Source organism: Psychrobacter sp. 1Y11, from assembly GCF_052259045.1.
Lineage (GTDB): Bacteria > Pseudomonadota > Gammaproteobacteria > Pseudomonadales > Moraxellaceae > Psychrobacter.
Window position 1 is genome coordinate 1 of the sequence record NZ_JBQQER010000016.1, and the last position, 46,897, is coordinate 46,897.

39 protein-coding genes are annotated in these 46,897 nt (G+C 44.8%); 16 read left to right on the forward strand and 23 right to left on the reverse strand.

From position 1 onward, the window contains the following. The 5 genes from ACTXGJ_RS11720 to ACTXGJ_RS11740 form a co-directional block, all read right to left on the reverse strand. Positions 1 to 1,109: transferrin-binding protein-like solute binding protein (locus ACTXGJ_RS11720; RefSeq protein WP_443566063.1), on the reverse strand; the 1,109-nt coding region annotated here is incomplete at its 3' end. Positions 1,110 to 1,524: 415 nt separating this feature from the next. Continuing rightward, a complete protein-coding gene (locus ACTXGJ_RS11725) occupies positions 1,525 to 2,895 on the reverse strand; it encodes an OmpP1/FadL family transporter (RefSeq protein ID WP_443566064.1) in 1,371 nt (456 codons plus the stop codon). A 475-nt stretch (positions 2,896 to 3,370) separates the two neighbouring features. Continuing rightward, on the reverse strand, positions 3,371 to 4,804 hold the full coding sequence (locus ACTXGJ_RS11730) for a hypothetical protein (RefSeq protein WP_443566065.1): 1,434 nt from the start codon (positions 4,802 to 4,804) through the stop codon (positions 3,371 to 3,373). Between the two features lie 284 nt (positions 4,805 to 5,088). Further along, positions 5,089 to 6,582, reverse strand: coding sequence for an OmpP1/FadL family transporter (locus ACTXGJ_RS11735; protein WP_443566066.1), 1,494 nt, complete (start codon positions 6,580 to 6,582; stop codon positions 5,089 to 5,091). A 287-nt stretch (positions 6,583 to 6,869) separates the two neighbouring features. Further along, on the reverse strand, positions 6,870 to 7,142 hold the full coding sequence (locus ACTXGJ_RS11740) for a SlyX family protein (RefSeq protein ID WP_439244496.1): 273 nt from the start codon (positions 7,140 to 7,142) through the stop codon (positions 6,870 to 6,872). 193 nt (positions 7,143 to 7,335) lie between these two features. Here ACTXGJ_RS11740 and ACTXGJ_RS11745 point away from each other — a divergent pair, with 193 nt between their 5' ends. The 6 genes from ACTXGJ_RS11745 (at position 7,336) to ACTXGJ_RS11770 (ending at position 13,750) form a co-directional block, all read left to right on the forward strand. Beyond that, positions 7,336 to 9,270 carry an ATP-binding cassette domain-containing protein gene (locus tag ACTXGJ_RS11745; protein WP_443566067.1) on the forward strand — a complete coding sequence of 645 codons (1,935 nt, stop codon included), beginning with the start codon at positions 7,336 to 7,338 and terminating at the stop codon, positions 9,268 to 9,270. 568 nt (positions 9,271 to 9,838) lie between these two features. Next, entirely contained in the window at positions 9,839 to 10,423 is a 585-nt protein-coding gene (gene petA, locus ACTXGJ_RS11750; protein WP_439244492.1) for a ubiquinol-cytochrome c reductase iron-sulfur subunit, read from the forward strand. Positions 10,424 to 10,445: 22 nt separating this feature from the next. Next, positions 10,446 to 11,651, forward strand: coding sequence for a cytochrome b (locus ACTXGJ_RS11755; protein WP_439244504.1), 1,206 nt, complete (start codon positions 10,446 to 10,448; stop codon positions 11,649 to 11,651). Further along, the gene (locus ACTXGJ_RS11760) at positions 11,651 to 12,367 is read left to right on the forward strand and encodes a cytochrome c1 (RefSeq protein WP_439244490.1); all 717 of its coding nucleotides are present in this window, start codon (positions 11,651 to 11,653) and stop codon (positions 12,365 to 12,367) included. Before ACTXGJ_RS11755 ends, ACTXGJ_RS11760 begins: the two co-directional genes overlap by 1 nt. Before the next feature lie 253 nt (positions 12,368 to 12,620). Beyond that, a complete protein-coding gene (locus tag ACTXGJ_RS11765; protein WP_439244488.1) occupies positions 12,621 to 13,235 on the forward strand; it encodes a glutathione S-transferase N-terminal domain-containing protein in 615 nt (204 codons plus the stop codon). Positions 13,236 to 13,309: 74 nt separating this feature from the next. Then, on the forward strand, positions 13,310 to 13,750 hold the full coding sequence (locus tag ACTXGJ_RS11770) for a ClpXP protease specificity-enhancing factor (RefSeq protein ID WP_439244486.1): 441 nt from the start codon (positions 13,310 to 13,312) through the stop codon (positions 13,748 to 13,750). Positions 13,751 to 13,840: 90 nt separating this feature from the next. On the opposite strand, the gene dcd is transcribed toward ACTXGJ_RS11770, so the two are convergent. The 8 genes from dcd to ACTXGJ_RS11810 form a co-directional block, all read right to left on the reverse strand. Further along, positions 13,841 to 14,416 (reverse strand): dCTP deaminase, encoded by a 576-nt coding sequence (gene dcd, locus ACTXGJ_RS11775; RefSeq protein WP_439244484.1) that lies wholly within the window; start codon positions 14,414 to 14,416, stop codon positions 13,841 to 13,843. Between the two features lie 133 nt (positions 14,417 to 14,549). Next, on the reverse strand, positions 14,550 to 15,653 hold the full coding sequence (locus ACTXGJ_RS11780) for a DUF2804 domain-containing protein (protein ID WP_443566068.1): 1,104 nt from the start codon (positions 15,651 to 15,653) through the stop codon (positions 14,550 to 14,552). A 22-nt stretch (positions 15,654 to 15,675) separates the two neighbouring features. Further along, the gene (locus tag ACTXGJ_RS11785) at positions 15,676 to 16,101 is read right to left on the reverse strand and encodes a hypothetical protein (RefSeq protein ID WP_443566069.1); all 426 of its coding nucleotides are present in this window, start codon (positions 16,099 to 16,101) and stop codon (positions 15,676 to 15,678) included. 85 nt (positions 16,102 to 16,186) lie between these two features. Beyond that, a complete protein-coding gene (apbC, locus tag ACTXGJ_RS11790) occupies positions 16,187 to 17,419 on the reverse strand; it encodes an iron-sulfur cluster carrier protein ApbC (RefSeq protein ID WP_443566070.1) in 1,233 nt (410 codons plus the stop codon). A 112-nt stretch (positions 17,420 to 17,531) separates the two neighbouring features. Continuing rightward, positions 17,532 to 18,872 carry a magnesium transporter gene (mgtE, locus tag ACTXGJ_RS11795; RefSeq protein ID WP_443566071.1) on the reverse strand — a complete coding sequence of 447 codons (1,341 nt, stop codon included), beginning with the start codon at positions 18,870 to 18,872 and terminating at the stop codon, positions 17,532 to 17,534. 160 nt (positions 18,873 to 19,032) lie between these two features. Continuing rightward, complete coding sequence (locus ACTXGJ_RS11800) at positions 19,033 to 19,833, reverse strand: 3-hydroxybutyrate dehydrogenase (RefSeq protein ID WP_443566072.1); 801 nt, start codon at positions 19,831 to 19,833, stop codon at positions 19,033 to 19,035. Between the two features lie 91 nt (positions 19,834 to 19,924). Continuing rightward, on the reverse strand, positions 19,925 to 20,554 hold the full coding sequence (locus ACTXGJ_RS11805; protein ID WP_439244473.1) for a CoA transferase subunit B: 630 nt from the start codon (positions 20,552 to 20,554) through the stop codon (positions 19,925 to 19,927). A gap of 98 nt (positions 20,555 to 20,652) precedes the next feature. Continuing rightward, the gene (locus ACTXGJ_RS11810; RefSeq protein WP_443566073.1) at positions 20,653 to 21,366 is read right to left on the reverse strand and encodes a CoA transferase subunit A; all 714 of its coding nucleotides are present in this window, start codon (positions 21,364 to 21,366) and stop codon (positions 20,653 to 20,655) included. Positions 21,367 to 21,729: 363 nt separating this feature from the next. Here ACTXGJ_RS11810 and ACTXGJ_RS11815 point away from each other — a divergent pair, with 363 nt between their 5' ends. The 8 genes from ACTXGJ_RS11815 (at position 21,730) to ACTXGJ_RS11850 (ending at position 33,022) form a co-directional block, all read left to right on the forward strand. Continuing rightward, a complete protein-coding gene (locus ACTXGJ_RS11815; RefSeq protein WP_439244470.1) occupies positions 21,730 to 23,217 on the forward strand; it encodes a GntP family permease in 1,488 nt (495 codons plus the stop codon). Positions 23,218 to 23,531: 314 nt separating this feature from the next. Beyond that, entirely contained in the window at positions 23,532 to 25,598 is a 2,067-nt protein-coding gene (metG, locus tag ACTXGJ_RS11820; protein ID WP_439244469.1) for a methionine--tRNA ligase, read from the forward strand. A 457-nt stretch (positions 25,599 to 26,055) separates the two neighbouring features. Next, entirely contained in the window at positions 26,056 to 27,030 is a 975-nt protein-coding gene (locus ACTXGJ_RS11825; protein WP_443566083.1) for an ABC transporter substrate-binding protein, read from the forward strand. Between the two features lie 168 nt (positions 27,031 to 27,198). Next, a complete protein-coding gene (locus ACTXGJ_RS11830; protein ID WP_443566074.1) occupies positions 27,199 to 28,242 on the forward strand; it encodes an ABC transporter substrate-binding protein in 1,044 nt (347 codons plus the stop codon). A 377-nt stretch (positions 28,243 to 28,619) separates the two neighbouring features. Next, on the forward strand, positions 28,620 to 29,519 hold the full coding sequence (locus ACTXGJ_RS11835) for an ABC transporter permease (RefSeq protein WP_439244467.1): 900 nt from the start codon (positions 28,620 to 28,622) through the stop codon (positions 29,517 to 29,519). 42 nt (positions 29,520 to 29,561) lie between these two features. Continuing rightward, positions 29,562 to 30,356 (forward strand): ABC transporter ATP-binding protein, encoded by a 795-nt coding sequence (locus tag ACTXGJ_RS11840; protein WP_439244465.1) that lies wholly within the window; start codon positions 29,562 to 29,564, stop codon positions 30,354 to 30,356. A gap of 348 nt (positions 30,357 to 30,704) precedes the next feature. Then, positions 30,705 to 32,096, forward strand: coding sequence for a cytochrome c (locus ACTXGJ_RS11845; RefSeq protein ID WP_439244463.1), 1,392 nt, complete (start codon positions 30,705 to 30,707; stop codon positions 32,094 to 32,096). Beyond that, complete coding sequence (locus ACTXGJ_RS11850; protein ID WP_439244461.1) at positions 32,096 to 33,022, forward strand: c-type cytochrome; 927 nt, start codon at positions 32,096 to 32,098, stop codon at positions 33,020 to 33,022. The genes ACTXGJ_RS11845 and ACTXGJ_RS11850 overlap by 1 nt, the downstream gene beginning before the upstream one ends. 116 nt (positions 33,023 to 33,138) lie before the next feature. Here the strand turns inward: ACTXGJ_RS11850 and ACTXGJ_RS11855 are convergent, their stop codons facing one another. The 10 genes from ACTXGJ_RS11855 to ACTXGJ_RS11900 all read right to left on the reverse strand — a co-directional run bounded on the left by ACTXGJ_RS11855 (position 33,139) and on the right by ACTXGJ_RS11900 (position 44,173). Continuing rightward, positions 33,139 to 33,885: a YidX family protein gene (locus tag ACTXGJ_RS11855; RefSeq protein ID WP_443566075.1), complete on the reverse strand. Its 747-nt coding sequence runs from the start codon at positions 33,883 to 33,885 to the stop codon at positions 33,139 to 33,141. Between the two features lie 115 nt (positions 33,886 to 34,000). Then, positions 34,001 to 34,912: an SMP-30/gluconolactonase/LRE family protein gene (locus ACTXGJ_RS11860; RefSeq protein WP_443566076.1), complete on the reverse strand. Its 912-nt coding sequence runs from the start codon at positions 34,910 to 34,912 to the stop codon at positions 34,001 to 34,003. A 155-nt stretch (positions 34,913 to 35,067) separates the two neighbouring features. Continuing rightward, positions 35,068 to 36,228: an iron-containing alcohol dehydrogenase gene (locus ACTXGJ_RS11865; protein ID WP_443566077.1), complete on the reverse strand. Its 1,161-nt coding sequence runs from the start codon at positions 36,226 to 36,228 to the stop codon at positions 35,068 to 35,070. A gap of 112 nt (positions 36,229 to 36,340) precedes the next feature. After that, the gene (locus tag ACTXGJ_RS11870) at positions 36,341 to 38,674 is read right to left on the reverse strand and encodes a copper-transporting P-type ATPase (RefSeq protein WP_443566084.1); all 2,334 of its coding nucleotides are present in this window, start codon (positions 38,672 to 38,674) and stop codon (positions 36,341 to 36,343) included. Between the two features lie 194 nt (positions 38,675 to 38,868). Beyond that, positions 38,869 to 39,339: a DUF305 domain-containing protein gene (locus tag ACTXGJ_RS11875; RefSeq protein ID WP_439244454.1), complete on the reverse strand. Its 471-nt coding sequence runs from the start codon at positions 39,337 to 39,339 to the stop codon at positions 38,869 to 38,871. Between the two features lie 253 nt (positions 39,340 to 39,592). Next, positions 39,593 to 40,576 (reverse strand): copper resistance protein B, encoded by a 984-nt coding sequence (locus tag ACTXGJ_RS11880; protein ID WP_443566078.1) that lies wholly within the window; start codon positions 40,574 to 40,576, stop codon positions 39,593 to 39,595. 25 nt (positions 40,577 to 40,601) lie between these two features. Beyond that, positions 40,602 to 42,317 carry a copper resistance system multicopper oxidase gene (locus ACTXGJ_RS11885; RefSeq protein ID WP_443566079.1) on the reverse strand — a complete coding sequence of 572 codons (1,716 nt, stop codon included), beginning with the start codon at positions 42,315 to 42,317 and terminating at the stop codon, positions 40,602 to 40,604. Between the two features lie 73 nt (positions 42,318 to 42,390). Continuing rightward, positions 42,391 to 43,032 carry a DUF411 domain-containing protein gene (locus ACTXGJ_RS11890; protein ID WP_439244449.1) on the reverse strand — a complete coding sequence of 214 codons (642 nt, stop codon included), beginning with the start codon at positions 43,030 to 43,032 and terminating at the stop codon, positions 42,391 to 42,393. Between the two features lie 140 nt (positions 43,033 to 43,172). Further along, complete coding sequence (locus tag ACTXGJ_RS11895) at positions 43,173 to 43,769, reverse strand: c-type cytochrome (protein WP_443566080.1); 597 nt, start codon at positions 43,767 to 43,769, stop codon at positions 43,173 to 43,175. Positions 43,770 to 43,894: 125 nt separating this feature from the next. Next, complete coding sequence (locus tag ACTXGJ_RS11900; protein WP_439244445.1) at positions 43,895 to 44,173, reverse strand: hypothetical protein; 279 nt, start codon at positions 44,171 to 44,173, stop codon at positions 43,895 to 43,897. A 234-nt stretch (positions 44,174 to 44,407) separates the two neighbouring features. Between ACTXGJ_RS11900 and ACTXGJ_RS11905 the strand changes: the two genes are divergently transcribed. Both ACTXGJ_RS11905 and ACTXGJ_RS11910 read left to right on the forward strand, forming a co-directional pair. Beyond that, positions 44,408 to 45,160 carry a heavy metal response regulator transcription factor gene (locus tag ACTXGJ_RS11905; RefSeq protein WP_443566081.1) on the forward strand — a complete coding sequence of 251 codons (753 nt, stop codon included), beginning with the start codon at positions 44,408 to 44,410 and terminating at the stop codon, positions 45,158 to 45,160. Between the two features lies 1 nt (position 45,161). Beyond that, positions 45,162 to 46,607: a heavy metal sensor histidine kinase gene (locus tag ACTXGJ_RS11910; RefSeq protein WP_443566082.1), complete on the forward strand. Its 1,446-nt coding sequence runs from the start codon at positions 45,162 to 45,164 to the stop codon at positions 46,605 to 46,607. Positions 46,608 to 46,897: the final 290 nt, after the last annotated feature.

Below are 46,897 nucleotides of genomic sequence, written 5' to 3' on the forward strand. Positions count from 1 at the left end.
TCAGTTGGATCAGTTGGATCAGTTGGATCAGTTGGATCAGTTGGATCAGTTGGATCAGTTGGATCAGTTGGATCAGTTGGATCAGTCGGATCAGTCGGATCAGTTGGATCAGTTGGATCAGTTGGATCAGTTGGATCAGTCGGATCAGTCGGATCAGTCGGATCAGTTGGATCAGTTGGATCAGTCGGATCAGTCGGATCAGTCGGATCAGTTGGATCAGTTGGATCAGTTGGATCAGTTGGATCAGTTGGATCGGTTGGTTCTGGCGTTACCTCTTGGTTTTTCTCAGCGCCAAAGGTACCTTGTGAGCCATTACCTTCATAGATACCACCGATGTAATTGGCATCTTTACCGTAGAAAGCACCTTCAGTATTATAGCCATTCTCGTCAGCTGCAGTACCTGAGAACTCGTTACCGTCGATATCTGCTGCTAAATTAATATCACCTGCATTGGCAAACTTCAATTCGCCAGCTACTTTCTTCGCGACAAAGTCAGCAGTGAACGCAGAAGTACCATATTCAATAGCATTACCAGGACCTACTTTACGATTGGTAGCATCACCCGTGTATTCAAACTTACCTTCTGTCGGTAGGGTCGCAGTTTTATTACCAATGACTAGAACACCGTCTACTGGAATTTGATTACCTAAAGCACTGACAGCGCCATCAATATGAGCAACACGTAACTCACCGTCATCACCAAAATCTTTATAGACTGAGGTATAAGCTAGGTCACCTTCCGCTAATACTTGGCCAGTACCTTCATAAGACTTGAAGCCATTTTCAGTGTCATTATCGTCATCACCTGATAAGGTAACGGCTACGGGGTTCTGTACAACGCCCGTTAAAACTTCATCGGCACGAGCATCTGCATCAGCAGTACTCCGGATATCAAAATCACGTGTGGTATTTGTTAGAGCACCTTGACCAAGCGCCGTTCCATCAACAGATAAATGCTGAGCGCCCGATAAGTCCGCTTCCGCTGCTGAGCTGTAGTCTTCACCAGGCTCAGGCTCAGGAGTAGGTTCTGGTTCAGGCGTTGGCTCAGGCTCAGGAGTGGGTTCTGGAGCTGGAATGGTTGGACTGCTACCATCAAAGATATCACTCATATTATAAGAATCGCTACCACTACTTCCGCAGGCTGCTAATATCACAGAAGTCAGGATTACGACGCTAGCTTTTAATGGGGTGTTTAATTTAGGTGCTGTAGAATCAGCTGAGATTGAATGACGGTTAGGTAACATTCGTATTCCTCCATGGATTATGATGAGATATTCCTTTCATATTCAACGCCTTATAGCAGTTGAACAACTTTTATAGATAACCAAAAATAGCATAGTAAGTCAAGATTTAATTATTTAACCTTTACGAGATACGATAATACTTAACCGTAAAAGTAATACTAAACTGAATAACCACGCTTTATTAATATCTACATTTTACTTAAACTATTTTCGCTTACTATAAAGCTCATCCATCACCGCTTGATAAGCTTTATAGAGCGTTAATTAAATAGAAATTAGTTTACTGGCTCTGATAAGACAGTTTTACACCAGCAATATAGCCATCATTGTCATCGGCTTTACTGACGACGCTACCATTAGGTAATTGTCCTGTGGCATCACCAAACTTGAGGTATTTACCGCCAACTGAGACCGCCCATTCTGGAGTGACATTATATTTAACGCCGCCGCCTACACTATAGAAACCTTCAATAGTTCCTAAAGAGCTGACAGGGTCGCCTGCGCCTGAGTCATAACCGACTACGACTGAACCAGCTAACTTTTCATTGAAGCGTTTGGCTAGGCCTACATCGACTTTCCACTGGTCTTTATCATAAGACAATAAAGGCAAGCCTTCAGGTACTGCTGCTTTTGAGTAAGCATTGTAGAAAGGCGGTACAATCTTAAAGTCGCTCCAAGGTACCCAGCGTACGTCTACCGTACCTAGTAGCTGATACTCTTGACTAAGGCCAGTTTCGAAGTTTAAGTTTACAGATTCCGGAGTCGTTACTGTGGCCCTAGTGGTCGCGTACTCACCTATGGACTGGCCTAATTCAGAGTTTGGATCAATACCAAGCTGCCCTAAAGCAGTATTTTTCAAGCCTGTACCTAGTAATGGAATTCTCTCGCCTATCTCAGTTTCATGATCAATCTCTGAGCGATAAGTCAAGTTAGCTTTTAGAGCAATCTCAGGGATACTATACCCTACCCCTGCTACCCAGCCATAGTCAGTATCGCCATTGACGTTGGCATCATAACCGGTCAGAGGACCATAGGCTTTACCACGCAAATTTACTTCAGCTTTTGCTCTTTGCATGACTGGGCCGCCAAAGACTTGAAAGCCGTTAGACTTAAAGCCTAGTAAACCCGTCCACGTCTCAGTATGTACGCTAACGTTAGTGTTCTTTTCGTAGTTAGGATCGTTTACAGATGGATTGATCGTTGATTGAGGCAGCACAATCGGAGTGCCGTCAGGACCTCTTGTGACAAAGTTGTTGTCGCCAGGACGAGATACAAAGTTATGATCACCCTTATATTCAACTTCGGCACCAAATGGCTCATCGTAGAAGACACCAATACTGAAGTTCTCATTAATGTCAGTCTTTACACCGTAACGAGCGAAAGTATACGCATCATCAGTAGCATCGCCAGTGTCATTGCCTTTGACATAACCAGATTCGTTATCAGTGATACCAAATGGTGTTCCAGCGTTGTCATGTGCTGAAACATCAGTATCGATATAAGCATAATCAATCTCAGCGTAAGTGCCTGGATTGAAGAAACCTTTGATATCTTGACCAGAGCGATCAAGTCCAGCTGCTTGAGTAAATGAGGCAGCAGATAAAGTGATAAGCGCTAAAGTGAGCTTAGAGATAGGGAATTGTTGCGACACGTGACATCCTCCATGAATAATATTATCGATCGGTAGGGTTATCCACCTGACCTCTACTTGCAATCCTTTGCCAAACGACGAAAACATCGCTCGCAAGATTTGATTTTACTATGTTATCAGATTTTTTAGACATCACAGTAATGTAAGTCAAGGTAACTGATTTTGATATCATAGTTAATTTTTAAGGTTATAGCAAACCTTCTTTATCGACTTTTATTAAGGGCAATTTTTCTATTTTAAGACAGAATATCTGGCTTTATAGATATAATGATAACTAATCAAATCAAGGCCTAGCAAGCTAACAATAGCCGACATATAACTTCGTACACTTTCTTTTAGATAGATTTTTCGATTAACTAGCTTTATATATGACTAGTAGGTTCACAATTATTTTAGTCATTGTAAACCTAAAAAAGCGACTTTAAAAAGTCGCTTTTTTGAAATTATACTATTATGACGATTATTTTGTACTATATTATTTACCTTGATAAGACAGCTTCACACCGGCAATAAAGCCATCGTTATCTTCGAAATCATTGACAATTTTGCCAGTAGGTAGTCTGCCTTGAGCATCACCGAACCACAAGTACTTACCGCCTGCTGAAACGGCCCATTCAGGGGTTACATTGTACTTAGCTCCCAAGCCAACACTGTAATAACCTTCGATAGGACCTAGAGAGGTGGTTGGATCGCCAGCACCACTATCCCAGCCTACTGTACCATTCACCGCTAAAGCAGGAGCTAAGCGCTTAGCAACACCGATTTCTACTTGGTATTGATCATCATCATAGTCGACTAAGTTGAGACCGTCTGGACCAAATCTACCTAAGGTAGCATCGTTATATAGTGGTGGCGTGATTTTGAAATCACCCCATGGCACCCAGCGCACCTTAGCAGTTGCCAATGTGGTCGGATTGATACCAGTTTGGAAGTCAAAGTTGATTGACTCAGGTGTTGTCGTTTCTACCTTACCGCCACGCTGATTAGGTAGCTGACCACTAGCTTGACTACTCAATAATGGCGCTAGAGGATATACTTCAAATGTTGGCGATTCATGATCAATCTCAGAACGGTAAGTCAATGCGGCTTTTAGAGCAATCTCAGGCTTACTAAACGAGATACCTGCTAGATAGCCATAGTCTGTATCACTGCTCGTGTTGGAAGTATATCCGGTGGCCGGGCCATAAGCCGTACCACGAAGCCTAGTCTGAGCTTCAATACGCTGAGCAACTGGACCACCATAGATTTGGAAGTTCTTTTTTGGACCGAATTTCATACCTAAAATAGCGGTTAAGTTATTGCTACGAACTTCAACTTTGGTCGTTTCGCCTGGTGTAGCAGCTCCAACATCAGCAACAGCTACTAAAGGTGCTAGAAGTGCTAATTGACCTTGTTGCTCAGGAGTTAAGACACCTGCCGCTGCCCCTGCTTGTAATTGTTCTAACGCATCTGCAGCTTGAGCATAGTTTGTCAGTCCAAGTGGCGATCCTGGACCAATCGCTCCACCTGATGCGCTACTGATAACAGCGTCTCGGTCGCCATTGGCTACAAAATTGCCTTTTTTATATTCAGCAGCAGCACCGAAGGGCTCATCATATATAACACCGATACTGAAGGTGTCATTGATATCCGCTTTTACGCCATAACGGAAAAAGTCGTAGGATTCAGCGATATCTCCAGTATCATCACCGCGCGCATAATCATTATCAGTCAAAAGTTGGTTTGCACTATCGCGACCACTAACATCAGCGTCAATATAGGTATAAACGGCCTCCGCGTAAGTGCCGTCTTGAAAAAAAGCAGTAACATCTTGACCAGAACGATCAAGACCAGCAGCGCTAGCTATACTAGCTGCAGAGAAAGCAGCGACAGCTACCGCAAGGGTTTTTAAATGAAAGGTAGGGCGCATTTTGTATCTCCAAACATCCTCATTGTTAAACCGTCAGCATAGTCAAGTTGTTACCAAATATGTCAACGATGTCCTAATTTAATAGTAATGGCTTTTTCACTTTAAAACAACAATTAAATACTTTATTTATCATCCTTTATCTGCGCAACATTTACCGTACTAATGTCAACTTTACTACCAAACAGTTTGCATCGGTCAACAAAAAAGCGACCCCTAAGGATCGCTTGTTATTATCGCTTATTTTATGATTTACTTTCATAAGTCCTTAACGCTATCTTAGTTCACTACTGCGCTGCCTGATAAGACAATTTAACGCCTAATACGTAACCATCATTGTCTTCGAAATTAGCGACTATTTTTTGGGTAGGTAACTGACCTTTGGCATCACCGAACCATAAGTATTTACCACCAGCAGATACCGCCCAGTTTTCAGTGACGTTGTATTTTGCGCCAAGGCCAGCACTATAGTAGCCTTCAATTGGGCCTAGTGATGTTACTGGGTTACCTGCACCGCTATCCCAACCAATATTACCTGATACAGCCAGTGCTGGCGTTAAGCGCTTAGCTAGACCAAGCTCTACTTGCCATTGGTCGTCATCATAACTGACCAAAGCTAAACCCTTATCGTCTTCGGTAGCACGCTTGCTGACTTCGTTATATAAAGGCGGCACAATAGCAAAGTCGCCCCAAGGCACCCAGCGTACTTTTACGGTGGCTAAAGTAGTTGGGTTAATACCTGTTTGGAAATCGAAGTTTACTGATTTCGGGGTAGTAATCTCAATAGTGCCACCCTGACTAGGATCACCACCTAATGCGGCAACTAAAGGATATTGCTCATCGATATTGGTATTATGTTCAATCTCAGAGCGATAAGTCAATGCCGCTTTTAAAGCAATCTCAGGCTTGCTATAAGAGACACCAGCGAGCCAACCAAAATCTTGATCAGAGCTGATATGAGCGGTGTAACCGGTTGCTGGACCGTACGCTACGCCTCGTAGCGCTACATCGGCTTGTACTTGTTGAGCGACAGGACCACCATAGATTTGGAACTCTTTATTGGTGCCTAATCTCGCGCCAAGAATACCAGTAACGTTTTCGGTGCGTACTTCTACATTAGTGCCTTCACCAGTCGTCGCTTGCTCTGCTTGCGCTGAAGCTACTGCCGCGCCTAACGATTCGGCTTGACCTTTTAGCTCTAAAGCTTTGTCTTGGGCAGCTTTTGCTTGCGCGGCAAATTCTGCTGCTGCTTGTGGCGAGGTCGCATTTTGGGCTTGCTCGGCGAACTGGGCAGCGGCTTGACCTGCTTGCGTAGCACCTTTTGAGAGCTGACCTATTTTATTGCTAGCATCTACTAAACCAGTAGCATTGCCATTTGAGATAATGTTGATAGCGTCATCTAGGTTGCCTTGAGCGACGAAATTATTATTACCAGTATAATCAGCAGCAGCGCCGAATGGCTCGTCGTATAAGATACCAACGCTGAACGTGTCATTGATATCGGCTTTTACGCCATAGCGAAAGAAATCGTAAGACTCAGCGATATCGCCTATCTTATTGCCCTTGGTATAGGCTTTATCATCAGCACCTATATAAGCGTTGTCATGACCGGTGACATCGCCATCGATATAAGTATAGACCGCTTCGGCATACAAGCCGTCTTGTAAAAACGCGGTAATATCTTGACCAGAACGATCAAGGCCTGCAGCGCTAGCCGCGCTAGCCATAGAAAAAGTAGCAATCGCTACGCTAAGAGCTTTTAAACAAAAAGTGCTACGCATTGAATCTCTCCAAACATCCTAACTGTTTTATTTTCTTACTCAATAAGCATAAAGGGATTAAACATTAATGAGTAAGTGGGATTGAAGGCAAGATACTAATGGCTTTTACAAGTGATGACAACCATAAAAAATAATTATTTAATTACTATGCCGTCACAATATAGTCACAACTTTACATTTAATAAAACTCATATAATCGCGTTTGCGATTTGGATCGGACGATACTGGCGGCTATCTATACAAGGCTGGTACTTAGCAGAATGGCATTTAGTAAAATGACATCTGTCTTAATAATGTGGAGGTTTATCCGCTAGGACATCAAAAGGAGCGATACCGTCGCTTTCGTTTTGACTCTGTACTTGGTTATAGATAAGCTGCAACTGTCGTTGTAGCGTTTGGATATCTTTATCTTGACGGGTAATCACTTGGTCCAATCGCTCTACGGTTAGCTCAAGATGCGCCATACTCATTTGTAGCTCAATCATCTCATCTTTTAGTTCAGCCTGTGTCGGCGAGTCGTTTTCTGTCGCCTCTGATGGCTGGCGCAAATATAGTGGCATGATAACTATCCTATCCATTGAAGGTTAATAATTTAGTAATAAGGTTTCCGCGATAAAAAAGCGTTACATCCGCTAAAGTCATCTAGGGTCATGTTATACTGCTGACAATTTAGCGTGGCTCGTATTTAACCGCTTAGCTAAGCCCTATTTTATCACCTATTCTCCTCTACTATATATAAGCTTAAGACAATCTATGGCACTGATACATCTAAAAAACATCCACCTCGCTTTTGGCGTAGCACCTATCCTTGACGGCGTTGATTTCAGTATTGAGGCGAGCGAACGCGTTTGTCTAATCGGTCGTAATGGCGAAGGTAAATCTACTTTATTCAAGCTCATCAACGGCACTATGCAGCCTGATAGCGGCGAAGTCATTGTCAATAGTAGCGTGCGTGTTGCTATGCTTGAGCAGGATGTTCCTGAAACTCGCGGACGTATACTAGATATCGTCATGGGCGGCAGCCGTCACACGGCTGATCTACTCATGGCCTATAATCAGCAAACTGATCTATGTGCTGAGGGCGATATGGACGCCTGCGAGCGCATGGCGACTTTGCAACACGATATCGACGCGGTACACGGCTGGGATTTAGAGCGCGAAGCGACACGGCTGATTACCACGATGGGACTCGATCCTAATGATGACCTGTCCTCGCTATCGGGTGGTCGTAAGCGCCGAGTGCTGTTGGCAAGAGCCTTAGTCACTAAGCCTGACGTATTATTGCTTGATGAGCCCACCAACCATTTGGACGTCGATAGTATCGAGTGGCTCGAGCGCTTCTTGTTAGATTGGCAAGGTTTGACACTGCTGTTTGTCACTCACGATAGAGCGTTTGTGAATAAGCTGGCGACGCGTATCGTCGAATTAGATCGAGGTCTATTGACCAGCTATGATGTCACCCAAGGCGCTAAAGGCTACGCGCGCTATCAAGAATTAAAAGAGCAGCAATTACTCGCTGAAGAAAAAAACAATGCCAACTTCGATAAAAAACTAGCGCAAGAGGAAGTTTGGATTCGCCAAGGAATCAAAGCTCGCCGCACTCGTAATGAGGGCCGCGTGCGGGATCTAAAAGCATTACGCGAAGAGCGTAGCCAGCGCCGTGAGCAAGTCGGTAACGTCAATATCACGATGGGTGAAGGCGAGAAAAGTGGCAAGCTTGTTTGCAAGGTTAAAAACCTACATCTTGAGTACGACGGCAATGTACTAGTCGACAATTTTAGCACCACGATTATGCGCGGTGATAAAATAGGTATCATTGGTCCTAACGGCGCTGGCAAAACCACCTTAATTAAAGCCTTGCTCGATATGTCTGATGATGAAGTCACTAAGACTGGCACTGTAGAGCTAGGAACTAATCTACAAATCGCCTTTTTTGATCAGCTGCGTGATCAGCTCGATTTAGAAGCTAGCGTTGCCCAAAACGTTTCTGAAGGCTCAGATTTCATCGAAGTTGGTGGCCGCAAGACGCACATCATGAGCTACTTGCAAGACTTCTTATTTGCGCCGGAGCGTGCGCGTACCCCTGTCAAAGCCTTATCTGGTGGCGAGCGTAATCGCGTACTGTTGGCCAAGCAACTGTTAAAACCGGCTAATATTCTAGTGCTCGATGAGCCAACCAACGATTTGGACATGGCGACCCTCGAATTATTAGAAGAGTCAGTCAGCAGCTTCAATGGTACAATACTGCTTATCAGCCATGATCGCTCGTTTATGGATAATGTGGTTACCTCTACTTGGGTATTCGATACCGATGAAGAGGGTAATGGCGTGGTCGATGAATATGTAGGCGGCTATCAAGAGTACTTAATTCAAAAGAATCGCGCGCAAGCGGTAAAGGCGCCGAGCACTGCTAGCACTTCCAAAGCCAACCAAAAACCAGCAACGCCAACTAAGCCTAATAAAGCGCAAAAAAAGCTCAGCTTTAATGAACAGCGCGAGCTTGATTCGCTGCCAAAAGAAATCACTAAGCTAGAATCAGAGCAAGCTCAGCTACAAGACAAACTAGCCGATGGTTCTTGGTTTAACGAGGACTTTGATGCCGCAACAGCGGCCAGCGAACGCTTGGCAGTTATTGAGGAGGAGATGATGACGAAGCTTGAGCGCTGGGAAGCGCTTGAGAATGATTAGAGCATTATCCTAGTATCTTTCATTTCCTCATTCTCTCATGGCTACTGACTTAAATGAGAGGTTAAGTAGAATCGGTTACGTAAAGGCGCTGAAAGTTAGTGAACATTGAGCTGATTTCGAGTATCATCGCTTATAAATAAATACCCTTATCATTTATAAGGTAATCTTATTACTCGTAAGGCGATATTTGTTGCTGTGAAATAAAAGCAGTCTTTGAATCCTCACTAGCGATTATAAGTATTTTTGAATAGTGATTATATATGTCATGTAACTATTATAATGAGGCATATCGTTCAGTCGATGCGAATTATTTTGATAATGACTTAAGAACTTCAACAGTGTAAAGCTAATAATAATGCCCGCAAAGGTCGCGTTATTTTTGGCGTACCAATTTATTTTTTAACCAAAATAGCTTAGAATAGTAACAATTAGCAAAATTAGGCATAGCTGATGCGGCTTGTCTCTTTATATTGTCAATATGGTATAAACCAATACTAGATGTTTTATATTTCTAAGTCATAAACCCAGTGTGGGATAATCCCATTTCATTCACCTGGAGGAAGTATTAATGAGCCAAGCCGAAGGCGTTAATGTACAACGCCGTAGAGTTTTGATTGCTTCAACTGCCGTAATTGGTGCAGCTGGAGTAGCGGCGGTAGCCACCCCTTTTGTTCGCTCTTGGACGCCAAGTGCCAAAGCTGAAGCTGCGGGCGCGGCAGTTACTCAAGATATAGGTTCTATTGAAGACGGGCAAATGATTGTCGTAAAGTATCGCGGCAAACCTATCTATGTCGTCAAACGTACTGAAGATATGGTGAATACTTTAGAGCCTGTTGAGTCCTTACTAGCTGATCCCGACTCAAGCGCATCGCTACAACCTGAATATGCCAAGAACCAAACTCGTTCTATCGAGCCAGGCCTATTAGTGGTTGAAGGCGTTTGTACCCATTTGGGCTGTGCCCCAAACTATCGTCCTGAAGTTGGCGCGGCTGACTTAGGCGGTAATGACTGGTACGGCGGATTTTTCTGCCCTTGCCATGGTTCCAAATATGACTTAGCAGGTCGCGTTTATAGCGGCGTACCGGCACCAACGAACTTACCCATCCCAGAGTATAGTATGGATGGTACCATCTTGACAGTTGGGGAGGCTTAATATGAGTATGGGTAAAAAATTAATGCATTGGGTGGATTCGCGTTTTCCGGCGACTGAAACCTACGAATACCATATGTCCAAGTACTATGCACCAAAAAACTTCAATTTTTGGTATTTTTTTGGTGTGTTGTCAATGGTGGTATTGGTTAACCAGTTGGTGACTGGTATCTGGCTGACCATGATGTATAACCCAAGTGCTGAAGGCGCATTTGCTTCGGTTGAATATATCATGCGTGATGTCAAAGGCGGTTGGCTCATCCGCTATATGCACTCCACAGGCGCCTCCGCGTTCTTTGTTGTCGTTTACTTGCATATGTTCAGAGCACTGCTATATGGTTCATACCAAAAGCCACGCGAGCTACTATGGCTAATCGGTATGGGTATCTATTTAGCCTTGATGGCAGAAGGATTCTTCGGGTATCTATTGCCTTGGGGTAATATGTCATTCTGGGGTGCTCAGGTCATCTTGAACTTACCGGCAGCTTTGCCAGTCATTGGTGACGGCCTTGCTGAATGGGTACGTGGTGATTACATCATCTCAGGTATCACGCTTAACCGCTTCTTTGCGCTACACGTTGTTGCTATTCCGCTAGTATTAGTTGGTTTGGTATTTATGCATATCGTAGCTTTGCATCATGTCGGTTCAAATAACCCTGATGGTATCGATATTAAGAAGCTTAAAGATAAGAATGGTGTACCTTTAGATGGTATCGAATTCCACCCGTACTATACCGTTCACGATATGGTCGGGATTGTGGTGTTCTTTATCTTGTTCTTTGCAGTGGTATTCTTCTTCCCAGAAGGCGGCGGTTATTTCTTAGAGCCACCTAACTTTGAGGCGGCAAACTCCTTAAAGACACCTGAGCATATTGCGCCAGTATGGTACTACACGCCTTTCTACGCTATCTTGCGCGCGGTGCCAAATAAGCTTGGCGGGGTTATCGCTATGGGCGGTGCCATCGCAGTGCTATTCTTGATCCCTTGGCTCGATAGATCGCCAGTACGCTCTATTCGTTATAAAGGTATCTTGTCGAAGATTGCATTGGTTATATTTGCTATTAGCTTTGTAGTATTAGGTTATTTAGGTGCAACACCGGCCACGCCTACTGCGACAATCATGGCACGTGTTTTCACTATCTTGTATTTCTTATTCTTCTTACTAATGCCGTTTTACACTGCTATTGAGACGTGTAAACAGCCACCAGAACGCGTTACCGGAGGTCACTAATGAGAACCCTAACAAAATCATTGACTGGTTTGGGCTTAGGTGCAGTATTGACCTTGACTGCTAGCACCGCTATGGCAGCAGGTGGCGGTGGCTGTGGTACCTTCGTTAATGCCGAAGGCGTTGAAGAGCATTTGGCTTGTAGCGATGCTCCGGTAGATTTCACTAACAAGGGCTCGCTACAAAACGGCGCAAAAATGTTTATGAACTACTGCGCTGGGTGTCACTCAGCGAAGTATGTTCGTCATTCACGTATCGCCAAAGACCTTGAGATTCCACCTGAACTAGTCGAGAAGTATCTGATGGTGACTACCGATCAAATCGGTGATCATATCAATGCGGAAATTGACCCAGAACTACAAGCGTCTTGGTTTGGTGCTGCGCCTCCTGATCTATCGCTCGTGAACCGTTTACGCGGTGATGATTGGGTCTATACTTATCTGTTATCTTTCTATGAAGATCCAAGCCGTCCTTGGGGCGCTAACAATTTAGTATTGGCTAATGCTGCTATGCCTCATGTCTTGCATAACCTGCAAGAAAGCGTGAGCCAAGAAGAGTTTGAGAGCGAAGTGGGCGATCTAGTCAACTTTATGGCATGGATGGGTGAGCCGGTTCGTCATGATCGCCGCGTCATCGGTGCTTTTGTCATTCTATTCTTGTTAGTACTACTTATTCCAGTTTACTTGCTCAATAAAGAGTTCTGGAAAGATGTTAAATAAATAGACATTAAATAAGTCTTATTTTTTCGCTACTTTTAATAAACAAAGCATTACTTCGGTAGTGCTTTTTTTGTGCAGTATATAGTTTGGCTTCAGTATTCAATATTTTAACGGCTAGAAAGCGGCCTAAACCTATCCCACTAATCAATTGTATATACCTGCTTGGAATTGGCTAGCATTTACGCTTACTACCTTGATTAACAAGGTGAGTTTGTTTACGATGACAGCCTTAATAATTGAATATTAGGCTGCTATGATCGATACGAATGACATTCCCAGTAGTCAGCTTATCTTGTACGCTGACGATGGCTACGATAGTCATGTCGTGCGTTTACTGTTGGAGGAAAAAAAGCTCGAGTATTATTTATCGCGTCTGCACTCTGAGCGGCCCGAAGATTTGACTGAGTTAAACCCCTACCATACTTTGCCGGTACTACAGCAGCGCGAAATCTCACTCTACGAGATTAACGTCATCTTTGAGTATCTCGAGGAGCGTTATCATGCCAATAAGCTACTACCAGAAACGCCGCAAGAGCGAGCACAGTTTCGACAATTGGCTTGGCGTATTCAGCACGATTGGTTGGTATTAGGCAAACGCTTATTAACCCATCCTGATAGCTTTAACCAAGCGCAAGGGGCTTTAGCGAAGAAACAACTGGCTGATTCGCTGATTACTATCTCGCCGCTATTCGCTCATAAGCCTTACTTTATGGCGGATGATTTTGGCTGGTGCGATGTCTTATTAGCGCCGCTGTTATGGCGATTAGAGGAGATGCAAATCGAGCTACCACGCGCTATCAGTCGCCCTTTATTAGATTATCAAGAACGGTTGTTTGAGCGTAAAAGCTTTCAGGCCAGCGTCCGTTAAACTATTGCAGTACTTTTATAATTTGAAAATACTTGTTAGTATTATTTTGTAAAATATCAGTAGAGGAATAAAAAATGAGTGATAATCCGATCGCTATTACCCCAACGCGTCCTTATATGATACGCGCTATTTACCAGTGGATAGAAGATAATGCGCTAACACCTTACTTGATGGTCGATGCCACGGCTGAAAATGTGCAAATACCTACTGAACATGTGCAAGATGGACGTATCGTGCTCAATATTGCCAGTCGTGCCACCGGTAATATGAGTATGGAAAATGATTACATACATTTTAGTGCGCGTTTTGGCGGGGTATCGCAGGAGATTTGGGTGCCACTACCAGCGGTACTTGGTATTTATGCCAAAGAGAACTCACAAGGGATGTTCTTTGATCCAAATGAATACGATAACTATGAGCCTGAAGAAGAGACTAGCGCGGTATCGAATAAACCAAAAGCCGCTGCTCCTAGACCGAAACGCGATAATAAGGCAGGTTTAAAAGTGTTGAAGTAATTCACTTAAAGTAAAATATGATGACTATAGAAAAACGGAGCCTATCTATAAGGCTCCGTTTTTTTGGCTGAGCATTCGTTTTAGTTAATACTAAGTCCTAGGCAAGGTCACCCCGCGCTGACCTTGGTATTTACCGCCGCGATCTTTGTAGCTGGTCTCGCAGACATCATCGGCGTCGCTCTGGAAAAACAACATTTGCGCGACGCCTTCACCGGCATAAATACGCGCCGGCAAATTGGTGGTATTACTAAATTCTAAAGTCACATGCCCTTCCCACTCAGGCTCTAGCGGCGTGACATTGACGATGATACCGCAGCGCGCGTAAGTCGATTTACCTAAGCAGATCGTCAGCACATCACGCGGGATGCGAAAGTATTCCACAGTGCGGGCTAGCGCAAAGGAGTTTGGCGGAATGATACACTCATCACCAACGATATCGATAAAGCTTTTTTCATCGAAGTTTTTGGGATCGACGACGACTGAGTGTACGTTAGTAAAGACTTTGAACTCAGGAGCGCAGCGCACATCATAACCGTAGCTTGAAGTACCATAGCTGATGAGGCGCTCGCCTTCGTCATTGAAGCGCACTTGCCCGGCTTCAAATGGCTCAATCATCTGCTGATTTTCAGCCATTTCACGGATCCAGCGGTCAGATTTGATAGACATTTTTATCCTTAACAGTATTTATAGTGTTTATGATAGATATTTCGGTAGCGATGATTATACGCAGTTGAGGAGTCAAATTATAGGCTTTACGCTAGATAAAAGTATCCACTCTACATTCAGCTAGAGTCAGGCATTACCATTTAGCAAAGTGATCTTCTGCTAGCCCTAATACCTTATCTAAGCGTATCACTTTCCCGGCTAAGCGTATCTCCCCACTGTACTCTCCTAGCCACTGCTCAAAGATACTAGCGACCATACCGAAATTATCTCTCTTTTTATAGACTCTAATCGGCGTGAAAGTTAAATCGATATCAACACTGCTCCAGCCCAAGTTTCGATGATAAATGTGCCAGATATCTACGGATAAGTCGTCAGTACCTTTACGCTCAAATAGTACTGGTGGCAGATAAAAAATCTCACCATCGAGCCAGCAAGCATTTTCGCTCATGCCTGTCTCGTTAACGCCCATAGACAGATTCAATAAAAAATGCCTGCCATCTGTTAGATAACTATTGACACAACTCCAAAACCAATTGGTCTCATGACGCATATAGCCCAGTGTCCAATCTAAATTGGCTCTCGTTGTCTTAGTCAGTTCAATTTTATGCTGCTGACCATCAGCGGTTATCTTTGCACCAGCTTTGATAGTTATCTCGCCGGTGGTAGCGCTCAACGGCTCTTTTTGCGTAAAAGTCCAACCGCGCCTACCCGTTGGTGTACATATCGCTAGCGGTTGCTGCTGACGCTCTAAGTTTGCATTGGCTGTTAGATAATGGCTATCAAGCTCGATACTCACTTGTTCAGGGGTAAAATCTAGCGTTAGGCTAAGCTTACTATGACTAAAAGACATCTGCCCTTGATAGTGGTCGCCTTTAAATTCACTGCGGCGGGTGATTGGCTGCAAAGCTTCACCAATCTCTAACTGCTCAGTCTCCTCATTGTAAATATAAACGAAGGCACTAGTAGCAATCTTAATCGTTGCCAGTGCAAAACAAACTCTAAAAGGCGGTTCAATAATTTGGATAAAGCAGAATTGATTGGCCTTGAGGTCTTTGCGCCAGTTCGATAATGGTTTTTGCGAGATTAGCGGACTGTAATAGTCGAGATAGTTGATATGTTTAACTGTTGAGAAAACACCAAACTGCGGTTGTCCATTGTCGATAAGCGCGTCAAGCTGAGCGGGCTTAGAATGGACGGTTGAATGTTGCAAGTGTTGTTGGTTACGTTTTTGACTCATTAGCTGGCATCCTAGCCAAATGTTATTGAGAGACTGGCTGTCCTTGATAGGCAACTGCGGTACTTATCACTATTCTTTTTGCCTGCCTTGATGCAGCCCAAATGGCTTCTCTAATAGCTTTAACCTCTATCACAGTTAGTCCATCGGCCAACTCTTGCGTCACATTTGCTACAGCAAAAGCATTTGTCCCAAAAGGATGTTTGGGAAACTTTAACAATAAAGCCGCCATTGCCTCTACTGCTAGCAAGAAATCAGCAATCACCATTCGGCGGTTACTAAAGTTAGCATTAACCTGATAGCGCTTGCTACTACCATCTTTATAGTAGCAAACGCCAATCAATTGGTTATTTGATAACTCAATCTCATACACGGGCGGACGCAGCATTTTTAATAACTTATACTGCTTAGGCGCACCCTCTAAGTGATTTTGATAAATAGATACGCTCACAAAATTCCCTTTTTGAAAATAAAAGTACTTTAAGACCTATTTCCGCTTAGGCTATTTAATTATCGATAGAAATCATTGAAAACGGTTAAAATATCCGTTTATCATTAACAGGTCTAGCAAACTTAGCGATATTCGCTTCGATATTTTTGGCAATGTTTACATAATAAGTCGCAAACTCATCCTCTGCCAACACACTTGGCTCGCCTTTATCCACTTGCGCGCGAATACCACTAGCTAATGGCAACTGTCCTAATAGTGGTACCTGGTACTGCTCGGCGATCATCTCTCCGCCTCCCTTACCGAAGATGGCTTCGGTATGCTGACAGTTGCTACAAGTGTGTAGCGCCATGTTTTCAACCACACCCAAGACTGGAATATTGGTCTTATTAAACATCTCAATACCTTTTTGCGCATCAAGTAAAGCGATATGCTGCGGGGTAGTGACAATCACCGCGCCAGTCACTGGTATACGCTGAGCAAGCGTGAGCTGAATATCACCAGTACCAGGTGGCATGTCGATCACTAAGTAATCGAGCTGCGGCCAGTTGGTTTGATTATAGAGCTGCATCAGCGCGCCCGTCGCTTTGGGGCCGCGCCAAGCTACCGGAGTATTATCGCCATCGAGCAAACTACCGATAGAGAGCATTGCTAAGCCGCGCGCCTCGACCGGAACGAACTGATCGTTTTCAAGTTCAGGCTTAATATCGGCAACCCCAAGCATCGTTGGCATACTAGGACCATAAATGTCGGCATCAAGTATCCCAACCTTATGACCTAATTTCTGTAGTGCCAAGGCGATATTGACGGTGGTTGTCGATTTACCGACGCCGCCTTTACCTGAGGCCACGACGATGATGTGACGAATACGCGGATGCGCGGCTAAAGAGGCTTGGGTGGGAGCGGCTTTACTGATAGGCACCTCTGCATCGCCGCTAGTGGGCTTTGAATCAGCAGTAGCGCTTTGTTTACTTGCCATCGCATCCGTCGTTTTTGGCATAGGAGTAGCCGCTGATTTGGGCAAACTAGCGCTAGAGGCTTTGGGCGGCGCGGGCAAGCGTACATTCATGTGAATGACCTCAATACCGTGAGGCCGTAATAGTTGCCCAAGCTCTTGCTGAATCATCTCAGGATCGCTACTGTGCGGCAAACGCAAGTCTAACGTTAGCTCATTATCATTACGCTCAAGGCCAGTAACCATAGTCGCGATACTCACATCACCGACATGATAACTAAGCAGTGCCTTGTCAACCGCGCTATCACGCTGCGCTTGCTGCTGCGGTGTTTCAGGCTTGGGGTTTTTCTTCATAAAGTTAAACATAATAGCCTATATCGTTTTTATAAGTATGTAGTGTCATTATACCGTCATCGCTACTGTTTTTATAAGCTAGAAGCTTCTAAGCTCACTAAACTTTACGCACTGGTCGTTCATACTAGCCTATAGCCAAAAACTTCGACGCAATAAATAAATAAATAAGGACGCCTGAGGCATCGCTTATCGAGGTAATCAAAGGCGCGCTCGCCGTCGCGGGGTCAAAGCCTAGTTTATTAAGCACAAAAGGCAGACTCATACCAATCACACTACCAATTAGTACCACCGAAACCATACTTAGCGCTAGCACGATCGAGACTATAAGATCACCGCGAATATAGCCAATAACCGCGACTGCCACTGCCATTGTAGCGCCAAGTAGTAAAGCCACTAAGGCTTCTCGCCCTAACAGTGAAAACCAGTCGCGCATCACCACATCACCTGTTGCAAGCGCCCTCACCATCAAAGTCGCTGACTGCGAGCCGGCGTTACCGCCGCTATCGACGAGTAAAGGTAAAAAGAAGACTAAGACTAAGTTTGCAGCAATGACATCTTCAAAATTGGCAATACTAAATCCTGATAATAGATTACCAAATATTAAGAATACTAGCCAAAAGACGCGCTTGCGATATAAGACAGTAATGCTTGCATCTTTTAAACGCCCTACCATGGTTGAAACACCGCCAGACTTGTGGAAGTCATCGGTTGCCTCATCGCTTGCCACATCCATTGCATCGTCATGAGTGACAATACCGACTAATGCGCCTAGATCATCGATAATAGGCAAGGCAATCAAATCATAACGAGCGACCACTTTTGCCACATCTTCTTGATCATCATTAACATTACAAGACACCGGATCGGTGACCATCAGATCACTGATAAGCTGCTCAGGTGCTGCTAATATGAGCACTCGCAAGGACACTACTCCTTGCAGACGGCGCCCCTTGTCGATGACATAAGCATGATAAATCGTCTCGGCATCAGGCGCTTCTAGGCGTAGAGCTTCTAGCGCCTTTTTGACCGTCATCTGCGCGCTTAAGGTGGCATAATCTGAGGTCATCAATGCCCCAGCGGTACGCTCCGCATATGCGGCAAGCCTGCGAATATCCTCTCGCTGCGCTTGTGCTAAAGCCGGAAGCAAGGCGTCTCGTTGCTGCTGATTGAGGCGCTTGTAGAGATCGGTGCGCTCATCTGCTGGCATCTCGCCCACCAGCTTTGCCATCTGCTCTCGAGGCAGTTTGAGCGCCATAGCAACCTGAGCATCAGCGTCGAGATAAGAAAAAATCGTCGAGCGATTTGGCAAGCGCTCAAGTAGTTGCCAAGCAGAACTAGGATTGATTAACGCGAGTATATCCGCGATATCAATAGGACGTAGCGCTTCAACCTGATCGGCTGCTTTATCATATTGTTGCTGATCAATAGCACTACTTATCTTTAACGCAAAAGCTTCATTATGCATTATTCTGCTCCAAGCAGCCTAAACGATGCGCTTACCATCACAAAAAAGAGCCAATAGTATGAATAGTATTGGCTCCAATGAATAGGTATTAGATGCTAATAGATTACCCTTTTATTAGCAAGCGTATGACGGTTAAATCAAGAGGCGATAGCGTAAACCATCAGTTCATAAACCAACCATGACTGGCGACGATGGACTGACCAGTAAACACGTTGGTTGGAAACGCCGCTAAAAACAGCGCCAACTGGGCAATATCATCCACGGTCGTAAACTCTTTATCCACCGTATTAACGAGCATAATATCGTTGACCACTTCGGCTTCACTAATGTTCTTTTCAGCGGCTTGCTGCGGGATTTGTTTTTCAACTAACGGCGTTTTGACAAATCCTGGGCAAATCACGTGCGCGCGCACATTATGCTTTGCGCCCTCTTTTGCCAGTACGCGGCAAAGTCCCAACAGACCATGCTTGGACGTCACATAAGGGGCTTTATATAGTGAAGCTTCATGCGAGTGCACAGAGCCCATATAGATAACGGTGCCGCCCTTGTCGTCTTTATACATGTGCTGAATGGCCGCTTTAGTGGTCAAAAACGCACCATCTAAATGAATAGCGAGCATTTTTTTCCAATCCGCAAACGCCATGTTGTTGATCGGATCGATGATTTGAATACCGGCGTTTGAGACCAATATATCGATGCCGCCAAAAGTATCTACTAGCTGTTGTACGCCAGCATTGACACCGGACTCTGACGTCACATCCATCTCAATGGCTAACGCCTTGCCGCCTGCCGCTTTAATCGCATCAACGGTTTGCTGGGCGGCATCAAGATCAATATCGGCAATACCGACGGCCGCGCCTGCCTTGGCATAAGTTTCTGCAATATCTCGGCCGATACCGCTAGCTGAGCCGGTCACTAATGCCACTTTAGCGCTCAAATCCTGTTGTAACTGTGTTGCCATACCACATCCCTTGTTATTAAATACTGCTTTTGATTTTTATTGAGCAGTAGTTGTTGGTTTTAGCTATCGCATTATAACGACTGAAAAATAGCTACTGAGCAATGGCTACTGGCGTCTTTTCTTGCAGCTCAGCAAAGCTGACGCCATCGGCCAGCTCAACCAGCTGTAAGCCGTTATCAGTGACGTCCAACACCGCAAGCTCAGTAATGATGCGATCGACCACGCCTTTACCCGTCAAAGGCAGTTGGCACTCAGATAAAATCTTAGGATCACCATGTTTATTGACTTGTTCCATCAACACAATCACCCGCTGTACGCCGGCAACCAAATCCATCGCGCCGCCCATACCTTTAACCATCTTTTTGGGGATCATCCAGTTGGCCAAATCACCCTGCTCTGAGACTTCCATGGCGCCTAATATGGCAAGATTGACATGCCCGCCGCGTATCATCGCAAAGGAATCAGAGCTACCAAAATAGCTAGCGCCAGAAGCTGCGGTAACCGTTTGCTTGCCGGCATTGATTAAATCTGCATCGACGTTATCTTCGGTTGGAAACTCGCCAATACCTAATAGGCCATTCTCAGACTGTAGCCAAACATCCATTCCCTCAGGGATATAATTCGCTACTAAGGTTGGCAGGCCGATACCTAAATTTACGTAGTAGCCATCTTCTAGCTCTTGCGCTGCCCGCTGTGCCATCTGCTCTCTTGTCCATGCCATGTCGTACTCCTTTTTATATTACTTTTTTAAAGCTGCTTTCTTTAATTTATTTTCTGTAAGCTACTATTACACTGTTAGATTTGCTCTAAAGCGTTTATTTAAGCGCTCTCAGCCGCTTTGACAGTAGTTTTTTCGATGCGCTTTTCAGGCGTACTGTTGAGCACAATACGCTGCACAAAGATGCCCGGTAGATGAATCTCATCAGGATCCAGTGCGCCGATCTCCACAATCTCTTCGACCTCAGCAATCGTGATTTTACCAGCCATCGCACAATCTGGGTTGAAGTTACGGGCAGTTTTATTAAAGATAAGATTGCCAGCTTTGTCAGCTTTTTGCGCTTTGATAAGGGAGACATCGGCAGTTAAAGAATGCTCAAGCACGTAAGTACGACCCTCAAAATCTCGCGTCTCTTTACCCTCGCTAACTAAAGTGCCGACACCAGTCGCCGTATAAAACGCTGGAATACCGGCACCGCCTGCGCGTAGCTTTTCGGCGAGCGTGCCTTGCGGAGTCAGCTCAACCTCAAGCTCGCCTGCTAAGTATTGACGCTCGAACTCTTTATTCTCCCCCACGTAAGATGAGATCATTTTTTTAATTTGCCGTGTTTGTAGCAGCAGCCCTAGGCCGAAGTCATCGACGCCGGCGTTATTACTGATACAAGTTAAGCCTTTGACGCCACTATCACGTAGCGCGGCGATTAACGACTCGGGTATACCGCATAGCCCAAAGCCACCAATAGCAAGGGTTTGACCATCTTTGACGATGTCTTCTAGAGCGCTCTTGGCACTGTTATACACTTTTGATTGACTCATGCTTATCTCCTTTAAGCTTTTTTTTCATTTATTTTCGATAATCCCTTACGTTTTCTTTTATTTTAAAAATCATAGACTTATCACTAAAAGTTAAACGCTAAGTATATTTCAATAAAAAGATACGTATCATATCGTTATATCTTATTTAAAAAGATTATGCTAACTTACCATAATAATTTGATAGCGCCTAGAGAAAAACCTTAAGCCGTAATAATTAGTTGTAGCAGCTCATAACGATAGCAGTATTAAGTCATAGCTCACTGCCCCTAATTCGCTTTTTGACTCTATTCTCTACTCAATAATTATTTCAGTTAGCAGTGAGTATATCTTACTCATTATTTTTTATGCCAAGGAGAGGCTGTTATGTTTAGTACCTTTGCTATTGTTATTACCTTGCTACTACTGATGTTCTTCGCTTATCGGGGATATTCAGTACTGATTTTAGCGCCGATTATGGCGACCTTAGCCGTCCTGTTATCCGGCGACTTCCTAAGTAGTATTCCCGCCTACACTGATGTCTTCATGGGCGCCTTGAGTGGATTTTTACTCAAATTCTTTCCGATATTCTTATTAGGGGCGCTGTTTGGGCGTTTGATGGCTGACTCAGGGGCAGCGACAGCGATTGCTGATACGGTGGTTAGAAAGCTAGGCGCGAGTAAAGCCATCCTTGCGGTGATCTTAGTCTGCGCTATTTTGACTTATGGCGGTGTCTCGCTATTTGTCGTGGCATTTGCTATCTATCCTATTGCCAAGGATTTATTTAAAGCCGCTGATATCCCTAAACGCCTGATTCCTGCTGCTATTGCTTTAGGCTCGTTTACTTTTACGATGACTGCCCTACCAGGCACTCCAGCCATTCAAAACGCCATTCCGATTCCTTATTACAATACTAACGTCTTTGCTGCTCCTGTATTAGGTATCATCGGCGGTACGATTATGTTTGTACTTGGTTGGTGGTGGTTGCAATCACGGGCCAAAAAAGCCAGTGCCGCAGGCGAAGGCTACGGTCAACATGATGACGATATCGGGGTTGGTGGTATTGATGCCAAACAAGTAGCCGTTTCTAAAGACGACCCTGCAAGTCATAGCGCTCAAACCAATGTCGCTCAGAGCAATCTTGCTAGCACACTTGAGGCGCGTAGTACGCATCAGACCTCGTTCACCGTGGCAATGATACCGCTCGTGCTAGTGATTGGGCTTAACGCTATCTTGACTTATGCGATCTTTCCATCGATGAATTTTGAGGCCATTCAAACGCAGTTCCCTGATTTAAATATCGCCGGCTCGCTTGGGCTTTGGTCGATTATCATCTCATTGGTGATCGCTTGTTTGGTACTGATCGTATTGCGTATAGGTCACTGGAATGATCTACAAAAAACCATCAACCGCGGTACTTACGACTCGATGCTACCTATCTTTAATACCGCCTCAGAAGTCGGTTATGGTGCGGTGATTGCCTCTCTTGCTGGCTTCCTTATCATTCGCGATAGCATTCTTAATCTAAGCCCGGATAATCCATTGATCTCAGAAGCGGTGGCGATGACCACGCTCGCTGGTATCACCGGCTCTTCCTCTGGCGGTTTGAGTATCGCGCTATCGACTCTAGGCGAAGATTATTTGCAGATGGCGCTAGCCGCTGGCATCGATCCTGAGCTGATGCACCGTGTAGCGGTAATGGCAGCTGGCGGTCTCGATACGCTACCGCATAGCGGCGCGGTCATCACCTTGCTTGCGATTTGTGGTTTAACCCATAAACAGTCTTATCTCAACGTCGCTATGGTCACTATGGTTATCCCATTGTGCGCTGTCGTTTCGATCATTATTTTGGGTACCTTGTTTGGCTCGTTTTAACGCTGTTTGTTACCAAAATAGAGAAAGATTGTCCTGACGCTACTAGCCTATTTAGTAAAGTACTAAGTAGGCTTTAATCATTATAAAGATAGATCAAATGATGGCTAAGCCTGAGCGTTATGGCTAACGCCAAGATTAGGGCAGGTTGTTTAGATAATTACTAAGCACTATCACATAAATGATAGATTTACGGTATCATAGACAAAATTTTTAATTTACAAATATCTCATCATTATGGTGGATAGCTATAAAGCTTGAAAAGTCGAGTCGTGAGATAACCAACCCATTTATATCGAATAACAAAGGTGATAAAAGTGCGTGAAATTTTAGTAACTAGTGCCCTGCCTTACGCTAATGGCTATATTCATTTAGGCCATCTCGTAGAATATATCCAAACTGACATTTGGGCGCGGGCGATGAAGGCGCAAGGCCATCAAGTCACTTATGTTTGCGCCGATGATGCTCATGGTACGGCAATTATGCTAAAGGCTGAAGATAACGGCATCACTCCAGAGGAGCAGATCGCCTCGGTCAAAGCCTCACACGAAGCTGACTTTACTAAGTTTTTGATTGAGTTTGATAATTATCACAGCACTCACTCCGCTGAAAATAAACACTACTCAGAACTGATTTATCGTCGTCTCAATAGCGCCGGTCACATCTCTACCCGTGATGTCGAGCAATTGTTTGATCCTGAAAAGCAGCTATTTTTGGCTGATAGATTTGTTAAAGGTGAATGCCCTGAATGTGGGTCGGCCGATCAGTACGGCGACAACTGTGAGGTTTGCGGCACCACTTATGATGCCACTGAGCTCAAAAACCCGCGCTCTACTCTATCCGATGCTACGCCTGTGCTCAAAGTCTCTAAGCATTACTTTTTTGATTTGCCAGGGTTTGAGCAGTTCTTAAAAGACTGGACGCGCAGTGATAAGCGTCTACAGCCCTCAGTCGCCAATAAACTACAAGAGTGGTTCGATGCTGGTCTTGCCAGCTGGGATATCTCGCGGGATGCGCCCTACTTTGGCTTTAAGATACCCGATACCCCTGAGGGCGAGCCGGATAAATACTTTTATGTCTGGCTTGATGCGCCTGTCGGCTATATGGCAAGCTTTCAAAACCTTTGCGATAAGCGCGCAGGTACGGACAAGGCACTAGACTTTGATCGTTACTGGGCAGCGGAGAATGAGCATAAAACGGAAGTTTATCATTTCATTGGTAAAGACATCGTTTATTTCCATGCGCTGTTTTGGCCGGCGATGCTAGCGGGTAGCGAATTCCGTACCCCTACTGGCGTCTTTGCTCATGGCTTTTTAATGGTCAATGGTGAGAAGATGAGTAAGTCGCGCGGCACTTTTATCAAGGCTGAGACTTACGCTGAGCATTTGCATCCTGAGTACTTGCGCTATTACTTTGCCAGTAAATTATCGGATAAAGTGGAAGATATTAACTTAGATCTTGAAGACTTTATGCAAAAGGTCAACTCCGATTTAGTCGGCAAAGTAGTCAATATCGCTAGCCGTAGTGCCGGATTTATTGTCAAAAAATATGATGGAATGCTCACTGAGGTTTGCGCGGAGCCAAAACTATTAGAAGACATTACCAAGACTGGTGATGAGATTGCCGCGGCATACGAGAATCGCGAGTTCTCACGCGCGATGCGTCTGATTATGCAGTGCGCGGACAAAGCCAACGAGTATATCGATGAGAAAAAACCTTGGTCGCTAGCCAAGCAGGAAGGTACCGAGCAAGAAGTACAAGACGTCTGCTCGGTGGCGATTAATATCTTCCGTCAATTGATGGTTTATCTCGCCCCGGTATTGCCTGAGCTGACCAATAACGCCAAAGCATTTTTAAATATAGATGATTTGAGCTTTCATAGCCGTAATGACTGGCTACTTGGTCATCAGATCAATAAGTTCAAACCGCTGATGCAGCGTATCGAAGAAAAAGATGTCGCCGCTATGATCGAAGCATCAAAGGCATCATTGGGCGATTCGCAAAATCAGACAACAGCCGCTACAGATGAGAATGACAACAGCACTGTGCAAGACGATTATATCGGTATCGAGGACTTTAGCAAAGTTGAGATGAAAGTGGCGCACGTTTTAGAATGCAACCACGTCGAAGGTGCTGACAAACTACTGCAATTTACTTTAGATGTTGGCGAAGACAAACCACGTAACGTCTTTAGCGGTATTCGCAAGTTTTATGAGCCTGAGCAGTTGAACGGTAAAAAGGTCATTTGCGTGACCAATCTAGCGCCGCGCAAGATGAAATTTGGCATCTCAGAAGGTATGGTGCTCTCTACCGGTGATCCAAAAACCCAGCTAACGGTAGTGACACTGCCTGATGCTTGTGTGGTGGGTGATGTGCTCGCTTAGCTTTTTAAGTTTACGAGCTCATAAACGCTAGGTTTTATAAACACTGAGTATAGAAAAGGTGCCTAGCTTGGCATCTTTTCTATGACCATAGCATTCAATCTCAAAGCTGAATTTTTGTTCAAAGTTATTGAAATTTAATAGTGCTGAACTATAGTACTGAGCTATAAAACCACTAAAATGTGCGACTTATCGAATGATAATTTATCGGTTTTTTGAACTTATAAAACTTATCGGCTAATTTTTTATTGCGAATCGTTACATTACTGTCATAATATAACCACTTATATTTATGAATCCTCTATATCATCTCAGTCAGTTGCAGGTGAGCACCGAAAGTGTCGCTGTGGTTGAGTTAACGAGCTGACTTGCATTTTCCAACCGAAGAGTTAATTTGATAATGACTATTGCTACCCCTCTACGCCTAAGCCTATGCGGAGCTGCTCTCAGTGCCATCAGTATGTTTGGCTTAGTAGGTTGCTCAAACTCGACCACCGAAACCACGACAGACGAGGCCGCTACCAGCAGCGAAAAACCGGCCAAGACTCTCGCTATCACCCAAATTGTTGAGCATCCCTCATTGGATGAGATCAGACGAGGGCTGTTAGAGGAGCTAGCAGATAACGGCTATGTAGAAGGCGAAAATCTAACGGTTAACTTTCAGAGCGCGCAAGGTAATCTCGCCACCGCCGGACAGATTGCCAAACAGTTTGCAGGTGATTTACCAGATGCTATCGTCGCTATCTCAACGCCGTCAGCGCAGTCTATTGTCGCTTCCACGACTCAGATTCCCGTCATTTATACCGCTATCTCTGATCCTTTAGCTGCCAAGCTTATCGATGAAAACGGCGTTCCTGCGCAATCTAATGTCACAGGCTTGTCAAGCCAGTTGCCTATCGAGCCACAACTAGATCTCATTCAGAAAATTGCGCCTAAAGCCAAAACTATTGGCTATGTCTATAGTCCTGGTGAGGCCAATTCTGTCACTGTACTTAATCAGCTCAAAGCTGCCGCTCCTGCCCGTGGCCTGAATATTTTGGATCTGACCGCCAACCGCCCGACTGACGTGGCGATGGCTACTCGTAGCCTAGACGGTCGTGCCGATGTTATCTATACCTCGCTCGATAATAATGTTGTCTCAGCGTTTGAAGCAATGGCAAGCGCCGCAAACGAGCTCAAAATCCCAGTGATCGCCTCTGATGAATTCAGCGTCAGACGCGGCGCCACTGCCGCGCTTGGGGTCAATGATTATGACTTTGGCCGCGTCACTGGTAAGATGGTCTACCGAGTATTGAACGACGAAGCGGTCGCAACGGTAAAACCACAAGTGATGAATGATCTGACTTTATATGTCAGTCCTAAACATGCGCAAGCGCAAGGCGTGACTTTATCTGACGAAGTACTAAAAAACGCTATCAGTGTCGATGACCAGTGATGCTAGTACGATGCATATTTAATACACTGTATATAAATAGATAAATTGAAGCATTATTATTAAGCTGAGTATAGGAATTAGTAAAGGATTTGCTAATAACTACCAATTATAACCCTGTCTACCTTTACTGGTTGTATGGACACATTTTTATCTTTAGGAGTAAGACCTATGTTATATCAGAATCGAGCTAGCCGTTTTAACTTTACCAAAGCCTTAATGTTAGGCGGTGTTTGTACCGCTATTTTGACCGGCTGTAACCAGTCGCCAACCGATGATCCTGACACTATCGATGGCGCCGTTGGTGGTGAAGTGGCTACAGAGACAAAATCGGTCTCTATTACTGCTATCGTTGAGCATCCAGCGCTAGATGATGTGCGTAAAGGTGTGGTTGATGAGCTAGCCGAACAAGGCTTTAATGAGGGTGAAAATTTAACGCTAAACTTCCAAAGCGCACAAGGTAATACCGCAACTGCCGGCCAGATTGCCAAGCAGTTCGTCGCTGATGAAGCCGACGTCATTGTCGCTATCGGTACGCCATCAGCGCAATCAGTAGCGGCGGCGACTAGCACTATTCCGCTAGTATTCTCAGCGGTAACAGATCCAGTAGAGGCAAAGCTCGTCTCCAAACTTGATGGCTCAGGTACTAATGTCACCGGCGGCTCTGATGCGCTCCCTTATGAGCCGCAAATTGAGCTGATGCGCCAAATTATCCCGAGCCTCAAGAACGTCGGCTACGTTTATAGCCCAGGTGAAGTCAACTCAACCATTACCTTAAAAAATCTCAAAGAAAAACTCTCGCCAATGGGCATTAATGTCCTAGAAGCACCTGCAGCTCGCAGTAATGATATCGCTATGGCGGCGCGTAGCCTCGAAGGTAAGGTCGATATGATCTATACCTCAACGGATAACAATGTCGTCTCAGCTTATGAAGCACTTTATCAAGTCGCTAAAGAAAGTAAGATCCCATTAATTGCCTCTGATACCAGCTCCGTTGAGCGCGGTGCTATCGCAGCTTTGGGTGTCGATTACTATAGTTTAGGACGCGAGACCGGTAAAATCGTTGTGCGTATCTTAAATGGTGAAAATCCTGGCGCTATTCCGGTTTATACCCCACAAGACCTGAATCTATATGTCAGCCCTAAAAACGCTCAAGAGCAAGGTATTACTTTACCGCAAGCGGTTATTGATAGAGCTAAAGAAGTAGTAGAATAATTTGTACCGCTGCTGATAAGCTTACAGTAGTCGTGATGTAGAATGCTAAAAGCAAATTTATTATTAACTACTCAGTATCAGCAGCCACTTTTTGTTATTTTGACGTTATAATACTGCTCTTAAAGTTAATAAATAGCCCAGCTATCCTTTAATAGACTGGGCTTGTTTTTTTAGTTTAGCTAAGGCTTACTTGTAATTGGTAGCTGTTATGCTGTACTAAAGTTTATGTCGGATTTTGACAGAGTTGTCTATGATGATTTTTGTTTATAACGTCTTTTGGTTTACCCTAACTGCAGATTGCCTGATCTGTTAAATTCACCGCTTAGTCGCTATGTAGATTACTTGGTAGCGCTTGGTTACGACTTATTGATTTGCTTATGTCTTTAATTGCTTTTTTTGGTGCGCTTGAGAGTGGTCTAATCTATGGTCTTGTCGCCCTTGGCGTCTTGATATCCTTTCGAACCTTAGACTTCCCCGACTTGACCGCTGATGGTAGCTTTCCTTTGGGCGGCGCGGTTGCAGGCGTATCCATCGTTGCAGGTGTCAACCCTTGGCTCGCTTGCGCCTTTGGTATGCTTGCAGGCTCAGTTGCAGGCGTAGTCACTGCTTGGTTGCACGTCAAGCTTGGTATTTTGCAGCTACTAGCTAGTATCCTTGTGATGGTGGCGCTGTACTCTGTTAATCTGCGTATTATGGGCGCGCCTAACCTACCACTCTTAGGTGAGACCACTGTCTTTAGCTCACTGGTTACGAACGACAATGGCTTTTGGATGCGCTGCTTGATTATCGGTGTCGTGGTGATACTAGCCAAGCTATTTTTGGACTGGTTTTATAGTACTGAGTCTGGTCTATCGATGCGTGCGACCGGCTCTAATCTGCGTATGGCACAAGCTCAAGGTATCAATACCTCATGGATGACTATCATCGGTATGGCAATCTCTAACGGTTTGATTGCTTTAGCCGGGGCGCTGTTTGTACAGACGCAGGGCGGCGCGGATATCTCTATCGGTATCGGTACGATCGTCATCGGTCTGGCAGCAGTGATCATTGGCGAGACTATTATTCCCGCTAAGCGTATTTGGCTCATTACTTTAGCCGTGATTATCGGCGCAGTGCTTTATAAGCTATTTATCCAAGTGGCCTTATCAAGCGATACGCTGCGCAGTATTGGTTTTGGTCCGCAAGATCTGAATTTGATCACGGCACTGCTGGTCGTTTTAGCGCTAGTATTACCTAAAGCAAAAACCAAGTTTTTATCGCGTAGAGTCAGAGTTTAAAGCGAGCAGACTATAAACCTAGCAATATAGGCAATCACGATTATGATGCAAGCCAATGATTTACGCCTGACCTTCAATCCAGGCACCCCTATCGAAAACCCAGCACTGCGTGGTATCGATCTCAATATCGCAGATGGCGAGTTTGTAACGGTCATCGGTACCAATGGCGCGGGCAAATCGACTTTTCTGAATGCGGTCAGTGGCACGACGCGGGTCGATAGCGGCTCTATTCTGCTTAACGGTATCGATGTCACTAAAAAGTCTGCGCATCAGCGCGCGCATTGGGTAGCGCGAGTATTTCAAGACCCGATGGCGGGCACTTGTGAAGCGCTGACTATCGAAGAAAATATGGCTTTAGCTTTTAAGCGCGGTGGTAAACGAGGCTTAAGCTTCGCTTTAAATCACAATAACCGCGAGCTGTTTAGAGAAAAACTATCGGTATTGAAATTAGGGCTTGAAAATCGACTCACCGATCGCATGGGGCTATTATCAGGGGGTCAACGTCAAGCGGTCAGCTTACTGATGGCCTCGCTGCAACCCTCTAAGATCCTATTACTCGATGAGCATACCGCGGCGCTCGACCCAAAAACGGCCGCTTTCGTCTTAGAGCTGACCGACAAAATCGTCACCGATAATAGTTTGACAACAATGATGGTCACTCACTCTATGCAGCAAGCCCTCGCGCACGGCACGCGCACCGTCATGCTACATCAAGGACAAGTGGTATTAGATGTGGCAGGCGAAAAGCGACAAGGTATGACGGTCCATGACTTGCTCGATATGTTTGAGCGCACCCGCGGTGAAAAAATTGACGATGATAGCCTGATTTTGAGTTAATAGGCTTTGAGCTAAAAACTGACTTTTTTATGAAAGAAGATGCCTACTGATTAGTAGGCATTTTTTTGTTTATAGCTTCCTTTTATATGTTTTCTCGTGCTTAAAACTCTATATTTAGCGCTAACTATCTGAAATTTGTTCAATATACTATATCCCTTACAACTATATGGTTTTATATAGAGAATATATGTTATTCTTAACTTCAAATCCTTACAAAAAATGTGGTTTTATAAAAACAAATCTTAAAAACGATTCAAATAGCTACTTTTAGCTATTAGGTTATTTATATAAATAAAATTTCAACGCCTACCTTGTTTTGGTAATTCTATTATTATGGAGGATAAGCTTATGAAAAATGGGCTTATAAAAAGATGGCCAGTGATTATTCTTATCACGGCTCTCATTGCACTGGCTTTAGCCTTTGTTATCGGTCAGCTGCTACCTAGTCTACGCACGAGCGATAGTACCTTTGAGGTTGATATCACTGATCCTGCTTTGATTGAAAAAGGCGAATATGTGGCGCGTACGGGTGACTGCGTCGCTTGCCATACTACTTTAGGCGGCGCGACTTATGCTGGCGGCCTGCCTATGCTAACACCACTTGGGGCGATTTATTCGACAAACATTACTCCTGATAAAGACACCGGTATCGGTCATTATAGTTTCAATGACTTCAAGAACGCGGTTAAACACGGCGTAGCTCCAGGGAATAGAGCGCTATATCCGGCGATGCCTTACCCGTCTTATCAGATTATGCCTGACGAGGACATGGCAGCGATGTATGCCTACTTTATGTCCGCTGTCGAGCCTATCAAGCAAGCCAACCTAAAAAGCGAGCTGCCACCAGTTGCTAACTGGCGCTGGCCGCTGGCTTATTGGCAAGTGCTGTTCGATCGCAAGCGTGACTTTGTGCCTGAGACGGATGATGCCGTACTTACGCGCGGCCAATATCTTATCGAAGGTCCCGGACACTGCGGCTCATGCCATACCGAGCGCGGGATTGGCTATCAAGAAATTGCGCTGAGCAATGCTGACTCTGAAGAGTATCTAAGCGGCGCGGTCATCGACGGCTGGCGCGCAAAAAGTATTCGCGGTGAGCATCGTGGTCTTGGCACATGGAATGTGGCGGAGCTTAATGACTTCTTCAAAACCGGTCGCACTGATACCACGGCCGCTTTTGGCGCGATGGCAGAAGTAGTCGAGCATAGCACTCAATATATGACCGAGGACGATATCAATGCGATGTCCTCCTATCTCAAAACCTTGTCTCCTGCACCCAATAAAGAATTGACGCTACCTGTTAAACAAGATGTCACCACTGAGAAGTTATTATCGGGCAACTACGACTCGCGCGGCGCGCTGCTCTATGTTGAATATTGCACTGTCTGTCATCGCGCTGATGGTAAAGGGGTGCCTCGGATCTTCCCAGCTCTGGACGGCAATAGCGCAGTCTATGCCAAAAACGCTGACTCAGTGCTACAGATCACTCTAGGCGGCGGACGTATGCCAAAAACTCCACATGATCGCATGGCCTTCACTATGCCTGAGTTTACGAATCTAGCCGATGAAGATATCGCCGAAGTCGTTAACTACGTGCGTAATAGCTGGACCAACCAAGCGCCAGAGATTACGGTCAACGATGTCGTAAAAATGCGTGCTTTCTTAGCCAAAAAGCCACAAACAGGTACGGACTTTGCCCCAGATCTCAGCCTTGATGCGACAGCAAAAGGAGCAAAATAATGACAATACTCTCATCTAAAACAACTCCTCCTCTTACTATTGCTGCCCTAACTGCGGCTTTGCTTACCACTGTTGTCAGTGGCTGTAGTCAACCTGAACCCGTTGATCTAAACGCTGCTGAATACACGCTTGTCACGGCTGATGACGCCAATGAAGATATCGGAACTTATGTCATGCCACAAGATACTGCTATCATAGACGAGCCCAACGCGAATGAAATTTTTTATGGTAAGCGGTTATTGAACGAGACTAAGCGGTTATTGCCTGAGCATGTTGGCGCGCAAATGAACTGTAATAGCTGCCATATTGCGCAAGGTAAAATTCCATTGGGCGACCCGTATATTAACAGCTATAACACTTACCCAAAGGTCATGCCGCGAGCAGGTAAAGAGGTGGATATGGAAGCTCGCATTAATGGCTGCTTTCAGCGCTCGATGAACGGTAAACCGCTCGATCGTGAGTCACCTGAAATGCTGGCGATGATCGCTTATATGAAGTGGCTAGCCCAAAATACCCCCAAAGATCAAAAGGTCGATATCAATAATGCGGGGAAAGTTGACACCACTTTAGTAGGTGATCCCATAAAAGGTGAGAGGATCTACTATGCCCAGTGTGCGACCTGTCATGGTGATAACGGCGAAGGTATTAAAGATGCTCGCGGCGATATCGTCTTTCCGCCATTATGGGGTGAGGAATCCTTTAATATTGGCGCAGGTATGGCGCGCACCTACAAAGCGGCGGCTTTTGTCAAGTACAATATGCCGATGGGTATTCAAACCGAAGGGCTTTGGGGTCATGGTAATGTACTATCCGATCAAGACGCCGTCGATGTGGCAGAGTTCTTCACGCATAAGCCGCGTCCTGATTTTGCGGGCAAGGTCAATGATTGGCCGACTGCTAAGAAGCCTAAAGATGCCCGTTATTAACCATAAATAGCTTCCTCTAATAGTCTTATAAAATAAAACCTCAAGCGCACTCTAGCGCTTGAGTTTTTATTTATGTATAATCATTGCTTGAACCGATAATATAATAAATTATTAACTTATAAACTATCTAAGATCTGCACCGGCAAAGTCACCACATCGAATGCTAAGGCAAAAGGCAGTAGTACTAGCTTGCCCGCCGTACTCGTACCGCTACTGGTGGTTCGGGTCTGCTGACTTTGACCATAAAAAGTCACCGTATAAGGCTTGCTCAGCGGACGATATTTGGACTGGATCATGCTGATATTGCTCACTTGTGGATAGATAGCGCCTTTAACCGGTACAGTGAAACAGAAGCGCTGCGCGTTGATACGCATGTCACTGGCTGAGCTACACTCCGTACCGCCGTTCTGCAAAAAGAACTGATAGTCGCTACGATCGAACTCATCTTTTAATTTGGCGTAGGACAGCTTCATTTGTCCTTGAAAGTAGCCATCATTATTCGGCACGTTAAAGCTCATATCGTTTTCGACTTGGATGTTTTTGGCGGTCAAATTGGTGAGTAAATTGACCATCTCCGTGCCGCCTTGGCTGAGCACATAGCTGTTTTTATTACCGACAATCACCATACTAGCCATCGGCATTTGTGGCAACGTCGTAGCGGGACGACCAAAAGCGATAATTTGATCTTGCGAAAGCACGCTTTTGTCAGAGCTGGTGGTAGTGACTCTATTGTCGTCTAACAGTGAGCTAGTGGCGCAGCCTGAGCTGACCAAAAGCGCTAGTAATGATCCGCCTATTAATGTTTTTTTCAACACTGTCTGGCTTACTGAACTGTTCGTTTCTTTATCTATATTTTTATTCACAGTAGGCTTCCTTGTCTAGGACTTAAGGATGTTTAAATAAGTTTATTTATAAAACAAAATGGCTCTCTCTAACTTCTCTAGCGTACCTTTTTCGCTAGTCTTTAACGACTGATTATTAAGGCGTTCCTGCATGTCTCACTTCGACTTGCGTCGCCAGCATACGAGCCTTAGTTTCAGACTTACGTGAGTCTTCATCCCAGTCGGGAGCCGCGCACATAAACAGTGTTTTGCCGTCTTTACCGCCCAGCGCTACCGCAAACACGCCTTCAGATGGCGTATTGACCGTGTCTAATATCTCACCGCCCTCAGCGATACGCAGCGCTTGCTGATTTAGGGTATTAGCAATCCAAACCGCCCCTTCGCTATCTAACGCTAAGCCATCAGGTAAAATCTTGGCATTACCGATACGAGTCATCAAATCAGGCTCATCGCCAAGCTCGCCATAGCTTGCAAAGTCGCGTCTATCGCCTAGCGTGCCATCATCCTTGATAGCAAATTGCGAGATTCTATTACCAAATAACTCATTGACGATTAAGGTTTTATTATCCGCTGAGATCACCATACCATTGGCAAAGGCTAAACCTTCTGCCACTATCTGCGAGCTGCCATCTGGCTTGACTAGCACTAGCCCCGCCGCTTTATAATCCTCGCCGCCCATCAAATCAAAGCCAAAATTACCCACATAAGCATTACCATTATTAGCGACAACCATATCATTGGCATGACCGCCGCAATGCGCTGAGATATCGGCATGCACCACTAGCTCGCCATTGTCCTCAAGACGCATAACCTTACGATTTTTCATCGACACCACTAGCATACGTCCATCAGGTAACCAGCCTAATCCCGATGGCTGCTCGGGAACTTCCACTACCTTTTCAGCAGTTCCCTTTTCATTGACGCGGTAAACGCCTTGCGTATAAAAATCAACGAACCATAGCGCATCTTTATACCAGCGCGGCCCTTCTAAATAATGAAAACCATCAACGATGACTTCTAAATGAGGTGCTGCCTGATTATCTGACATAACAATTATCCTTAAGAGTTATTTGACTTCCTTGCCATAAGCGACATAGTTTAAGATTATTAAAATACTATATAGCCGATTTACACTAAAAGTGTTATAGCGCTACTGATATAAATTTATAAGCGTTTTATTTTCAATTGATCATATCTAAGTTACTACCATATCTCCTTATACAAAGCCGTTACTTCAGCTAAATTGATGTCTTTGGGATTGGTAGCGATCAGACGCGCGTAAGTATTGAGCACGATATCTGCCAAAGCTGGAATGTCATTCTCAGTGATTTCAAGCTCGCTTAGACGATATTCAAGACCACTTGATATTAAGAAGCTTTTTAATTGCGCGATAAAGGCTGTTGCCGCATCTAAGTCAGTCATAGCATGAGTCTGTGGCATAACTGCGCGCGCGAGCTGAGCATAATGCGGCGCCGCTTCTGGTAGATTAAAGCTAAATACCGGACACATCACTAACGCATTGCCATGCCCATGCGGAATGTGAAAATTAATACTCAAAGGATAAGACAAGCCATGCACAGCAGCTACTGAGGAATTGACGAAAGCTATTCCTGCCAGCGTCGAGCCTAATAACATCTCAGCGCGAGCCTCAAGGTCATCGCCATGATTAAGGACTTGCTCGAAGTTGTGCCAAAGCATTTGCAAGCCTTGAAGCGCTAAGGCATCCGAGATAGCATTCTTTTTGGTGCGGCTGGTATAAGCCTCGATGCAGTGCACCATCGCATCAAGGGCAGTGGCGGCAGTGATATGACGAGGTAGTTTCAAGGTTAAGGTGGCGTCAAGAATAGCGACGTCAGGTAGGATTTTGGGAGTGTAGATAGCCTTTTTACTGCCATCTTCAGCAGTAATGACCGAGACAAAAGTAGACTCAGCGCCCGTACCCGCGGTGGTGGGAATAGCAAATAGCGGTAGTTTTTTGAAGGTACTTAAATCGGCATCTAAGATATCGTTGATAGAATCAAAGTTATTGGGATATAAAGCAACGATCTTGGCGGTATCTATTGAGCTACCACCGCCCAAACCTATCACTAGATCGCATTGCTGCGCTCTTGCCATCTCGATAGCTTGATTGACTACTGCAATCGGCGGATCGGCAACTACATTATCAAATACAGTAACTTTTACCCCTGAGGCTTCTAGCGACTGCCGAGCGATATCAACATAGCCAAGCTCGGTGATACCCCCATCGGTGACGATAATGGCTGAGGTAGCCCCATACTGTTTTGCCAAAACGCCTAACTTCTGACGCATACTATCCGCTTCACTGATAATATGACCATTGCTATAAAACTCAATCCCTGTCATAGCTCTTCCTTGATTTTCCGGTATCAGTCTTATTATGACCCTCTTTTTATACCATATCCATCCTTTAGTTATCGGTATTATTTGTCTTGATACATTTGTGTTGATACGATACTTACAACTCTAATCGGCGCAGTCTAAGCGCGTTCGCAATTACCGATACCGATGATAAGCTCATCGCCGCCGCCGCTATCATCGGGCTGAGTAATAGACCAAACGCAGGATAAAGCACACCGGCGGCAATCGGTACACCAATAGCGTTGTAAATAAAAGCAAAAAACAAGTTCTGTCTAATGTTACGCATGGTCGAGTGGCTAAGCTTATGGGCTTTGGCTATACCCATTAAGTCGCCTTTTAACAAGGTAACCCCAGCGCTCTCCATCGCCACATCAGTTCCTGTACCCATCGCGATACCGACATCGGCTTGCGCTAAGGCAGGAGCATCATTGATACCGTCGCCTGCCATCGCGACCAACTTACCGCTATCTTGCATCTCTTTGACGATGCGGTTTTTATCCTCGGGCGACACATCAGCATGGACGTCATCGATACCTAGTTTACTCGCGACGGCTTGCGCGGTTTTTTGATTATCACCGGTTAGCATGACAACTTTTAGCCTGGCTTCGTGCAGTAATCCTATAGCTTCCTTAGTGCTCTGCTTGATAGGGTCAGCCACGGAGATGATGCCAGCTGCCGTGCCATCTATAGCGACAAACATCACCGTTTCGCCCTCCTTTCTACGGACGTCGGCTTTAGTAGACAAATTCTGATCGAAGCTATTTAAGCTATCCATTAGCTTAGAGTTACCGATAGCGACTTTTTTATCATTAACAATGGCTTCTACGCCCTCGCCTGTGGTTGAATTAAAGTCATGGGCTTTAGGGATAGTAAGCGATCTATCTTTTGCCGCTCTGACGATAGCTTCTGCCAAAGGGTGTTCACTGGCGCTTTCAACTGCGGCGACCAGTGCCAAAAACTCATCTTCATCCTGATCTGTCAGCGCGTCAATCGCTGTCAGCTCAGGACGACCTGCCGTTAGCGTGCCGGTTTTATCAACGACGATAGTATCGACCTTCTCCATGGTCTCAAGCGCTTCAGCGCTTTTGATCAATACGCCATTTTGTGCGCCTTTACCCGTACTGACCATGATAGACATAGGCGTTGCCAGACCGAGTGCACAAGGGCAAGCGATAATCAGTACCGCTATCGCATTGACCATAGCATAAGCCATCGCCGGTTCAGGGCCGAATAGCGCCCAAACGATAAAGGTGATGATGGAGGCAACGATAACAATAGGCACAAACCAGCCCGCCACTTGGTCCACCAAGCGCTGAATGGGCGCGCGGCTACGCTGAGCTTCCGCAACCATTTGTACGATTTTGGACAGTACTGAATCCGCGCCAACATTAACCGCTTTAACCAGTAGCGTGCCCGTACCATTTACCGTACCGCCTGTGACGCTATCACCTTGCTCCTTGGACACCGGAATAGGTTCACCTGTGACCATGGACTCATCGACACTACTACTGCCATCGATTACCGTGCCGTCTACCGGTAATTTCTCACCGGGTCTAACCCTTAGCCTATCGCCAGTAACGACTTCGTCCAGTGACACCTCGTTTTCATTACCCTTGTCATCGACCCGCCTTGCCGTTGGCGGTGCTAGCTCAAGCAAAGCTCGAATCGCACCTGATGTTTGGCTTCTGGCTTTGAGCTCTAGCACTTGACCGAGCAAGACTAAGGTTGTAATAACAGCGGCGGCTTCGTAGTAAACACCGACTTGTCCATTAGCGCCTCGAAAGCTATTTGGAAAGATACCCGGAAAAAAGGTGGCGACAATACTAAACCCATAAGCTGCGCCTACGCCTAAAGAGATTAGGGTAAACATATTGAGATTGCGGCTCTTAATCGACTGCCAACCGCGCACAAAGAAAGGCGCCGCGCCCCAAACCACGACTGGAGTCGCTAGCACTAATTGAACGATTTGACTCAGTTGCCCAGAGATATCAAAAGAGCCAATCTGATCTAGGTTTATGCCAACCATATCGCTCATGGCGTAGATAAATAGCGGCAAGGTCAGTACGGTGCAAATCCAAAAGCGCCGCGTCATATCGTCAAGCTCTTCGGTATCTTCCTCGCCGATAGTAATCGTTTCGGGCTCTAGTGCCATACCGCATATCGGGCAGCCACTGTTTCTAACGTCTCTAACTTCAGGGTGCATCGGACAGGTATAAATCGTGCCCTCATAACCATCGGGCACTTTGTCGTATTTACCGCCTTTGATAGATTTTACTTCGCCGCTATTACTACCTTCTCTATGACAGTTGGCGTGACTATCTTCATTGCTATTGGATTCAGCGGCCTCTTTAACAATTTGGTCTTCAGGTTTAAGGAACATACCGCATATTGGACAATCGCTCTTTTCAGTATCTCGAACTTCAGGATGCATCGGGCAGATATAAACCGTATCACTATAATTTACGGGTACTTTATCGTACTGACCACCTTTGTTAGAGTTATTACTGTCAGCGTGTTTCATATCATTCCTCCTCAAAGACGGTAAGCTGTGCTTATCGATCAAAATCTAACATTCAACATTGCTGGTAGTCAGATGGCAATAACACAGTGATAAACTCAAATGTGCTATTTCAACTCTTCAACCAAAGCTTCCATCTCTCCGATTTCACGCTTTTGCGCCTCGATAATATCGTCAGCTAATTTGCGTACTCGCGGATCTTCGATGTCAGCCCGTGTACTGGTCAAAATAGCAATAGAATGATGCGGAATCATCGCTTGCATCCAATCGACTTGATCGACGGTGGCTTGTGAGCGCACGCCCCAGAGACCAAAGGCAAACAAAAAGACGCTAAGGCCATAAATCATCAGATTGACCTTGGTTTTTTTATACATATTGGTCATAAAAGCCAGCATAATGATCGCCATCATCGCGCCCATATATAACGCCATATAAGCACGAGTTTCGCTAAAATAAACGTGATCCCACTGGTAAGTATTGAGATACATCATGATGTACATGACGATAGTCGAGGTGAGTATCATCAGACCAAACTTGACGTAAGGATTCATTTGCGATTTATTATTATTCATATCCATGTGATTATCTCCAAAAATGACACCTATATTGATAGATGCCAGTATTGATAATTAAGTTAGAGGTAAAGCAGATAGTAAAACAGTTTCACAAAATTTGAGCTTCTATAGTCGATTCACTCTAAAAATGATATAGCGCTACTGGGATGAATTTTATGCAGCCTCTGTGATAACAGCACGCCAGTAAAATTTATACCAGTAGAGCGCTTAATCTCGTAACAGTTTCACTTTGAGATGAATATAGTATTAGCTTACTCTAAAACCAAAACTTCACCCCTGCCGTGACGCTACTTGTATCGACGTCTTTATTATTCTGACGTCGCAGATCTCTAGCATCTGATAATGCGGTCTCATAGCTAAAGCCCACATAAGGGGACAGCTGACGACTGAGCATCTCATAAGTGAGTCGAACCTCAGTCTCTAACTCATTAAAGCCCTTTGTGATGTTATTGTCAGTATCATCCTTGCTAAATACCGTTAACTCAGCTTCGGGTATCACTACCCAGTGTTGATCTAAGCGCCACTCGTATTCTGCACCAAGATCAAGCTGAACTTGACCGTCAGTATAAACATAAGCTCTAGCATCGGTCTCAATGAAGTATGGCGCAGTGCCGACAATACCCGCCATCAGCGCCGATTTATCGTTTTCAGTATTATAAGCGATACCCGCTTCGCCATTCCAAAAGATGCTGAGCGGCTGCCAATAAGCAAGCGAGCTCAGACTCTCAATGTCTTTATCATTTTTGGTCGCTACGCTACCCTCAGTACGCACTCTAAGACGATTACTATCATCGCCATACCAGCCCTCAATCTCAAAGTTGACTGCATCCTCTTCGAATTGATAACCCAAATCATCTACCGATACGCCCCAAGTCGGCAGGCTGCCCATCATCACAGGCTTACCAAATTCACCATAACCTACGCCATTGGAGTAATCAGGGCTACGTGCGTCAGCAGGCGGCTCTCCGCCTTGCATCCCTGACATGTCCATATCTGACATACTCATGCTGTTATGGTCCATATCTGACATATCCATACCGCTGTGGTCCATATCCGATATGTCCATGCTGCTGTGATCCATTTCCGACATGTCCATGCTGCTGTGATCCATATCCGACATGTCCATGCTGCTGTGATCCATATCCGACATATTCATTTCAGCTGCTGCTACCAAGGGTGACGCTAGCAATACCGCTGACGACAAGCCAATGAATGGCAGATTTTTTTTGATTGTTTTCATAATAAAACTCACCTTGCACAATTCATTAAACGACAGCAACTTCTCTAAACATGCCCGCTTCCATATGATAAAGCAGATGGCAATGCCAAGCCCATCGTCCCGCCTCGCCTGTCACGTCAAAGCTAATCTTTTGCGCAGGATGCACCAAGATAGTATGTTTGCGTACTTGCAGCTCTCCTGATGGCATACGCAAATCACTCCACATGCCATGTAGATGCATCGGGTGGCTCATCATCGTGTCATTGACTAAAGTAATACGGACGCGCTCACCCGGCCTAATATTGACAGGCGGCGCGTCCTTAAACATAATGCCGTCTAGCGCCCAAATATAGCGCTCCATGTTACCCGTTAGATGAATCTCAAGCTCGCGAGTGGGTTTGCGCTGCTCGCTCATGATTTCGTTGCCAACAGAACGCAGCTGACTATAAGTCAGTATGTTTCTATCGACTTCCCGCAAATTGATCCCAGGATCATCTAGATTCATACGCGGACTATCGACGCGCATATCGGTCTTAAAATCATACTCAGTCTTAGCATGGTGCGCCTTATAGCCTTTATCACCCATGGCGCCCATCATATCAGCCATCGTTAGCCATTCAATACCGTCCATCTTAGGAACAGCAGAACGAGCATCATTCGAAGTGGCCAATCTAGCCGCAACATAGCCAGTACGATCGATGTTTTGCGCAAAGATAGTATGCGCGTCACGAGTGGGCGTGACGATGACATCATAAGTCTCAGCCACACCAATCCGAAAATCATCGACCTCTACTGGCGCGACATCATTGCCATCGGTACCCACTACTTTTATTTTGAGTCCAGGAATACGCACATCAAATATGGTCTGCGCGGAGCCATTAATAAAGCGCAGCTTGACAGGCTGTCCTGCTTTGACTATTTGCGCCCAATTAGCGGCGGTAGTTTTACCGTTAATCAGATAAGTAAACGTGGTTTCACCTGATAGATCACTAAAATCAGTCGGCATCATGCGCATCTGATTCCACATTTTGCGCTTATCAAAAGCAGCCTCTATATCGGTGGCTGCGATATCCGAGAGTAGTTTTTTGAAATCTGGTAGATGATAATTATCAAAGTCAGCGCGCTGCTTGAGTAGTTTCAATAAAGTATGCGGATTACGATGCGTCCAATCACTGAGCAAAATCACATGATCTTCGGCTATAGGATAACGCTCCGCTGCTTTTGGCTCGATGACGATCGCGCCGCGCATACCGGTCTGCTCTTGAAAGCCAGTATGCGAGTGATACCAGTAAGTCCCTGATTGCTTAAGTTTGAATTTATAAGTAAAGGTACTATTTGCTGGTATGCCATCGAAGCTAATACCGGGGACACCGTCCATCTCAAAAGGCACGAGCAGACCATGCCAATGAATAGAGGTCGACTCATTCATCTGGTTATGCACGCGTATCACCACCGTATCGCCCTCTTGCATCTTCAGCGTTGGCGCAGGTAGTGAGTCATTAATCAGCGTGGCCATGCTTGACTTGCCATTGACGATAACTGGCTTTTTGCTAATATAAAGATCGAACTCGTTGCCCGTAAGTATTGGCACTTTATGATTAGGTCTATCGCTATTGATAACCGCATTGTTTTGCGAGCTACCTAAAGCACTATTAGCAATCGTTGGCAGGCTAGATAGCATTGACGCCCCTACTAAAGCAGAGGAGCCAGTCAAAAAATGACGGCGGTTAAGCTTGTGATTATTATTCATAGGGTTACTCATAATAAGGATTCAATAAGCAGAAAAATCTTTAAAAATGCTTTGTTGTCTTTTTACACGTGTAGAAAGATTCAAACTACAGTTGCTGCTGCGGCGATTCAATCTGTGCATAAACCGTGCTACTACCATCCTTGTTGATTTGCATGATTTGATACGGATCAAATCTATTTTGATATTCCATACCTGGGCTTCCCATAGGCATACCTGGTACTGCCAGACCGATCGCTTCGCTTGGTGGGTTGGCTAAAAATTCTGCCACGTGTTTGGCGGGTACATGACCTTCGAACACATAACCATCAGTGGTCACTGTGGTGTGACAAGAGCGCATATTATTAGGCACACCGTAGCGCTGCTTAAATACCGCTAAGTCGGCGACATCTTGCCCGTCAGCCGTCATGCCATGGTCTTCGGCATGACCAATCCACTCTTTACAGCAGCCACAGTTGGCATCTTTATAGACTGTCGCTGAGACGTTTTGTAGAATCGTCGACTGAGTACCTGAATGAGTACTGACAGACATCATTTGCGCTTGTGGCTGCTCTATTTGAGCACTTTGGGTGGCAAGCGCTGGCTCTGTAGTTGGCTCTATATCGGCAGCCGTGGAGTTAGGGTTGCAAGCAGCGAGCGTTAACGACAACGGTAATATAAACATCGCTGAAAGGACTCGACCAAATTTCCAGTTATTTTTATAAAAAAGCTTAGTAATATCGCGTTTCATAAACCACTCCTGAGTGTCTATTTATCTGCTGGACTCTTCAAAACTTATACTCTACTAGTAGAAAAATAGCAGAGGCTAAACTAAAATCCCAAAAGGCAGCACTATTTAGCACTGCGTTCTTATGGAAGAATAGGAAAGAATTAATGCTGCATTCCAGCTCCATCGTCTGATATATCCATCATGTCGCTATTAAGTGACATATCTAACATATCGTCATTTATTCTAGTGGTCAGCATGGTATATTGATTCTCATCTAATTCAGGTAATGATCTAATAAAAGCCACCATTGCCCACATTCTATCGTCATCATGAGAAGCGCCCCACGCTGGCATACCTGATGCCATAATACCGTGCTTAATCGCCCAAAAACTTTGCTGAGCACCCGCATCCGTTTTATAACGCTCAACCACTTCCACGTTAGTAAAATTAGGTGGCTTAGGATATAGGCTCTCACTAAAATCAGTGCTCTCTACCCCAGGAGACAAATGGCAGCCTGCACACATATCTTTGTAGTCGGCACCGCCTGAGCTAATCATCTCTACTTTTTCTAAATCTGGAACAATAATGTCCTTGCTAGCGTTGGCTATTGAACGGGTGCGAGCCGTCTCCAAGAAATCATAAACCAATGGACTATGTCCTTGATCAGCGCCAATATTAATGACACCACTCATAACCACAGTAAAGACACCAACAGTAGCGACCACGACAGTAAAAAGTACTCCTAGTAAAAACTTCATGGGTTTATCCTAAAATCCATTTTCTTTGATGCCCTACTCTTAGCGTCTAAAAATAGTTTCTATAGACCCTCATTACTGGTTGATGACACTATCTAGCAGTAATAAAGGGTTTATAGAATCAATATTTAAGAGTCACTTTTAGCGGTTACGCAGTGCTTTTGATGCATCTGTTTCATTTTTCCCATATTGGCCATCATCGCCTTCATGGCAGGATCATTCATATCCATTTTGCTATGATCCATTTTATCCATCATCTGCATGTGCTTTTCCATTTTTTCACAATTCATTTGGTCTTTTTCAGCATGCATTTTAGGATCGTGTGCTAGCGCTGACGTTGATACGACTAGAGCGACGGCTGTGGCTACGATTGCTTTAGGTAAAGACTTTGATTTAAAGAGTGACATGGTTAATCCTTAATTAATTTGGTTTAGGGTCAGTGGGACTTTAGGATATTAATTCAGTCTAAAGCATAACTTATCCATTCTGACAGGTAGATGACAACAAGATGACAATATTGTCATCTTCACTAATTTAAGTACTGCTAATAGTGCTATTGCGTTAGTATGATGATAAAAGTCCGCGCTACAAAATATAAGAATAGCCACTAATAAGCTTAAGCAGTATGACAAGGATAAAGCATGAAAGTGTTATTGGTAGAAGATGAGATAAAGCTTGGCGAGTACATAAAAAAGGGTCTGAGCGAAGCAGGTTTCATCGTTGAACATCAAGCGACGGGGTTAGATGGCTACCATGCGATGATGACGGATACCTTCAATGTCATCATTATGGATGTGATGCTGCCCGATGTTAGTGGCTTTGAATTAGTGAGCAATTATCGCGCGGCAGGCAAGCATACGCCTGTGCTATTTTTGACGGCCAAAGATGAGCTAAGCGATAGAGTGAAGGGGATTGAGATCGGCGGTGATGATTATCTGACCAAACCTTTTGCCTTTGCAGAATTAATAGTCAGAATAAAAAGCTTATTGCGACGTGCCAATCAAGCGGACTATCAAAGCACGATCATGCAACTTGCAGATCTCAAGCTAGATATTGCTAAGCGCACGGTGCAGCGAGGAGAAACGCCCATCAAGCTGACGGCAAAAGAGTTTGCTTTATTACAGTTCATGCTTGAGCGCCAAGGCGAAGTATTACCGCGTTCGGTGATTGCCTCGCAAGTCTGGGATATGAATTTTGATAGCGATACCAATGTTATAGATGTGGCGATACGGCGGCTACGGCTGAAAGTAGATGATGAGTTTGCGGTGAAGCTAATCCATACCGTACGCGGCATGGGTTATAAGTTAGAGGAAATACAAAACGCTGAGAATGATGAAAGTAATGAGCGTAATAAGAGTTCTGTTGCTCAAACTAATGTGGTCGATGTGAAATAGCATGGCTTATAACGCTGACAGTCGTCGCCTGCCCCTGTTATGGCGCACGCTATTATTATTGACTATCTTTGTGGTGCTCTCACAGATAGTGATTTATATCTGGGTTCAGCACTCAGTGAAAGGTCATTTTGAAGAAATGGACGCTGAGATTATCACTCATGCCGCCTTTAATTGGCGTCAGCGTCTGAGCGACTTTGAGCCACAAAGCCCTAACGGTATATCATTAGAACCGTCCAATCCCTCTATGGCAATGGCAGCTAATCCCCTGCATTCTTCAGCGTTTGATTATGATCTAAAGACCGTCATTACTGATAAACAAGGACAGCTATTATCTACTGCCCCTAGCAGCTTTGCTAATGAATTGGACAATGACTTTAATCTATTAACTTTGTGGCAAAATAACGCGCAGCAGCAGTTTGTCACTCATATAAACGACAGGCATTACCGCGCTATCGTTATCGAAAATGAGCAAGCATTGGTGCTTATTGCGCTGCCAATTGATGTCCATCATCAGTATTTATTACAGTTTAATCGCCAGCTTAGCCTGATCTTATTGGTCATTACCCTGCTGTTAGTGTCGATCGCCGCATTGAGTGTTTATTGGGGCTTTGCTCCATTATCGACTATCGTACAAAAAATGAAGAGTATTAGTCCTGAAAAACTGGATGATAGATTAAAAGTTGATGAAATGCCTCGAGAGCTGCGTCCTTTGGCTGAATCTTATAACTTAATGATGGCAAAACTTGAAAGTAATTTTGAATCCTTGTCACGATTTTCAGATAACATCGCTCATGAACTGCGCACGCCTATAGCGACGCTAAGTACACAAACCCAAGTCATGCTCAGCAAGCCTAGAGATACAGCAGAATATGTCGAGCAGCTCCATCATCAGCATGACACCCTCGATCAGTTATCGAGTCTGGTCAATAACATGTTGCTGCTCGCCAAAACCCAAAAGGGGCTTAACGCCTCGCAGCTAAAGCCTATCGATATTGACGCTCTACTCACTAAACTTATGGACTACTTTGAGCTAATAGCAGAAGAGAGTGGGATAACTTTTGAAAAAAGTGGCGCGTTTGGTTCGGTATTAGGAGACGACAGCTTACTACAAAGGCTATTTGCCAATTTACTGTCCAATGCCATCTATTACGCGGTGAGCGATAGTGTCATAGTCATTAAATCAGTGATTAAAGCGGCGACTGATAACTCTGAAAAAACGAAAATAACCATCACCAATAAATTACATGAGCCTTTAGCCCAAAGCGAAGCTGACAAACTGTTTGAGCGCTTTTATCGTCAAGATAAAAATCATCAGCATCAAGCGGGAGCAGGCTTAGGGTTATCTATCGTGCAAGCGATTGCTAAGGCTCACAATGGCAAAGTGAGTATTCGTATAAAAGAGGAGTATTATTTCGAGGTGGCGGTACAGTTGCCGAGCTTGAAATAACATTTTTTGCTTTTTTTTATTATAGAATAGGTCTTGGTCACCGTTTGGTCACAGAATTATCTTATAGAACTAGGTCACCAATTTTTGAAAGATAGAAGACATACATGCAAATTTATTGCGAATATACTATTAAAGAGTAGACCATTTAGTAAAAATAAATACAGAGAAAGTATCTAGCGATTATAGATAAAGGCTTTAAGGAGAAATACAGACACAAAAAAACCCCAAGTAAACTAATACTTGAGGCGAAACTTGCTTAAACTCGAGAGTTTAAATTCGTTTTAAATATG

Bases quoted from the DNA above. Each gene is read 5' to 3' on its own strand.
- ACTXGJ_RS11880 (WP_443566078.1), bottom strand. From the start codon at position 40,576: ATGAAAACAATCAAAAAAAATCTGCCATTCATTGGCTTGTCGTCAGCG.
- ACTXGJ_RS11860 (WP_443566076.1), bottom strand. From the start codon at position 34,912: ATGTCAGATAATCAGGCAGCACCTCATTTAGAAGTCATCGTTGATGGT.
- dcd (WP_439244484.1), bottom strand. From the start codon at position 14,416: ATGTCTATCAAATCTGACCGCTGGATCCGTGAAATGGCTGAAAATCAG.
- apbC (WP_443566070.1), bottom strand. From the start codon at position 17,419: ATGTTTAACTTTATGAAGAAAAACCCCAAGCCTGAAACACCGCAGCAG.
- ACTXGJ_RS11845 (WP_439244463.1), top strand. From the start codon at position 30,705: ATGAAAAATGGGCTTATAAAAAGATGGCCAGTGATTATTCTTATCACG.
- ACTXGJ_RS11875 (WP_439244454.1), bottom strand. From the start codon at position 39,339: ATGGATATGAATAATAATAAATCGCAAATGAATCCTTACGTCAAGTTT.
- petA (WP_439244492.1), top strand. From the start codon at position 9,839: ATGAGCCAAGCCGAAGGCGTTAATGTACAACGCCGTAGAGTTTTGATT.
- ACTXGJ_RS11765 (WP_439244488.1), top strand. From the start codon at position 12,621: ATGATCGATACGAATGACATTCCCAGTAGTCAGCTTATCTTGTACGCT.
- ACTXGJ_RS11850 (WP_439244461.1), top strand. From the start codon at position 32,096: ATGACAATACTCTCATCTAAAACAACTCCTCCTCTTACTATTGCTGCC.
- ACTXGJ_RS11780 (WP_443566068.1), bottom strand. From the start codon at position 15,653: ATGAGTCAAAAACGTAACCAACAACACTTGCAACATTCAACCGTCCAT.
- ACTXGJ_RS11910 (WP_443566082.1), top strand. From the start codon at position 45,162: ATGGCTTATAACGCTGACAGTCGTCGCCTGCCCCTGTTATGGCGCACG.
- ACTXGJ_RS11905 (WP_443566081.1), top strand. From the start codon at position 44,408: ATGAAAGTGTTATTGGTAGAAGATGAGATAAAGCTTGGCGAGTACATA.
- ACTXGJ_RS11900 (WP_439244445.1), bottom strand. From the start codon at position 44,173: ATGTCACTCTTTAAATCAAAGTCTTTACCTAAAGCAATCGTAGCCACA.
- ACTXGJ_RS11825 (WP_443566083.1), top strand. From the start codon at position 26,056: ATGTTTGGCTTAGTAGGTTGCTCAAACTCGACCACCGAAACCACGACA.
- ACTXGJ_RS11885 (WP_443566079.1), bottom strand. From the start codon at position 42,317: ATGAGTAACCCTATGAATAATAATCACAAGCTTAACCGCCGTCATTTT.
- ACTXGJ_RS11890 (WP_439244449.1), bottom strand. From the start codon at position 43,032: ATGAAACGCGATATTACTAAGCTTTTTTATAAAAATAACTGGAAATTT.
- ACTXGJ_RS11740 (WP_439244496.1), bottom strand. From the start codon at position 7,142: ATGCCACTATATTTGCGCCAGCCATCAGAGGCGACAGAAAACGACTCG.
- ACTXGJ_RS11730 (WP_443566065.1), bottom strand. From the start codon at position 4,804: ATGCGCCCTACCTTTCATTTAAAAACCCTTGCGGTAGCTGTCGCTGCT.
- ACTXGJ_RS11800 (WP_443566072.1), bottom strand. From the start codon at position 19,833: ATGGCAACACAGTTACAACAGGATTTGAGCGCTAAAGTGGCATTAGTG.
- ACTXGJ_RS11735 (WP_443566066.1), bottom strand. From the start codon at position 6,582: ATGCGTAGCACTTTTTGTTTAAAAGCTCTTAGCGTAGCGATTGCTACT.
- ACTXGJ_RS11830 (WP_443566074.1), top strand. From the start codon at position 27,199: ATGTTATATCAGAATCGAGCTAGCCGTTTTAACTTTACCAAAGCCTTA.
- ACTXGJ_RS11815 (WP_439244470.1), top strand. From the start codon at position 21,730: ATGTTTAGTACCTTTGCTATTGTTATTACCTTGCTACTACTGATGTTC.
- ACTXGJ_RS11895 (WP_443566080.1), bottom strand. From the start codon at position 43,769: ATGAAGTTTTTACTAGGAGTACTTTTTACTGTCGTGGTCGCTACTGTT.
- ACTXGJ_RS11745 (WP_443566067.1), top strand. From the start codon at position 7,336: ATGGCACTGATACATCTAAAAAACATCCACCTCGCTTTTGGCGTAGCA.
- ACTXGJ_RS11810 (WP_443566073.1), bottom strand. From the start codon at position 21,366: ATGAGTCAATCAAAAGTGTATAACAGTGCCAAGAGCGCTCTAGAAGAC.
- ACTXGJ_RS11760 (WP_439244490.1), top strand. From the start codon at position 11,651: ATGAGAACCCTAACAAAATCATTGACTGGTTTGGGCTTAGGTGCAGTA.
- ACTXGJ_RS11870 (WP_443566084.1), bottom strand. From the start codon at position 38,674: ATGCATCCTGAAGTTCGAGATACTGAAAAGAGCGATTGTCCAATATGC.
- ACTXGJ_RS11770 (WP_439244486.1), top strand. From the start codon at position 13,310: ATGAGTGATAATCCGATCGCTATTACCCCAACGCGTCCTTATATGATA.
- ACTXGJ_RS11755 (WP_439244504.1), top strand. From the start codon at position 10,446: ATGCATTGGGTGGATTCGCGTTTTCCGGCGACTGAAACCTACGAATAC.
- ACTXGJ_RS11805 (WP_439244473.1), bottom strand. From the start codon at position 20,554: ATGGCATGGACAAGAGAGCAGATGGCACAGCGGGCAGCGCAAGAGCTA.
- mgtE (WP_443566071.1), bottom strand. From the start codon at position 18,872: ATGCATAATGAAGCTTTTGCGTTAAAGATAAGTAGTGCTATTGATCAG.
- ACTXGJ_RS11840 (WP_439244465.1), top strand. From the start codon at position 29,562: ATGATGCAAGCCAATGATTTACGCCTGACCTTCAATCCAGGCACCCCT.
- ACTXGJ_RS11835 (WP_439244467.1), top strand. From the start codon at position 28,620: ATGTCTTTAATTGCTTTTTTTGGTGCGCTTGAGAGTGGTCTAATCTAT.
- ACTXGJ_RS11865 (WP_443566077.1), bottom strand. From the start codon at position 36,228: ATGACAGGGATTGAGTTTTATAGCAATGGTCATATTATCAGTGAAGCG.